General features: G+C 67.9%; 54 protein-coding genes, 1 pseudogene and 1 riboswitch (2 of these 56 only partly in view). Of the genes and pseudogenes, 26 read left to right on the forward strand and 29 right to left on the reverse strand.

Going from position 1 to position 56807, the window contains the following annotated elements:
• Together ftsH and hpt are read right to left on the reverse strand one after the other, a co-directional pair.
• A protein-coding gene (gene ftsH, locus IDF66_RS06450; RefSeq protein WP_190266091.1) for an ATP-dependent zinc metalloprotease FtsH crosses the window boundary here: on the reverse strand, positions 1 to 480 show its beginning. The gene continues 1890 nt to the left of window position 1, outside the view; 480 of the gene's 2370 nt are visible here — the first part of the coding sequence; the start codon lies at positions 478 to 480; its stop codon lies off the left edge, out of view.
• Between the two features lie 187 nt (positions 481 to 667).
• Positions 668 to 1246: a hypoxanthine phosphoribosyltransferase gene (gene hpt / locus IDF66_RS06455; protein ID WP_190266092.1), complete on the reverse strand. Its 579-nt coding sequence runs from the start codon at positions 1244 to 1246 to the stop codon at positions 668 to 670.
• A gap of 339 nt (positions 1247 to 1585) precedes the next feature.
• On the opposite strand from hpt, the gene IDF66_RS06460 reads away from it, so the two are divergent.
• On the forward strand, positions 1586 to 2311 hold the full coding sequence (locus IDF66_RS06460; protein ID WP_190266093.1) for a glycine zipper family protein: 726 nt from the start codon (positions 1586 to 1588) through the stop codon (positions 2309 to 2311).
• An 82-nt stretch (positions 2312 to 2393) separates the two neighbouring features.
• Here IDF66_RS06460 and tilS read toward each other — a convergent pair whose 3' ends face one another.
• The 3 genes from tilS to dacB are packed head-to-tail and all read right to left on the reverse strand — an operon-like array spanning position 2394 to position 5949.
• Positions 2394 to 3359 carry a tRNA lysidine(34) synthetase TilS gene (gene tilS / locus IDF66_RS06465; protein ID WP_190266094.1) on the reverse strand — a complete coding sequence of 322 codons (966 nt, stop codon included), beginning with the start codon at positions 3357 to 3359 and terminating at the stop codon, positions 2394 to 2396.
• Positions 3338 to 4609 carry a zinc-dependent metalloprotease gene (locus IDF66_RS06470; protein ID WP_190266095.1) on the reverse strand — a complete coding sequence of 424 codons (1272 nt, stop codon included), beginning with the start codon at positions 4607 to 4609 and terminating at the stop codon, positions 3338 to 3340. Before IDF66_RS06470 ends, tilS begins: the two co-directional genes overlap by 22 nt.
• Positions 4606 to 5949, reverse strand: coding sequence for a D-alanyl-D-alanine carboxypeptidase/D-alanyl-D-alanine endopeptidase (gene dacB, locus IDF66_RS06475; RefSeq protein WP_190266096.1), 1344 nt, complete (start codon positions 5947 to 5949; stop codon positions 4606 to 4608). Before dacB ends, IDF66_RS06470 begins: the two co-directional genes overlap by 4 nt.
• Positions 5950 to 6128: 179 nt before the next feature.
• Between dacB and IDF66_RS06480 the strand changes: the two genes are divergently transcribed.
• Positions 6129 to 6641, forward strand: coding sequence for an inorganic diphosphatase (locus tag IDF66_RS06480; protein WP_164310774.1), 513 nt, complete (start codon positions 6129 to 6131; stop codon positions 6639 to 6641).
• Between the two features lie 100 nt (positions 6642 to 6741).
• Here the strand turns inward: IDF66_RS06480 and IDF66_RS06485 are convergent, their stop codons facing one another.
• Both IDF66_RS06485 and IDF66_RS06490 read right to left on the reverse strand, forming a co-directional pair.
• The gene (locus IDF66_RS06485) at positions 6742 to 8445 is read right to left on the reverse strand and encodes an MDR family MFS transporter (protein WP_164310773.1); all 1704 of its coding nucleotides are present in this window, start codon (positions 8443 to 8445) and stop codon (positions 6742 to 6744) included.
• Positions 8442 to 8948, reverse strand: coding sequence for a MarR family winged helix-turn-helix transcriptional regulator (locus tag IDF66_RS06490; RefSeq protein WP_164310772.1), 507 nt, complete (start codon positions 8946 to 8948; stop codon positions 8442 to 8444). The genes IDF66_RS06485 and IDF66_RS06490 overlap by 4 nt, the downstream gene beginning before the upstream one ends.
• A 180-nt stretch (positions 8949 to 9128) precedes the next feature.
• On the opposite strand from IDF66_RS06490, the gene alc reads away from it, so the two are divergent.
• Positions 9129 to 10112 (forward strand): allantoicase, encoded by a 984-nt coding sequence (alc, locus tag IDF66_RS06495; protein ID WP_203588525.1) that lies wholly within the window; start codon positions 9129 to 9131, stop codon positions 10110 to 10112.
• Here the strand turns inward: alc and IDF66_RS06500 are convergent.
• From IDF66_RS06500 to IDF66_RS06510, 3 genes are all read right to left on the reverse strand, one after another.
• Positions 10046 to 11443, reverse strand: a complete 1398-nt coding sequence (locus IDF66_RS06500) for a hypothetical protein (protein WP_388000429.1) — start codon at positions 11441 to 11443, stop codon at positions 10046 to 10048. The genes alc and IDF66_RS06500 overlap by 67 nt on opposite strands.
• A gap of 136 nt (positions 11444 to 11579) precedes the next feature.
• Positions 11580 to 12074: a hypothetical protein gene (locus tag IDF66_RS06505; protein WP_223309123.1), complete on the reverse strand. Its 495-nt coding sequence runs from the start codon at positions 12072 to 12074 to the stop codon at positions 11580 to 11582.
• Entirely contained in the window at positions 12071 to 13423 is a 1353-nt protein-coding gene (locus IDF66_RS06510) for an aminotransferase class V-fold PLP-dependent enzyme (RefSeq protein WP_190266097.1), read from the reverse strand. Before IDF66_RS06510 ends, IDF66_RS06505 begins: the two co-directional genes overlap by 4 nt.
• Before the next feature lie 18 nt (positions 13424 to 13441).
• A riboswitch (SAM riboswitch) is annotated at positions 13442 to 13555 on the reverse strand.
• 80 nt (positions 13556 to 13635) lie between these two features.
• Here IDF66_RS06510 and IDF66_RS06515 point away from each other — a divergent pair.
• Positions 13636 to 14754, forward strand: coding sequence for an isochorismate synthase (locus IDF66_RS06515; RefSeq protein WP_190266098.1), 1119 nt, complete (start codon positions 13636 to 13638; stop codon positions 14752 to 14754).
• 120 nt (positions 14755 to 14874) lie between these two features.
• Here IDF66_RS06515 and IDF66_RS06520 read toward each other — a convergent pair whose 3' ends face one another.
• Genes IDF66_RS06520 through IDF66_RS06530 form a run of 3 tightly spaced genes read right to left on the reverse strand, consistent with a single transcriptional unit; the run spans position 14875 to position 16942 of the window.
• The gene (locus IDF66_RS06520) at positions 14875 to 16074 is read right to left on the reverse strand and encodes an O-succinylhomoserine sulfhydrylase (protein WP_190266099.1); all 1200 of its coding nucleotides are present in this window, start codon (positions 16072 to 16074) and stop codon (positions 14875 to 14877) included.
• Complete coding sequence (locus IDF66_RS06525; protein WP_190266100.1) at positions 16071 to 16484, reverse strand: rhodanese-like domain-containing protein; 414 nt, start codon at positions 16482 to 16484, stop codon at positions 16071 to 16073. The genes IDF66_RS06520 and IDF66_RS06525 overlap by 4 nt, the downstream gene beginning before the upstream one ends.
• Positions 16481 to 16942, reverse strand: coding sequence for an Rv0361 family membrane protein (locus IDF66_RS06530; RefSeq protein ID WP_190266101.1), 462 nt, complete (start codon positions 16940 to 16942; stop codon positions 16481 to 16483). Before IDF66_RS06530 ends, IDF66_RS06525 begins: the two co-directional genes overlap by 4 nt.
• 185 nt (positions 16943 to 17127) lie before the next feature.
• Between IDF66_RS06530 and IDF66_RS06535 the strand changes: the two are divergent.
• Both IDF66_RS06535 and IDF66_RS06540 read left to right on the forward strand, forming a co-directional pair.
• Positions 17128 to 18090: pseudogene (locus tag IDF66_RS06535) on the forward strand (ABC transporter substrate-binding protein).
• Between the two features lie 156 nt (positions 18091 to 18246).
• Complete coding sequence (locus IDF66_RS06540; RefSeq protein WP_164310766.1) at positions 18247 to 19644, forward strand: FAD-dependent oxidoreductase; 1398 nt, start codon at positions 18247 to 18249, stop codon at positions 19642 to 19644.
• Positions 19645 to 19757: 113 nt separating this feature from the next.
• Here IDF66_RS06540 and IDF66_RS06545 read toward each other — a convergent pair whose 3' ends face one another.
• A complete protein-coding gene (locus IDF66_RS06545) occupies positions 19758 to 20252 on the reverse strand; it encodes a hypothetical protein (RefSeq protein ID WP_164310765.1) in 495 nt (164 codons plus the stop codon).
• 189 nt (positions 20253 to 20441) lie between these two features.
• Here IDF66_RS06545 and IDF66_RS06550 point away from each other — a divergent pair, with 189 nt between their 5' ends.
• The 3 genes from IDF66_RS06550 to IDF66_RS06560 are packed head-to-tail and all read left to right on the forward strand — an operon-like array spanning position 20442 to position 23454.
• Positions 20442 to 21500, forward strand: coding sequence for a FecCD family ABC transporter permease (locus IDF66_RS06550; RefSeq protein WP_164310764.1), 1059 nt, complete (start codon positions 20442 to 20444; stop codon positions 21498 to 21500).
• Positions 21497 to 22615, forward strand: coding sequence for a FecCD family ABC transporter permease (locus IDF66_RS06555; RefSeq protein WP_190266102.1), 1119 nt, complete (start codon positions 21497 to 21499; stop codon positions 22613 to 22615). Before IDF66_RS06550 ends, IDF66_RS06555 begins: the two co-directional genes overlap by 4 nt.
• Entirely contained in the window at positions 22612 to 23454 is an 843-nt protein-coding gene (locus tag IDF66_RS06560; protein WP_190266103.1) for an ABC transporter ATP-binding protein, read from the forward strand. Before IDF66_RS06555 ends, IDF66_RS06560 begins: the two co-directional genes overlap by 4 nt.
• Here IDF66_RS06560 and IDF66_RS06565 read toward each other — a convergent pair whose 3' ends face one another.
• From IDF66_RS06565 to IDF66_RS06575, 3 genes are read right to left on the reverse strand one after another with little or no spacing between them, the layout of a single operon-like run.
• Positions 23455 to 23934: a DUF456 domain-containing protein gene (locus IDF66_RS06565; RefSeq protein WP_190266104.1), complete on the reverse strand. Its 480-nt coding sequence runs from the start codon at positions 23932 to 23934 to the stop codon at positions 23455 to 23457.
• Between the two features lie 26 nt (positions 23935 to 23960).
• Positions 23961 to 25598 (reverse strand): formate-dependent phosphoribosylglycinamide formyltransferase, encoded by a 1638-nt coding sequence (purT, locus tag IDF66_RS06570; protein WP_190266105.1) that lies wholly within the window; start codon positions 25596 to 25598, stop codon positions 23961 to 23963.
• Positions 25599 to 25653: 55 nt separating this feature from the next.
• On the reverse strand, positions 25654 to 26004 hold the full coding sequence (locus tag IDF66_RS06575) for a UBP-type zinc finger domain-containing protein (protein WP_164310759.1): 351 nt from the start codon (positions 26002 to 26004) through the stop codon (positions 25654 to 25656).
• 62 nt (positions 26005 to 26066) lie between these two features.
• Between IDF66_RS06575 and IDF66_RS06580 the strand changes: the two genes are divergently transcribed.
• Both IDF66_RS06580 and IDF66_RS06585 read left to right on the forward strand, forming a co-directional pair.
• The gene (locus IDF66_RS06580; RefSeq protein WP_190266107.1) at positions 26067 to 27662 is read left to right on the forward strand and encodes a Na+/H+ antiporter; all 1596 of its coding nucleotides are present in this window, start codon (positions 26067 to 26069) and stop codon (positions 27660 to 27662) included.
• Positions 27663 to 27676: 14 nt separating this feature from the next.
• Positions 27677 to 28096: a MarR family winged helix-turn-helix transcriptional regulator gene (locus tag IDF66_RS06585; RefSeq protein WP_190266108.1), complete on the forward strand. Its 420-nt coding sequence runs from the start codon at positions 27677 to 27679 to the stop codon at positions 28094 to 28096.
• A gap of 68 nt (positions 28097 to 28164) precedes the next feature.
• Here the strand turns inward: IDF66_RS06585 and IDF66_RS06590 are convergent, their stop codons facing one another.
• On the reverse strand, positions 28165 to 29748 hold the full coding sequence (locus tag IDF66_RS06590; RefSeq protein ID WP_190266109.1) for an adenylate/guanylate cyclase domain-containing protein: 1584 nt from the start codon (positions 29746 to 29748) through the stop codon (positions 28165 to 28167).
• A gap of 25 nt (positions 29749 to 29773) precedes the next feature.
• Positions 29774 to 31060 carry an adenylosuccinate synthase gene (locus tag IDF66_RS06595; protein WP_190266110.1) on the reverse strand — a complete coding sequence of 429 codons (1287 nt, stop codon included), beginning with the start codon at positions 31058 to 31060 and terminating at the stop codon, positions 29774 to 29776.
• A 90-nt stretch (positions 31061 to 31150) separates the two neighbouring features.
• On the opposite strand from IDF66_RS06595, the gene IDF66_RS06600 reads away from it, so the two are divergent.
• Both IDF66_RS06600 and IDF66_RS06605 read left to right on the forward strand, forming a co-directional pair.
• Positions 31151 to 31786, forward strand: a complete 636-nt coding sequence (locus IDF66_RS06600; protein ID WP_190266111.1) for a hypothetical protein — start codon at positions 31151 to 31153, stop codon at positions 31784 to 31786.
• Positions 31783 to 32610: a site-2 protease family protein gene (locus IDF66_RS06605; protein WP_190266112.1), complete on the forward strand. Its 828-nt coding sequence runs from the start codon at positions 31783 to 31785 to the stop codon at positions 32608 to 32610. Before IDF66_RS06600 ends, IDF66_RS06605 begins: the two co-directional genes overlap by 4 nt.
• On the opposite strand, the gene IDF66_RS06610 is transcribed toward IDF66_RS06605, so the two are convergent.
• The 4 genes from IDF66_RS06610 to IDF66_RS06625 form a co-directional block, all read right to left on the reverse strand.
• Positions 32577 to 33239 (reverse strand): pyridoxamine 5'-phosphate oxidase family protein, encoded by a 663-nt coding sequence (locus tag IDF66_RS06610; RefSeq protein WP_223309124.1) that lies wholly within the window; start codon positions 33237 to 33239, stop codon positions 32577 to 32579. The two genes, IDF66_RS06605 and IDF66_RS06610, sit on opposite strands and share 34 nt — an antisense overlap.
• A gap of 45 nt (positions 33240 to 33284) precedes the next feature.
• Positions 33285 to 34199, reverse strand: a complete 915-nt coding sequence (locus IDF66_RS06615) for a cation diffusion facilitator family transporter (RefSeq protein WP_164310751.1) — start codon at positions 34197 to 34199, stop codon at positions 33285 to 33287.
• 82 nt (positions 34200 to 34281) lie between these two features.
• Complete coding sequence (locus IDF66_RS06620; RefSeq protein WP_164310750.1) at positions 34282 to 35385, reverse strand: FUSC family protein; 1104 nt, start codon at positions 35383 to 35385, stop codon at positions 34282 to 34284.
• Positions 35382 to 35819 (reverse strand): DUF3151 domain-containing protein, encoded by a 438-nt coding sequence (locus tag IDF66_RS06625; protein ID WP_164310749.1) that lies wholly within the window; start codon positions 35817 to 35819, stop codon positions 35382 to 35384. The genes IDF66_RS06620 and IDF66_RS06625 overlap by 4 nt, the downstream gene beginning before the upstream one ends.
• 231 nt (positions 35820 to 36050) lie before the next feature.
• Between IDF66_RS06625 and IDF66_RS06630 the strand changes: the two genes are divergently transcribed.
• Entirely contained in the window at positions 36051 to 37724 is a 1674-nt protein-coding gene (locus tag IDF66_RS06630; protein ID WP_190266113.1) for an Rv0361 family membrane protein, read from the forward strand.
• Positions 37721 to 38020, forward strand: a complete 300-nt coding sequence (locus IDF66_RS06635) for a hypothetical protein (protein WP_190266357.1) — start codon at positions 37721 to 37723, stop codon at positions 38018 to 38020. The genes IDF66_RS06630 and IDF66_RS06635 overlap by 4 nt, the downstream gene beginning before the upstream one ends.
• A 174-nt stretch (positions 38021 to 38194) precedes the next feature.
• Here the strand turns inward: IDF66_RS06635 and fbaA are convergent, their stop codons facing one another.
• A complete protein-coding gene (gene fbaA, locus IDF66_RS06640; RefSeq protein ID WP_164310747.1) occupies positions 38195 to 39232 on the reverse strand; it encodes a class II fructose-bisphosphate aldolase in 1038 nt (345 codons plus the stop codon).
• Positions 39233 to 39400: 168 nt separating this feature from the next.
• Here fbaA and IDF66_RS06645 point away from each other — a divergent pair, with 168 nt between their 5' ends.
• Together IDF66_RS06645 and IDF66_RS06650 are read left to right on the forward strand one after the other, a co-directional pair.
• Complete coding sequence (locus tag IDF66_RS06645) at positions 39401 to 40417, forward strand: DUF368 domain-containing protein (protein WP_190266114.1); 1017 nt, start codon at positions 39401 to 39403, stop codon at positions 40415 to 40417.
• Positions 40414 to 41106, forward strand: a complete 693-nt coding sequence (locus IDF66_RS06650; RefSeq protein WP_190266115.1) for a DedA family protein — start codon at positions 40414 to 40416, stop codon at positions 41104 to 41106. Before IDF66_RS06645 ends, IDF66_RS06650 begins: the two co-directional genes overlap by 4 nt.
• Positions 41107 to 41160: 54 nt before the next feature.
• Here the strand turns inward: IDF66_RS06650 and IDF66_RS06655 are convergent, their stop codons facing one another.
• A complete protein-coding gene (locus IDF66_RS06655; RefSeq protein WP_317628605.1) occupies positions 41161 to 42306 on the reverse strand; it encodes an acid phosphatase in 1146 nt (381 codons plus the stop codon).
• A 100-nt stretch (positions 42307 to 42406) separates the two neighbouring features.
• On the opposite strand from IDF66_RS06655, the gene IDF66_RS06660 reads away from it, so the two are divergent.
• Positions 42407 to 43390, forward strand: coding sequence for an MOSC domain-containing protein (locus IDF66_RS06660; protein WP_190266117.1), 984 nt, complete (start codon positions 42407 to 42409; stop codon positions 43388 to 43390).
• A gap of 38 nt (positions 43391 to 43428) precedes the next feature.
• Here the strand turns inward: IDF66_RS06660 and IDF66_RS06665 are convergent, their stop codons facing one another.
• Genes IDF66_RS06665 through IDF66_RS06680 form a run of 4 tightly spaced genes read right to left on the reverse strand, consistent with a single transcriptional unit; the run spans position 43429 to position 46783 of the window.
• Positions 43429 to 44094, reverse strand: coding sequence for a TrmH family RNA methyltransferase (locus IDF66_RS06665; protein ID WP_190266118.1), 666 nt, complete (start codon positions 44092 to 44094; stop codon positions 43429 to 43431).
• 3 nt (positions 44095 to 44097) lie between these two features.
• Complete coding sequence (locus IDF66_RS06670; protein ID WP_203589419.1) at positions 44098 to 44661, reverse strand: orotate phosphoribosyltransferase; 564 nt, start codon at positions 44659 to 44661, stop codon at positions 44098 to 44100.
• A 54-nt stretch (positions 44662 to 44715) separates the two neighbouring features.
• Positions 44716 to 45753 (reverse strand): type III secretion system chaperone family protein, encoded by a 1038-nt coding sequence (locus IDF66_RS06675; RefSeq protein ID WP_190266119.1) that lies wholly within the window; start codon positions 45751 to 45753, stop codon positions 44716 to 44718.
• A 4-nt stretch (positions 45754 to 45757) separates the two neighbouring features.
• Positions 45758 to 46783, reverse strand: coding sequence for a D-2-hydroxyacid dehydrogenase (locus IDF66_RS06680; RefSeq protein ID WP_190266120.1), 1026 nt, complete (start codon positions 46781 to 46783; stop codon positions 45758 to 45760).
• 139 nt (positions 46784 to 46922) lie between these two features.
• On the opposite strand from IDF66_RS06680, the gene IDF66_RS06685 reads away from it, so the two are divergent.
• The 8 genes from IDF66_RS06685 to IDF66_RS06720 all read left to right on the forward strand — a co-directional run.
• Positions 46923 to 47528: a DJ-1/PfpI family protein gene (locus tag IDF66_RS06685; RefSeq protein WP_190266121.1), complete on the forward strand. Its 606-nt coding sequence runs from the start codon at positions 46923 to 46925 to the stop codon at positions 47526 to 47528.
• Entirely contained in the window at positions 47525 to 47965 is a 441-nt protein-coding gene (locus IDF66_RS06690) for a MarR family winged helix-turn-helix transcriptional regulator (protein WP_190266122.1), read from the forward strand. The genes IDF66_RS06685 and IDF66_RS06690 overlap by 4 nt, the downstream gene beginning before the upstream one ends.
• Positions 47966 to 48061: 96 nt before the next feature.
• Entirely contained in the window at positions 48062 to 49381 is a 1320-nt protein-coding gene (locus IDF66_RS06695) for an aspartate aminotransferase family protein (RefSeq protein WP_190266123.1), read from the forward strand.
• Between the two features lies 1 nt (position 49382).
• Positions 49383 to 52424 carry an FAD-binding and (Fe-S)-binding domain-containing protein gene (locus IDF66_RS06700; protein ID WP_190266124.1) on the forward strand — a complete coding sequence of 1014 codons (3042 nt, stop codon included), beginning with the start codon at positions 49383 to 49385 and terminating at the stop codon, positions 52422 to 52424.
• A 2-nt stretch (positions 52425 to 52426) separates the two neighbouring features.
• On the forward strand, positions 52427 to 53944 hold the full coding sequence (locus tag IDF66_RS06705) for an NAD-dependent succinate-semialdehyde dehydrogenase (protein ID WP_190266125.1): 1518 nt from the start codon (positions 52427 to 52429) through the stop codon (positions 53942 to 53944).
• 39 nt (positions 53945 to 53983) lie between these two features.
• Positions 53984 to 55174: a M24 family metallopeptidase gene (locus tag IDF66_RS06710; RefSeq protein ID WP_164310733.1), complete on the forward strand. Its 1191-nt coding sequence runs from the start codon at positions 53984 to 53986 to the stop codon at positions 55172 to 55174.
• A 41-nt stretch (positions 55175 to 55215) separates the two neighbouring features.
• Positions 55216 to 56466 carry an aminotransferase-like domain-containing protein gene (locus IDF66_RS06715; RefSeq protein ID WP_190266126.1) on the forward strand — a complete coding sequence of 417 codons (1251 nt, stop codon included), beginning with the start codon at positions 55216 to 55218 and terminating at the stop codon, positions 56464 to 56466.
• A gap of 22 nt (positions 56467 to 56488) precedes the next feature.
• A protein-coding gene (locus IDF66_RS06720) for a M20 family metallopeptidase (protein ID WP_190266127.1) crosses the window boundary here: on the forward strand, positions 56489 to 56807 show its 5' portion. 890 nt of this gene lie beyond the right edge of the window; the window shows 319 of its 1209 coding nt (coding positions 1–319); it begins with the start codon at positions 56489 to 56491; the stop codon falls past the right edge of the window.

Genomic DNA, 56807 nt, shown 5'->3' on the forward strand with positions numbered 1-56807 from the left:
CATGTCCTTGGTGAGCTGCTTGGCCTTGGACTTGCCGAAGCCCATCACGCCGCCCTTGCCGCCGCCTTGCATGCGGTTCATCACGAAGAAGAACAGGCCGAACAGCAGGATCATCGGAAGGATGAAGATGAGGATCTGCCACAGTGCCGACTGCTGACTGACGTTGGTCTGGTACGGCGCACCCGTGGTGGTGACCGAGTCGAAGACCTGCTCACCGGCCGACGCCGGGTACTTGGCACTGATCTTGGTGACGTCGTCGCCGTCGACCTTGATCGGATTCTTCAGTTCGATCCGCAGGGTCTGCTCGCGGTCGTCGATGTCGATCCGGTCGGTGTTCTTGACGTTGAGCTGGGTCAACGCGACCGAGGTGTCCACAGACTTGTACTCGCGACCCGAGTCACGCATCACGCTCCAGCCCCACAGGGCGAGCACGATGAGCGCCACGATGGCGAGGTTGCGGAAGACTGACTTTCGGTTCATGCCTGTTGGTGGTGGTGCGGCTCGGCTGGTGTCCTGCCCGCGCCTTCCCACTGTCCTTCCCGGTCGACGTCGTGGACAGCCTCAGGTGTCTTCTGTCCGGCTGTCCGTATTAGAGGCTACCGGTCAACGAACAGCCAGGGAAAACCGTTCCGTGCCGTGCCGGCGGCACCTCGCCCCTGGTAGGACGTCAATTCTGGTACACCGACGGGCGCAGCCTGCCGATGTAGGAGAGATCGCGGTAGCGCTCGGCGTAATCCAGCCCGTATCCCACGACGAATTCGTTGGCGATGTCGAACCCGACGTCGGCCACGTCGACCGGGGAACGCACCGCTTCCGGTTTGCGCAGCAGGGTGCACACCTCGAGCGACTTCGGGTTCCGGGTGGCCAGGTTCTTCATCAGCCACGAGAGGGTGAGACCGGAGTCGATGATGTCCTCGACGATCAGGACGTCGCGGCCGGCGATGTCGCGGTCGAGATCCTTGAGAATCCGCACCACACCGGACGACGAGGTGGCCGAGCCATAACTCGACACCGCCATGAACTCCATCTGCGACGGGATCGGCAACGCCCGCGCGAAGTCGGTCATGAACATGATCGCGCCCTTGAGCACGCCGATCAGGACCAGGTCCTCGTCGATGTCGGCGTACCGCTCAGCCACCGACTCGGCGAGCTCCTTGGTGCGTTGCCGGATCTGTTCCTCGGTGATGAGGACTGCTTCGATGTCGTCGCCGTACGGGTCTGTGCCGCTGAGACTTGGGGACTGCACGCCTCTAGCTTGTCATGCCGGGAACGGGCTGCGTCGGCGACCGCGCGGACCCACCTCTCCCCGGACCTCCGTGACCACCGCGTAACGATGTAGGGCGTTTGTACGACATCCCGCACGAGAACGGTGTGTCGCTGATCACACTCAGATCACGAATGGCAACATATCTTCACACGCGACACATTTCTCTCCTGAGATGGCCGCGAATTTGTGAAGGTGAACTGTCCGCAGAGAAAGCGATTAAAGGGGGCCTGATCCTTTGTTCTGCGAACGAAAATTCACCAGTGCCGACAATTTCCCCAGGCTCGTGTCGACGGAGCCGATCACGCGAAAGACTTTCCTATGTTCACAGCCCGGCGCACCGACGCTCCCCGGCGACACACCCGCCCTCACCTCACTCTCCTGGCAACGATTTCCCTTGCAACCGCATTGATTACGGCCTTCGCCGGGTCGGTACAGGCGGCACCGGCGAACGCTGCGCCCACCACCTACGACGTCTCCGTCGGAGCGGGTTCGTTCAGTCTCACCGTGCACAACGGTTCGATCAGCACCAATTCCGGCGCACTCGTCATTCGTAATTCCGCCGGCGCGGAAAAGTTCCGGATGCCGCTCGCTTATCGCAAGGAATATCAGCAATTCCCCATCGATGCCAGGAACGTCGGAAATACCGCGACGCTGATACCTTCTCGAAATGTTGCGAGGTCGACGCCGGTTAATCCGATCGAGGTGGAGGGCCTGCGCACGCTCGCTGCCGCCCAGAAAGCAGACGCACCACAGACCAAGCAAGAGCGGGACGATCAGGCCCTGGCGCGCTTCAATCAGATGGCTTCGGCCGGATTGACGATCTCGTCGCTTGTCGGCTTGGTTCTTGGCGCTGTTGTTGGGGGCGTTATCGGATGCTTAACCGGATTGATCGCCGCGATTGTCGGTTGCCTTCCAGCAATACCGCTCGGTGCAAGTCTCGGATCAATTGCAGGCCTCTCGATTGGAGGCGGAGGATCCGTCATCGGAGCAGCGATCCAGTACTTCAACACCATCAACTCGCCATTCGTCCCACCCCGGCGTTAGAGAACCACCCACCCCGACGGTCCGCCTCAGCGTTCGACGAGGCGGGCCGTCAATCTCTGACCGATTCGGTAGCCTATCCGGGTCACCGTGGCACCCGGCGGACCGTCAACCGCGGTCCGGACCTCGCCACCACGTGCCGGGCCGTCGGATCGCCACCGATCGCGACCTGGGCGCGGGACCGCGCGTCGGTCACGAGGTCGTCGACCGCGGAGATCACCCGATGGGTCGGTTCGGTCGCCCCGATGTCGAGCAGCCATCGGCGGAGGACGCGAGTGCGTACCGCGGCAGGCACACCATGCAGCCCGCCGAGGTCGAGGTCGCCCGCAGGCACCTCGTCGCCGTGGGTGAGGCGTCCGTAGAGGTCGTTCGCGAGGTCATCGAGTGCATCGTTGTCGGCGCGCACCGACGACGCGGTCCGTCCCAACGCCTCCACCACCCCGCCGTGGAGGACGTCGTCGAGCAGCGGCAGCACCTCGGCCCGCAGCCGGACCCGGGTGAATCGCGGATCGCGGTTGTGGGGATCGTGATGTGGCCGAAGTCCGAGTTCGATACATGCGGCGAGCGTCTGAGCCCGACGGATTCCCAGCAGGGGCCGTCCCCACGGCGCATTCCACGGACGCATGCCCGCGATGGACCGCGCCCCCGAACCACGGGCCAGGCCGAGCAGCACGGTCTCGGCCTGATCGTCGGCGGTGTGGGCGAGCAGTACCGGGCATCCGTCGCGTGCATCGTCGAGGGCGCCGTACCGCGCCTCGCGCGCCGCGGCCTCCAGACCTCCGGTCCGGCCGACCTCCACGTCGAGCACCTGAGACCGGGCACCGAGCCGTCGGGCCGCAGCAGCGGCCTCCGCGGCGACGTCGTCGGAGCCGTCCTGCAGCGCGTGGTCGACCACCAGCGCGCGCACCGACAATCCGGCACGGATCGCACATGCGGTGAGCGCCAACGAGTCCGGGCCTCCGGACAGTCCGACGCACACCGTTGCGCCGGACTCGAGGTGGGTCGCCGCGAACTGGGCGACCGCGCGGGTCACAGCACCCGTTGCATCCATACCCGCGGCTCGTCGATCTCGTTCGGCCGGGGCATCGTCTCCGGCGACGTCCAGATGGTGTTGAACGTCTCCATCCCCACCGCCCCGACGACCTCGTCGACAAAGGCCTTGCCGCGCACGTACTGCGCGATCTTGGCGTCCATGCCGATCAGCGCACGGATGATGCGCTGCACCGGATTACGCGGGGCGCCACGGCGTTTGTCGAAGGCCGCCCGGATGCTCGCCACCGTCGGCACGTGCACCGGCCCGACCGCATCCATGACGTGGTCGGCGTGGCCCTCGAGCAGGGTGCCCAGCATCATCATCCGGTTGAACGCCTCGAACTGCTCCGGGGTCTGCAGTAGTTGCATGGCACCGAGTACGCCCTTCTCCCTGGGCTTTTCGTCGGAGCCGCGCAGCGTCGAGGTGATCCGGGCGACGATCTCGCTCGTCGATTCACCGGAATCGGAGGTCAGGATCTCCAGATTGTCGACCATGTACTGGCGCAACCACGGATTCGCCGAGAACTGGACGCGATGGGTGACCTCGTGCAGACACACCCAGAGCCGAAAGTCGCTGGGCACCACACGAAGTGAACGCTCGACCGAGATGATGTTGGGCGCGACGACCATCAGTACGCCAGGATCACCGGTTTCGGGATCCGGGGTGAACGGGTCGTACTGGCCGAGGATCGCTCCGGAGAGGAAGGCCAGCAGTCCGCCGGCCTGCAGCCCGCCCGCCTTCGCGGAGAATCCGGCGAGGGCGGCCTCGATCGCGTTGGGCGAACCTCCGTCATCATCGTGATCGGTGGCATCCGGCCCGCTCCCGGCGCCGAGCCCAACCGGCCCGCTCGCTCCGCTCCCGGCGCCGTGTCCATCCGGCCCGCTCGCTCCGCTCCCGGCGCCGAGCCCAACCGGCCCGCTCGCTCCGCTCCCGGCGCCGAGCATCGACTGCATCGACTGCGCGGCCGCATCCACCCATTCCTTGCGGTCGAGGATGCGGGTGGTGGGCACGCGAAGACCGTCGGCGAGGCCGGTCACCTCACGCACCGGCGCCTCGGCCCGGGTGGCCGCCTCGGCGAGTTCGGCGTACGCGGCGTCGAGGGTGTACGCCGTGGTCTTCGGGCCCGGGCGCGCCAGGCGCTTTCCGGTCGCGGCCGCCAACCCCCAGTCGATCCGCGCGCCGATCGACTCGGCGTCGGCAGGCCCGCGATCCGCACCGGGCGCATCACTGCTGGTCAGATCACTGCTGGTCAGCTCGCTGCTGGTCATCGGCACCCACATTCCCTCAGCTCGCCGGCCACGTTGTCGAGCGCGGGCCGAGCGTCGGCAGGAGAGGTTCCGCCCGACATCAGCGCGAACGACAGCACCCGGCCGTCGATGGTCTGGACTATCCCCGTCAACGAACTCACCCCGGTGAGGGTTCCCGTCTTGGCCCGCACCCAGCCGGCCCCCGGATTGGAGGTCGGGTCGAAGCGATCAGCCAGGGTGCCGGTGCCTGCGGCCACCGGCAGTCCGTCGAGCATTGGCCGCATCAGCGGCTGCGACGGCCCGCTCGCCCCGGCCATCAGCTTGTCCAGCAGCGTGGCAGGCACCTTGTTGGCGTAGGAGAGCCCCGAGGCGTCGTGCAGGGTGACCATCGACATGTCGAAACCACGTTCGGTCAGTGTGCTCTTGACAGCGGCCACTCCCCCGGCGAGGGACGCCGGACCACCCTTGGCCACCGAGAGCTCCACCGACAATGCCTCGGCGAGCACGTTGTCGCTGTAGCGCAGCATGTCGTTGACGCGTGTCACCAACGGTGCCGACGTCACCGAGGCGACGGTCTGCGCGCCGGTGGGTGCGGTCTGTTCGGTGACCGGAGCGTTCACGCCGAGTGCCTTGGCGAGCGCCTCGCCGGACGTGATGGCGGGGTTCGCCACCCGCGGCGAGTACTCGTCGAGCGGCTCGATCCGGCCGCCGTCGGCGATCAGGGATTCGATCGGTGTGATGTCGCCGCCTGCGATGTCGCCCTTGTCCCAGGTGCTGTCCATCGTCGGACCGCTGAACGCACTCGTGTCCACGGCCACCGACGTCACCGGGACACCGGCCTTGCGGATCTGCGCGGCGAGGTCGGCGATACGCGGCGCGTTGGTATAGAAGGTGTCGGCACCACGCGGCTGGGCCGAGAGGGTCGGGTCGCCCGCGCCCTTGAGGATCACCTGACCGTCGGCGCCGACGACGACCGTCGTGGTCAGCCGCTTCTCGTGTGGCAACGCGAGCAGCGCCGCGCTCGCCGTCAGGATCTTGGCGTTCGACGCCGGGACCCGTGGCTGGGTCGGTCCGTCCGACCACAGCGTCGCGCCGGTGAGGGCATCACTGATCTGTCCGGTGAACTGACCGAGCGCGGGGTCGCGGACCGCCTGGGCGATCTCGTTGCGCACCCCTGCGGCGGTCGGCTCGGGAGCATTCGCCGAGACCGACTTGATCTGCGGGTTCACCGCGATCGCGGCCGGTTGCGGCGGAATCCCGGGCGGGAGTTCGTCGGAGTCGTCGAGCCGCAACGCCACCGCGACCGAGCCGACGGCGATCAGCGCCAGGACCACCACCGAGACGACCGTCCACAACATCATGCGTCTGGTCGACCTGCGCCGTGCGCCCACAGAACCTCCGGATCAGTGCCTCGGGGTCCGGCCCGGCCCCGACCCCTCTCGACTTCCCACAGTATCGTTGAGGCGATCTGCGCAGGCGACCCAGCGGTGACGTCGGGCCGCGTGCGATCACCACCAGCGAACACTTGCCAGGAGGAACCGTGGAATTCGATGTGACCATCGAGATCCCCAAGGGCGGACGTAACAAGTACGAGGTCGATCACGAGACCGGAAAGGTCTATCTCGACCGTTACCTGTACACCTCGATGGGCTACCCGGCCGACTACGGGTACATCGACAACACACTGGGCGAGGACGGCGATCCGCTGGACGCGATGGTGTTGCTCCCCGAGTCGGTGTTCCCCGGCATCATCGTGAAGGCGCGCATCGTCGGCATGTACACGATGACCGACGAGGCCGGCGGCGACGACAAGCTGCTGTGCGTCCCGGCAGGCGACGTCCGCTGGGATCACATCCAGGACATCGGCGACGTCAGCGAGTTCGAGCTGGGGCCGATCTCCCACTTCTTCGAGCACTACAAGGATCTCGAGCCGGGCAAAGAGGTCCAGCCGGGCGGTTGGGTCGGCAAGGACCAGGCCGAGAAGGTCGCCCAGGAGGCCATCGATCGTCTGAAGGCACATCCGGAAGAGGTCAACGAGCCGTCGCGCGGCTGACTGCTTTCGCGCCGGCGGCAACAGCGAAAACGCCGACAGCAACCTCAGGAGGTTGCTGTCGGCGTTTTTCGTGTTGCTGTCGGCGGGGTTGTGCGCTGACTCAGGCCGCGTCGACGGCCTCCGGAGCCCCGATCGGTTTGCCCTGTCGCAGCGGCAGCTCCTTCCAGGTGATGGTGCCGACGATCGCGAGCAGCGACATGATCGACACCGCGAGGAAGACCCGGTCCATCGAATCGGCGAATCCCTCCTTGATCGGCGCAGCGAGCTCGGTCGGCAGCTTCTCGATCACCGACGTGTCACTCATCACGCCGTCCGACGACGACGATGCCGCACCCGGGTTCTGCGAAGCCGCGACCAGCGACTTCCCGAATCCACTGACCTGCGGATCGCTGCTCTGCGCAGCCTGCACCACGGCCGTGCGGTACTCCGGCTGCGAGGCCGCCGACGTCATCTCGTCCTTGATGTTCGGGCCCATGAAGGAGAACAGCAGGGAGAAGAACACTGCGACGCCGAGCGTGCCACCCATCTGCCGGAAGAACGTCGCGGTTCCGGTGGACAGACCCATGTCCTTGGGCGGCAGGATGTTCTGCATCGCCAGGGTGATCGGCTGCATCAGGTTGCCGAGGCCGAAGCCGAGCAGCGCCGCCATCAGCATCACCAGATAGACCGGTGTCCCGGTGCCGACCAGATGCAGCAGGAATGTCGCCGACGTGATCAGCACGGCACCGATGATGGTGAAGACCTTGTAGCGCCCGGTCCGCGAGATCAGCTGGCCGGACACGATCGAACCGGTCATGAGCCCGAGCACCATCGGCAGCATCTGGAGGCCTGCGACCATCGGGCTCGAACCCCGCAGCACCTGGAAGTACTGCGGCAGCATCGAGATACCGCCGAACATCACCGCACCGACGATGACGGACACCACGATGCCCTGGCTGAACACGCGGTTCTTGAACACCCGCAACGGGATGAGTGCCTGGTCGCCCATCGTGTGCTCGACCCAGATGAAGGCCCCGATACCGATCACGCCGATCGCGTAGCAGAGCAACGCCAACCCGGAGGTCCAGCCCCACTCACGACCCTGCTCGGCGACGATCAGCAGTGGCGCCACGGCCACGGCTAGGGCCGTCGCACCCCAGTAGTCGGTGCGTCCGCCGACGCCCTTCTGCTGGTCGTAGTTGAGCACCTTGTAGACCACGAACAGCGCGACGAGCCCGATCGGGACGTTCACCAGGAACACCCAGCGCCAGCCGGCGACCCAGAGGATCGACGCCTGCCCGGCGAACAGTCCGCCGAGGACCGGGCCCAGCACGCTGGACGTGCCGAACACGGCCAGGAAGTAACCCTGGTACTTCGCACGTTCACGCGGCGGCACGATGTCGCCGATGGTGGTCAGCGCCAGCGTCATCAGACCGCCTGCGCCCAGGCCCTGGAACGCGCGGAACGCGGCGAGCTCGTACATCGACGTCGCGATACTGCACAGCAGCGATCCCACGATGAAGATCGAGATGGCCAGCAGGAAGAACGGCTTACGACCGTAGAGGTCGGAGAGCTTGCCGTAGAGCGGTGTCACGATGGTCGCCGTGACCAGGTACGCGGTGGTCACCCACGCCTGCATGTCGTAACCCTGCAGGTCGTCGGCGATGGTGCGGATCGCGGTCGACACGATGGTCTGATCGAGTGCCGCGAGGAACATCCCCATCATGAGGCCCGCGAGGATCGTCAGGATCTGACGATGTGTCAGTCCCGCCCCCGCGACCTCGTCGGGAGCCGCCGTGTCCACGGCGGCCGTTGATTCTGTCATGCCTTTCCTTTCACAAAGTCTGTGATCGCCCGGGGCGCCTCATCGGTCTTGGCGCACGACGGCACGATGACGGATTCGGCGGCATCGACGAAGCGACTGAGCAGACGCACCAGCGTCCAGAGCTCGTCGTCGGTCCAGTCCGACATCGCATCGTCCATCGCGGTCCGGCGCACCATCCGCATGGCCTCGACCCGTTCGCGCCCGGCATCGGTGATCACGAGCAGGGTCGCGCGGCCGTCCGCGGGATCCGCCTCACGCCGCACCAGCCCGAGTTCGACGAGCTGCGCCACGTGGCGGCTGACCGTCGAGGGATCGGCGTTGAGGCTCTCCGCCAGCTCACGTGAGCGCATGGACTCGCGAGCGAGGTGGAAGAGGCCTTTGAACGCGGCCGTCTCGAACTCCCCGTCCGCGGTCTTGAACGTCGTGTGGACCGCACGGTCGCGCAGGCGCATGTACCGGGAGAGCACATCGAACAGATCGTCGACGGCTTTTTGATCGAGCATGCCCGTCACCTCCCCGAGATCAGCGATTTTACTTTCTCTTTGCAATTAGTTGCTTATTGCAATTAGTTGCTGGCCGCAAGTATGCGCTCGCCCTTCGGCTCAATGCAAACTGGCCTACGATGAGAACCCGTGACTCCCCAGCCGCCGGCCGCCGCGGGCAACCGCCCACATTTCACTTCCATGCCTGACCTGGCACTTCGCGACCTCGGAGGCGCGGTGGTGTGGACCAACGACGACCTGTTCGCCGAGGCGCAGAACCTGATCAAAACCGCACCCGCCCAGTATCAGCCGGCGACCTTCGGCCACAAGGGACAGGTGTACGACGGGTGGGAAACCCGTCGCCGCCGGGTGGGTGGCGTCGACCAGGCCATCGTGCGACTCGGCGCACCCGGCGTGATCTACGGCGTGGTGGTCGATACGTCGTGGTTCAAAGGCAACTACCCACCATTCATCTCCGTGGAGGCAGCCGCCGTCGAGGGCGTCGTCTCCGTGGATCAGCTTCTCGACGACGTCGAGTGGGTGACGATCGTCGAGAAGACCGCCGCTGAGGGCGACACCCGCAATCCGTTCAAGGTCGATGCCAAGGATCGCTTCACCCACGTCCGGCTGACCATGCACCCCGACGGCGGAGTCGCGCGCTTCCGGGTCCACGGGCGCGGCGTACCCAATCCGCAGTTCTTCCGATACGGCCATTTCGACCTCGCGGCCCTGGAGAACGGCGGCCTGATCACCGCGTGTTCCAACATGTTCTACAGCTCCCCCAACAATCTGCTGATGCCCGGGCGGGCACGCAACATGGGCGAAGGCTGGGAGACCTCACGCCGTCGCGACGAGGGCAACGACTGGGTACAGGTCCGCCTCGCCGGGCGCGGGCAGGTCAGTCTCATCGAACTCGACACGAGCTATTTCCTCGGCAATGCACCCGGAGCCGCCATGATCCGCGGTCGCGACGGCGAGGACGGCGAATGGTTCGAGATGTTGCCGCGCACCGACTTACAGCCCGATACCCGGCACCGGTTCGTCATCGACCTCGATCGCCCGATGACCGAGGCCCGGATGGACATCTACCCCGACGGCGGGATGGCCCGCTTCAAGCTCTACGGGACGCTGACCCCAGACGCCGAGGCCGATCTCGTCGAGCAGTGGGAGCGCGGGGAGGCCTGAGGGCGCGGGAACGGTTGCCGTCGGCAGGATTCCGGTTGCCGTCGGCGGGACGCGGGCCAGGACACGGTGACCTTCGTGTGCTCGACGGCGTCACCGAGGATCTTGTGCAGGTTGTAGATCGGACGATGTGATTCGAACTGGGTCTCGTAGGGGACCTTCATCTGCGCGACGAGTTGCCCGTAGTGATTGTTCACCATGTCCTGATAACGCGGCAGCAGTTCGGTGGTCACGTACTTCCAGCGCAGATCGAACACCGACCAGTCCCAATCCGGGATCGGGGTCGCGATCGTGACGGTCCGGCCGTCGGCCATCCGGCCGTCATAGGTGTAGGAGATGAAGTCGCGCAACGCCGGAACTCCCGCGACCGACGGTGATCCGGCGAGCGTCATCGCATAGGTGAGCGCCGAGCCGACACCGGCCGACTTGCGGTAGTTGCGCACATTGTCGAACTGCCAGCCGACCACGTCGTACTGTTCGCGGCGCAGCAGCGTCCCGTTGCCCTCGGAGACCCGGGCCGGGTTGTTCGACGCGATGTCTCGCCAGGCGGCGGCGACGGTGTCATCGATGATGCCGGCGCGGTGGAACTCGTCGATACCGTCGAGGCCGTCCCTGACGAAGGCGACGTGCATCGGCATGAGGTCGGAGAAGATCGCCTTCTGCATCACCAGGATCTGCTTCGAGAACCAGGCCAGGTCGGCCGGGGTGATCTCGTCGGCGTGGTAGGCAAGGTTCTGCAGGCCTCTCGGGAACTGTCGGATGACTCCCGGTCCGGCGACCTGGGTGGCCTTCTCGATGATCTGGGCGGCCAGCGGTTGCAGACCGCGGATGCCGTAGATGTCGCCTGCGAGGACCACATCTGCAGTGCCACCGCCGAAGTCGGCACCGACCATGCCGGCCATCCCCGCCCACTGCAGGTTCCGGTGGGCGATCTGGAAGTTCTCGTAGTAGCGGTAGCTCTTGATCATGGTCGCCCGTGTCGCATGGAATCCCTTGGCCGGATCCCACGTGGCGAGGTCGATACCGGCGTCGGTCGTCGCCTGCACGAGGCGGTACTGGAACAGCAGTGCCGCATAGCGTTTCGGCGCGATGCCGCTCGCGCGGGCCTCGCGCACCAGCTGTTCGAGTTGGTGGAGATCGGTCGGCAACGCCCGATTGACGCCGCCGCCGTACTGGTCGGCGAACCGGTTCGTCAGCGGCAGGTCGAGGTAGCGCGTCACGGAATCGGCCTGCGCGGGCGCCGCCAGCGAGACACCGCCGATCAGCGCGGCCATCACGGCAACGACGGCCACGGCCAGTCGGCCTGCCCGTGACACAGAACTTCCCCGATGCATACGTTCCCCCTCGCCGGTCATCCCCTATGACCGAGACGGCAGAACCGTACTGACCAGTGCGAAGCAGTGTCAACACAGCCCGCGGTGAGACGAAACACATCGCCGGTCTCACTCCCGGGCCATCGATCTCGAGACGTCAGGCGACGCGTCCCCGAGCGGGATCCAGGACGGGAAGCACCTGCTCGCGTACCCGGGCCGTGGTGGCCGAACCGTCGAGCGGCACGATGATGACCGCGTCGGCGATCTCGGCCACATAGATGTCCCGGATCAGCGAGACCAGCCCGTGTGGCGTCCCGACGTACCGGATCGTCTCGGGTTCGTCCGCGACCGCCGGGTGGTCGTCGAGATCGGCAGACGCGCGCGCAGATGCCGGATGCGGGGCGATGGCCGCCTCCACCTCCAGCGCGACGACGAAGTTCGCCTGATCATTCACGCCGGCCCGCAGCAGCGACCGCGCCCGCTGCGCATCGCGTAGGGTCGGCCGCCGCACGACGATCGGGAACGCCCTCGCCGAGGCGTCCCCCGCCAGCGCGACCTGCAGTCCCGGGCGCCCGATGCTGATCGTCGACGACGGGCGTGCGTACTCGATCGTCCCGGTTCGCTCGATTGTCCCGGTTCCCTCGACTGTCATCGTGCCCTCGCTCTCGTGGTCAGTGTCGCCAGCGCGCCGACGAGGCGGTCGATGTCGCCGGAGCCGGTCCCGAGTCCGAAGCTTGCCCGCACCGCGCCGTCCGGGTACCCGAGACGGTTCAACAACGGGTGCGCGCAGAACTTCCCGTCGCGGACACCGATTCCCGCTCTCTCACTGAGGAACACGGCCACCTCACGCGGCGTGTGGCCGTCGACGTCGAAGCCCGCGATACCGACGCGGTCCGTCGAGTCCTCGAAGATCCGCAGTTCCGTGACACCGTCGATCGTGGCCAGCCCGTCGTCGAGGCGTGCGCGCAGTAGTTCTTCGTGCAATCCGATGTGCTCGAACCCGACGGCGTCGAGCGCCTCACAGGCGGCCGCGATGGCCACGGCCCCCAGCACATTCGGCGAACCCGCCTCGTGACGGGCCGGGCCGGCATGCCACGCGATCGCGGTGTCGGTACCGGTGTCGCCGAAGGAGACGCTCGCCGATGCGCCGCCGCCGGCCAGGTAGGGCTCGGCGGCATCGAGCCAGTCCTGACGTCCGATCAGCACGCCCGCCCCGAACGGCGCATAGAGCTTGTGTCCGGAGAAGACCAGGTAGTCGATGCCGTGTCCGACCATCGACACTCGACGGTGGGCGACGAGCTGGGCCGCATCGATGAGGATGCGCGCGCCGTTGCGGTGGGCGATCGATGCCAGTCGACCGATCGGCAGCACCTCACCGGTGACATTCGACGCCGCGGTGACGGCCAGCAACGCGGCAGGCGCCGCGGCGAGTTCGGCCTCCAGCGCCGCGAGGGTGTCGTCGATGGTCGCGCACGCACCGACCACCCGCACCCGCGACGACCCGTCTCGTGCGGGCGCGCACCATGGCAGCAGGTTGGCGTGATGTTCGATGTCGAGCACCACCACGTCACCGCGGGTCGCGTGGGCTGCGAGGTTGATGGCGTCGGTGGTGCCGCGCGTGAAGACCACGGCGTCGTCGGCGCGTGCCCGGACGAAGTCACGGATCACCTCACGCGCCTGCTCGTACCGGGCCGTGGTGACCTGGGACAGGTGACCGGCACCCCGGTGGACGCTGGCGTACTGCGACAACGAGTTCGTGACGGTCTGCGCCACCGCGGCCAACGCCGGCGCGCTCGCCGCGTAGTCGAGGTTGGCGTATCGCACTGTCTCGCCGGTCGAGCACGGCACGCACTCGTCGGCACCGACGACCTGCGCCAACGGCGGGATCGTCTCGGTGTCGACGACCGGGGTGTGGCGAGGCGACGGCACCGGTGTGGTGAGAGGCGCCGGAGTGGTGAAGGGCGCCGGAGTGGTGAAGGGCGCCGAGAGGACAGCAGTCATGACAAATAGCTCCTGAGGAATCCGCACTTGCCGTGATCACTTCGAACACGGCCGGGTCGTCACCCGGAGCACCCCACCGCGGAGGAGGGTTGCCGACCAGCGAGCCGGGGCTTGTCACTGGCACTCATGACCCACGTCAAGATTCACTGATGGCGCCTCGACGTGTCAATTTTCACTCACCGTGCGCAAAAGCCCGGCGGTAGCGTGAAGCCATGGCCAACCCCGACGCCGACGGCGCGGATCCCGATGTGTTCATCCTGTCGCGGCCGACCGGCTCGGTGGTGGCGAACGGTGTTCGTCGTGGTTTCGTCGACGCCCGCGCGGCCGCCGAGGCACTACGCACGGGGGCCGTCGACGCAGTCGTCGGCGCGATCCCGTTCGACGTCGACGATCCCGCCGCCCTGATCACCCCCGGCACCCTCGTCCACTCCGCACGGCCCGTGGCCGGATCGCCGGGTGCGCCGCATCAGGTGCTGTCGATGTCGCTCCACCCCGATCAGCCGACCCATCGTGACCGGGTCGAACGCGCGATCAAACAGATCGCCGACGGCGAGCTGGACAAGGTGGTGCTGGCACGATCGGTCGATGTGACCCTTGATCCGGCGGTCGACGTCGACGACCTGATCCGGGCTCTGGCGCAAGGCAATTCAGAGGGCAACGCGTTCGGCGTCGACGTCGGGGCAGCCCGAGGAAGCGGCGGGTGGCTCGTCGGCGCGAGTCCGGAGTTGTTGGTGCGCAAGCAAGGCCGGACGGTGACCTGCCATCCGTACGCCGGGTCGGCGCCGCGTTCGGCGGATCCCGCAACCGACCGTGCCGCCGCAGACGCGCTCGCCGCGTCCGCCAAGGACCGGACCGAGCATGCGTTCGTCGTCGACTACCTCCGCGATCGCCTGACCCCGCACTGCGTGGAGATCACCGTGCCGCCGTCGCCGGAGTTGCGCTCGACCGGCGAGATCTGGCATCTGGCGACGCCCATCCACGGCACCCTCCGCGACGAGGACATGACCGCCCTGGACCTCGCCCTGTTGCTGAGCCCCACACCGGCGGTCTGCGGAACACCCAGTGACCTTGCCGCCCGGTTCATCCGGGACGTCGAGGGCGAGCGCGGCCTCTACGGCGGCGCGATCGGTTGGTGTGACGGCGCAGGCGACGGCGAATGGATGGTGACGATCCGCTGTCTGGAGTTGACCGCGGATCGACGCAGCCTGCGCACCTGGGCGGGAGGCGGCATCGTCGCGCAGTCCGACCCGGGCGCCGAGGTCGACGAGACAACGGCCAAACTGCGAACGGTGTTCAACGCCCTCGGGATCGAGACCCGCCCCAACCCCTGATCGGGTAGGCACCACAACCCCACGGCCCGCCGATCGAGTAGGCACCACGACCACCAACCGCCGATCGAGTAGGCACCGAGCGCCAGCGAGGCGCCGTATCGAGATCCCCTCGACCGGCCGCTACCCCAGCGCCTGATCGAGATCCGCGAGCAGATCCTCGACACCCTCGAGGCCGACCGACAGGCGCACCACCGAGTCGGTGACCCCGATCGACGCCCGGCCTTCGGGCCCCATCGCACGATGCGTGGTGGTCGCGGGATGGGTGATGAGCGACTTCGAATCGCCGAGGTTGTTCGAGATGTCCACCACGCGAAGCGCATTGAGAACTTCGAAGGCCCGCTTCTTGCCCTCGACGCCGCCGCGGTCGGCGATCTCGAAGGTGACCACCGTGCCGCCACCCGACATCTGCTTGTGCGCGAGCACATGCTGCGGATGTGATTGCAGGAACGGGTATTTCACCCAGCGAACCCGCGGGTCGTCTTCCAGGAACTGCGCGATGCGCAGAGCCGAGGCCACCGAGGCGTCGAGCCGCAGGCGCATGGTCTCGAGCCCCTTGAGCAACGTCCAGGCATTGAACGGACTGAGCGCCGGACCGGTGTGGCGCATCAGCGTCTGAACAGGTCCGTCGATGAATTCCTTCTCGCCGAGCACGGCTCCGCCCATCACCCGGCCCTGACCGTCGATGTGCTTGGTACCCGAATACACGATCACGTCGGCACCCATGTCGAGGCCGCTCTGCAGCAGCGGCGTGGCGAAGACGTTGTCCAGCACCACCTTTGCACCGGCGGCGTGGGCGAGTTCCGAGACCCGCACGACGTCGACCAGTGTCTGCATCGGATTCGACGGCGTCTCGAAGAACACCGCCGTCGTCGGCTTCGACAATGCCGCTTCCCACTGGTCGAGGTCTTCGCCGTCGACGAAGACGGTCTCGACACCCCAGCGGGGCAGGATCTCGTTGCACACGACGAAGCACGAACCGAACAGGCTGCGGGCGGCGACCAGCCGATCGCCCGCCTTCAGCAGTGCACCGAGCGCGACGAAGACCGCCGCCATGCCGCTCGCGGTGGCGAAACACGCCTCGGCACCCTCGAGTTGACGCAGTCGTTCCTGGAACATCTCGACGGTCGGATTCCCGTACCGGGAGTAGACGAACCGGTCGTCCTCACCGGTGAAAGCGCGCTCGGCGGCCTCGGCCGACTCGTAGACATAGCCGCTGGTCAGGTAGAGCGCCTCGGAGGTCTCGAAGAACCCTGACCGGTCGAGCCCGGCGCGAACGGCGAGCGTGTCCGGCGAAACCCCTTCGGGCAGTTCCCTGCTCACGACTGCCGCCACGGGAGGTCGAGCGCACGCCAGCCCCGGCCGCCGCGATGGTCGTTCTCGTCGAGCCCGCCCTCGAAGCCGTCGAGGATGTTGTAGGCCGCACCGATCCCGTCCGCGGTGGCTGCCTCGGCGGCGCCGATGGAACGATGTCCCGACCGGCAGATGAAGATGACCTCGTTGTCGTCGGTGACGCCTGCGTCGCGCAGCTCCTCGACGAAGGCCTCGTTCGGCGTACCGTCGGGGAACGTGGTCCACTCCACGAAGAGGGCCTTCTTGCCGATCACCTCGAGGTCCGGAACTCCGACAAAGGCCCACTCTGCCCTGGTCCGGCAGTCGACCAGCACGGTCTTCGGATCGTTCTCCAGTTTCTCCCACGCCTGCAACGGCGTCAGATCACCCGAATAACTCACGACGTACACACCTTCCAGTCCCCGTCCTCACGCACCACGACCGTGTCGGTCACCTGTTTCTGGTCGGGCTTGTCATCGAAGTGCCAATGTACCTGCGCCCTCGCCCGGTCTCCCGACACCGTGATACCGGTGATCTCGGGGATGACGATATGTCCGTTCTCATCGAACGACTTGCGGTTCTGGTCCACGAAGGTCGACTCGTTCGGGAACGCCGCCGACGCCACGTCCGCTGCGCAGGTCGACGCGCGATACTTCTGGTAGTCGACGTCGTTACGGGCGGTGTAGGCGTCGTTGATGGCGTGCTGGACCTGCGCGTCGGTGCTCATCCGCTCATCGGCCGGCCTGATCAGATACGAGATCCCGATCCCCGCCGCCGCGACCACCACGACCCCGAGGGCGACCAGGACGGGCCACGCGTCCTTCCACGACCGCTCGCGGTCCTGCGCGCCCTCTGTCATGGCGGGCAGTCTATCGACCACCGTCGATGCCGCGTCCACGGGCGCTGCCCGTGCTCGACCGTGCCCGTAGTTAGGGTGGGGTAAGTCCGACATCCATCGACCTGAGGCTCCCGTTGCGCACATCCCGAGTACAACTGACCCGTCCGATCCGACTGGCGGCCGTCGGGCTCACCGCTGCCGCGGCCCTGGTGGTCGGCGCCTGCAGTGCCCCCGACGAGGATTCGGCGACGTCGTCGTCGATGCCCACCGCCGAGGCGGGCTCGATCCCCACGACGATCCAGCACGCATACGGTTCGACGACGATCTCGAAGCAGCCGTCCCGGGTGGCCGCGATGGGCGTCGGTGACGCCGACACCCTGCTGGCGCTCGGCGTCACGCCGACCACCGTCGCTCCGTTCGGCGATCCCCCGGCTCGCAGCACGCCGTGGAACGCCGACCTCCTCGGCGACGCCCAACCGGTGGTCCTGCCCAATGCCGCGGCCGATTTCGGCAACCAGATCCCCAACGCGCTGGCCACCAACCCGGACCTGATCACCGCGATCGGCGCGGCACCCACACAGGAGCAGTACGACGTCCTGACCAAGGCGGCACCGACGATCGTGCGTCCCAAGGAGTATCCGGACTGGCAGATCCCGTGGGATGTGCAGACCACCGAGATCGGCCGGGCCGTCGGGCTGCCGGCCACCGCGCAGCGCAAGATCGACGAGACCAAGGCGTACCTCGCCGACGTGCGGGCGAAGCATCCCGAGTTCGCCGGAAAGACGGCCGCCGTCGTCTCCGGTCTGCCCACCGGCGCGGTATCGATCTACAGCGCCCAGGACGGGCGCGGCCAGACACTGACCGACTACGGCTTCAGCTTCCCGGAATCGCTGAAACCGGCCATCACCAATGGTTTCTACGGCGAGATCTCGGCCGAGAACCTCTCGATGCTCAACGATGTGGACGTGGTGGTCGCGGTGGACTGACAGGGCTCCAACGCCCGGCTGAAGAACGATCCGACGTGGAGCAAGCTGCCCGTCGTGACGCAGGGGCGGGCCGTCTATCTGGACCAGCAGGTGGGCGGCGCGATGTCGGTGCCGACGGTCCTGACCCTGCCCTGGGTCGCCGACCAGTCGGTGGGTCCGATCTCCGAAGCCGCCAAACGCTGACACCCGGCAGGTGGCACAAGTGAGGTAATCCTCACAAACAGATTTTGGCCACGCGCGTCGAACGCCTACCGTAGAAGGGATAGGCGCCGCGTGAGCGGCCACCACCAGCGACTCTTTCGCCAGAGTCACACGAGAGCCACGGAAAGCACCTACTCCATGAGTGACACCAGCCGCCCGTTGCGGGTTGCCATCGTCGGTGCAGGTCCCGCCGGGATCTACGCAGCAGACGCGTTGATGAAGTCCGACACCGCCAAAGACCGCGGAGTCAGCATCGACCTGTATGAGCGCATGCCCGCACCGTTCGGTCTGATCCGTTATGGCGTCGCGCCCGACCACCCGCGCATCAAAGGCATCATCACGGCGCTGCACAAGGTTCTCGACAAGCCCCAGGTCCGGCTGCTCGGCAACATCGACTACGGCACCGACATCACCCTCGAAGAGCTGCAGGATCTCTACGACGCAGTGATCTTCTCGACCGGCGCCACCGACGACCGCGTCCTCGACATCCCCGGCATCGATCTCGACGGCAGCTACGGCGCCGCCCAGTTCGTCGCCTGGTACGACGGCCACCCGGACTTCCCGCGCACCTGGCCACTCGACGCGGAGAAGGTCGCCGTCATCGGCGTCGGCAACGTGGCGCTCGACGTCGCGCGGGTGCTCGCCAAGACCGGCGACGAGCTGCTCCCGACCGAGATCCCGGCCAACGTCTACGAGGGACTCAAGGCCAACAAGGCGATCGAGGTCCACGTGTTCGGTCGCCGCGGACCGGCCCAGGCCAAGTTCACCCCGCTCGAGCTCAAGGAGCTCGACCACTCGCCGAACATCGAGGTCGTCGTCGCTCCCGAGGACATCGAATACGACGAGGGATCGGCCGTCGCGCGTCGCGGGTCGAAGATCACCGACCAGGTCGCCACGATCATCGAGAACTACGCGATCCGCGATCCCAAACAAGGCGCCATCCACAAGCTGTTCCTGCACTTCTTCGAGAATCCGGTCGAGATCCTCGGTGAGGACGGCAAGGTCGTCGGGCTGCGCACCGAACGCACCCAGCTCGACGGAACCGGCAACGTCAAGCCGACCGGCAAGCACACCGACTGGGATCTCGGCGCGGTCTACCGCGCGGTCGGTTACCTCTCCGACAATCTGCCGAAGATCCCCTTCGATCAGCAGGCCGGCGTGATCCCGAACGAGGCTGGCCGCGTCTTCGACGAGGGGCAGCACCTCACCGGCATCTACACCACCGGCTGGGTCAAGCGCGGTCCCGTCGGACTGATCGGCCACACCAAGGGCGATGCCAACGAGACCGTCGACTGCATCCTCGAGGACATGACCAACGGGGCGCTGCTCTCGCCGGGCAAGCCGTCGGAGGACGCCGTCATCGAACTGCTCGAGGGCAAGGGCATCCCCTTCACCACCTGGGACGGCTGGTACCGCCTCGACGAGCACGAGCGCAGCCTCGGCGCTGCCGAGGGCCGCGAGCGCGTCAAGGTCGTCGAGCGCGAGGACATGCTCGCGGCGTCCGAGCCGCACAAGGTGTCACGCCCCGGCAACTGACACCCGGCGAGAACTCGACAGGACAGCAAAACGGCGACCGGTGATCCGGTCGCCGTTTTGTCGGGTGAGAGGGGCGTGAGACGAGCGGCCTCGCCTCACGCGGCCCCTCGGGGTCAGTTCCCGGCGGTGGTGCCCCCGGTGTTGTTCGCCGGGGGGTTGTCCTGGCGTCGGAAGTTCTGCCAGTAGCCGAAGTTGTTCGTCAGGTTCTCCGCCTCGTTGGCGAAGGTGAAGCCCGAGATCGACGACGGGAAGCAGCCGAACCAGCGGGTCTCGACGGGACGGACCCAACGGTTGGCCTTGCTGTCCCACTTGGACAGTGATGCGCCGGGCTTGAGTTCCTTGACCCGGACCGACTTCCCGTTGATCTCGTTGAGGATCACATCATGCATGGTGGTGCCGCCGATGTTCCGGACGGTCATCCAGCGGTACATGTACCAGGCCTGGTTCCACGGCTGGCCCCACTGCCCGAAGTGGCATTCGATGCCCCCGATGATCTCCAGGTCGCCCGGCGTCGCCGCCTGCGCGGGCGTGGTGCCGGCCAGGGTGCCGGCCGCGATTCCGACGGTTGCCAGGACTGCGGCACCCGCGCGCTTGAGCGATGCTCTCATCAATCTCTCCTACTCCGGTGTCCTCGTGACGTTCTGGTTGGACTATCGACCCATGCCAAGCGAATCGTTACGCACCACTCAGCCTCTTCACAGCTCCGTAGATCTTTCGTTATGCAAACGACATCGACGGCCGGGAGCGCTGTGAGGGCCCATCGGAGCGAGGACAGCGAGCAGGTAAGGTAACCCTTCATGCGCCGAACGACCGGGATCCTGCTGCTCATCGCGGTGGTCGTGGTGGCGCTCTTCGCGTCGATCGCGGTCGGCACACGACCGCTCGGAATCGGCGAGGTGATCGATGCGCTGCAGGCCGGCGGCTGGCCATCACTGAAAGTCACCGACTTCCACGGCATCCCCTGGATCGTGCTCGAGGCGCCGCCTGCACCGCCGGGGGCCTCGGACGTCTACGGCATCGTCTGGGATCTCCGCTTCCCACGGACCGTCCTCGGACTGGTGATCGGCCTCGCGATCGGCGCCGCAGGCGCGCTCGCGCAGGGGCACACGCGCAATCCGCTGGCCGATCCGGGGATGCTGGGGGTCAACGCCGGCGCGGCCTGCGCCGTGGTCGCCGGCGTCTATCTGCTGGGGATTCAGAGCCCGATCGCTTTCATGGCCTTCGGCCTGATCGGCGCACTCGTCGCGGCGAGCGCCGTGTTCGGTCTCGCCGCGCTCTCCGGCGCGAGTCCGCTGACCCTGATTCTCGCGGGCACCGGCCTCTCCGCGCTGTTGTTGGCGATCACGTCGGGAATCGTGTTGTCGGACAGCGTCACCCTCGACGCCTGGCGTTTCTGGAACGTCGGCGCCACCACCGGCCGAGGGCTCGACGTGTTCTCCGCCGCCCTTCCCTTCGTCGTCGTCGGCCTCGTGCTGGCGCTGGGCAGCGGCTACTTCCTGAACGTGCTCAGTCTGGGCGACGACATGTCCAAGGCACTCGGCTCACGTGTCGTGCTGATCCGCGTCATGGGCATCCTCACCATCACGTTGCTCGTCGGCGCGGCCACGGCCGCCTGCGGTCCGATCGTCTTCCTCGGGCTCGTCGTCCCACACATCGCACGCGCGTTCACCGGATCCGACTACCGGTGGATCGTGCCGTATTCGGCGCTGCTGGGCGCAATCCTGGTGCTGGTCTGCGACGTCATCGGTCGGGTCATCGCCCGGCCCGGTGAAGTGCAGGTAGGTGTGGTCCTGGCACTCGTCGGCGCGCCGTTCCTGATCGCCCTCGTCCGCAGACGGAAGTTGGCCAGCGTATGACCACCGACGTCCGACCTGGCCCGCTGGGCCCCGAACCGCAAGCACCGCAACGGACGCGACATCGCCGCATCCTGCGCGTGGGGTCGTCGTCGTGGGTCGTCCGCCCCCGGATGCTGGTGACGATGGCCGCCGCCGTCGCGATCACCCTGCTGCTGTTCTTGCTGAGCGTCGGGATCAGCGACTACCCGATGAGCCCTGTCGACGTGGCGCGCGTGCTACTCGGCGGTGGCACCCGGATCGAGAACGTCGTGGTCTTCGACGTCTCGCTGCCCCGCGCACTCGTCTCGCTGCTGGTCGGTTTCGGTTTCGGCATGGCAGGCGCACTGACCCAGCTGATCGCACGCAATCCACTGGCCACGCCGGACATCCTGGGCATCACCGCGGGAGCGAGTGCCGCCGCCGTCGCGGCCATCGCGTTCTCCACCTCGTGGGGAGCCTGGCTCGCCGGTCTCGGGGTGCCTGCGGCCGCTCTCATCGGCGGCTTCGCCACCGCGATCGTGATGTACGTGCTCGCCTGGCCGGGCCGGTCGGCGAACATCGGCATCGACCCGTTCCGGCTCGTCATCATCGGCGTCGGGGTCACCTGGATGTTGCAGGCGCTGACGTCCTACATGCTGACGCGTGCTCAGATCGCCGACGCGGCGCGCGCGCAGACCTGGCTGGTGGGTTCGGTCTCCCAGGCGACCTGGTCCGATGTATGGCCGGCCACCATCGCGGTCGGGGTCGGTGTGGTGGCGGTGATCTGGCTGTCGCGGGCCATCGGCATCCTCGGACTCGGTTCCGAGGTCGCCCGGGGCCTGGGCATCAATGCGGGCCGGGTGACCACGATCCTGCTGATCGTCGCCGTCCTGGTGGCCGCACTCTGCGTCTCGGCGGCAGGCCCGATCGCGTTCGTCGCGCTACTCGCCCCGCAGATCGCGTTGCGTCTGACCGGCTCGTCGCTCCCCACGCCGCTCGCCTCCGGCGTCATCGGCGCAATCCTCGTGCTGGGCGGCGACCTGCTGTGCCGCACGGTCCTGCCGGGCGGTCTGCCGGTCGGCATCGTCACTGCGGCGATCGGCGGCCCGTGCCTCATCTACCTCATGATCGCGATGTCCCGAAAGGCCACGGTATGACCCACTCCGACGCGGCGATCACCGAAGCCCCCACCTCGCCGTCACGACTGCGCGCGGCGGGCCTGCAGGTCGGCTACGACGACCGCACGATCATCTCCGACCTCGACATCGCGATCCCCGACGGGGAGATCACCACCATCATCGGCCCCAACGGGTGCGGTAAGTCGACGTTGCTGCGCGCGCTGTCCCGGCTGTTGCCGCCCCGGGCGGGGACGGTCTACCTCGACGACGCCGACATCAACCGGATGCGGCCGAAGGACGTCGCGCGGCGGCTCGGACTGCTGCCGCAGAATCCTGTTGCACCGGAAGGGCTCATCGTCGAGGATCTGGTCGCCCGGGGACGACATCCCCATCAGCGGTGGTATCAGCAGGCGTCGGCCGCCGACGAGGCCGCGGTCGCGCTGGCCATGGAGCAGACCGCGACCACCGACCTCGCCGATCGCCCGATCGAGGCACTGTCCGGCGGGCAGCGGCAACGGGTGTGGATCGCGCTCACCCTTGCCCAGGAGACCGACCTCCTGCTCCTCGACGAACCGACCACCTACCTCGACCTCGCCCATGCCGTCGAGATCCTCGACCTGGTCCACACCTTGCGCACCGAGCACGGCAAGACGGTGGTGATGGTTCTCCACGACCTCAATCTCGCTGCGAGATACAGTGATTCGCTGTTCGTGATGAGGTCGGGCGAGATCGTCGCGCACGGTCGGCCCGATGAGGTGATCACCACCGACCTCCTCGAAGCGGCCTTCGGCCTGCAGTCGCATGTGATGACCGATCCGGTGTTCGGCGCTCCGATGATCGTGCCGCTGGGTTCGCGTGCAGGTGTGCGTCTGCCCTGATCACCAGATACCCGCGCCCACCAACCAGACCGCCGTGGCCAGCAGGGCCGCGAACAGCTCGATCCCCATCGTGATCAACGCCGCCTTCGACGCCGACACCGTGCCTCGCCAGGCGGCACCCATGCTGCGTGTGCGGATGAGTTCGGCGAGCATGGCGCCCAGCACGAACCCGATGAACAAGCCGATCACCGGAATCACGAAGAACCCGACGATGCCCAGCACCCCGCCGACCGCAATGGTGACGTTCGGGATGCCCGCCGACTTCAACGACCGACCGGCGACCACGTACTTGACCACCTCGCCGAGCAGGATCAGCGCTGCGGCGACACCGAAGATCGCCCATGCCCAGCCACCGACGATCGCCGCCCAGACACCGATCGCACCGAGGACCAGCAGGCCGCCGGGCAGGACCGGGAAGACGATCCCGAGCAGTCCGACGAGGATGACCGCTCCGACGAGCAGCTCCCCACCCAGCGACATCGGTGGCCCGCCGGTCTAGCGCAGGCTCAGTCGACCGATGCGCGCGTCGGGTTGCCCGACGGCCGGGGCGGCGGCGGTCCGGCCGGTCGGCCGGACGCCGGTGGAACCGGTCGCGGCGGCGGGCCGGCCGGTCGTGCGGGTGCACCTCGTGGCGGCATCGGCCCGCGCGGCGGAACCGGTCCCTGTCGCGGACCGGGCGGCTGCGGGGGTCCGGGCGTGCCGCGTGGCGGCGCGCTGGGCCGCGAGGGTGCAGGTGGCAGAGGCGGCGCCGGCCGCGACGTCGTGGGCGGGACCACCGGCTCGGCCATCGGGACCGGGGTCGACCGCTCGAACGGCCGTCCCGACACCGGGGTCACCAGGGACGCCGCGTGGACGGCACGCTGCCGGGCGACGGCGACATCGTCGGCGGTCGCGGTGATCACGCCCATCCGCCGGCGATGGAAGCTCTCCGGCTTCCCGAACAGGCGGATGTCGGTCTCCGGCACCGTGAGTGCCCGGGCGACGTTCTCGAATCCGATCGCGGGCTCGTCGAGCTGGCCGTAGATCACCGCCGACGCACCCGGCGACGCCAGCGTGACGTCGACGGGCAGGCCAAGGATCGCCCGGGCGTGCATCTCGAACTCCGACAGACGCTGGGTGGCCAGGGTGACCAGGCCGGTGTCGTGCGGGCGCGGGCTCACCTCGGAGAAGTAGACGTCGTCGCCCTTGACGAACAGCTCGACACCGAAGACACCCCGGCCCGCGAGCTTTCCGTCGCCGAGACCGGTGGCGATCCGTGCCGCGATGGACGTGGCCGCACCGAGCGCGTCGGTGGACATCTCGTGTGGCTGCCAGCTCTCGACGTAGTCGCCGCCGACCTGCTGATGGCCGATGGGCGCGCAGAAGTGGGAGGCCAGCCGCCCGGTGGCGGGATCGATCGCCCGCACCGTGAGCAGGGTGATCTCGTAGTCGAACTCGATGAATCCCTCGACGATGACCCGCTCGCCCTGGACGCGGGCGCCGGTGGTCGCGGTGTTCCAGGCCGGCCCGATGTCGGCCGGCGCGCGAACCACGGTCTGGCCCTTACCCGACGACGACATCACCGGTTTCACCACGCACGGGAAGCCGATCTCCCCGACCGCCTCCTCGAGCTCCTCGTGGGAGGACGCGAAGAGATAGGGCGACGTCGGGAGTCCGAGTTCCTCGTCGGCGAGACGTCGGATGCCCTCGCGGTCCATGGTCGCGACCACGGCTCGCGCCGTCGGAATCACCTCGGCCAGTCCGCGCTTCTCCACCTCGACCAGTGCGGGAGTGGCGATCGCCTCGATCTCGGGCACCACGTAGTGCGGCTGGTGGCGCTCGATCACGGCCATCAGTGCATCGGCATCGGTCATGTCGACCACCTCGGCGCGGTGGGCGACCTGCTGGCCGGGCGCGTCGGCGTACCGGTCAACGGCGATCACCTCGACGCCGAGTCGCTGGAAGGCGATGATCACCTCTTTGCCCAGTTCACCGGCGCCGAGCACCATCACCCTGGTCGCGGTCGGGCTCAGCGGAGTCCCGAGCACCGCGGGTGGTCCGACCGCGACATGTCCCACCTGCTTCACCGGCCCGCCCTGCACCGGTGCGGCCTCTCCCTCGGCCGGCACCGACGCCTCGGAAGCACCTTGGCTGTCTGACGTCATGCCCAAATCCTACGTGCAGTTCAGTACAGGCCCGCGGCACCCACGGAACCCTCGCTCAACCCGTGACCTCGTGCACGTAGCACCACCGCCACACCTCGCCGGGCTCGGCCGAACGCATCACCGGGTGGCCGCTCTCGTCGAAATGTGCGGTGGCGTGACGACGCGGGCTGGAATCGCAGCATCCGACATGACCACATGTCAGGCAGATCCGCAGGTGCGCCCAATGATGTTCGCCGAGCGCGGTGCACTCCTCGCACGCCGCGTAATCACCGGCGCGCGGCGCGGGGTCGGCGTTCGAGTCGACACCGTAGGTCGCGAGCTCGTCACATCGTGATCCGACGCCCGACGACCCACCCCCACCCGTGGTCTCGGATCGATCGTCTGCACCTCGCCGGAAGATACGCATGTACGCCATTATCCGGATCGTCGCGACCCCCGCGACGGGCGATGCCGAGATAGGTTCTTCGCGTGAGCGCATCGCTGTTGTTGGTGGCGGTGGTCGCCGTGGTCCTCGCCGCACTGTGCCGGCGTTACGGATTGTCGGCACCACTGATCCTCGTCGTCATCGGGCTGGGCATCGGCTGGATCCCCGGCACCCCCGAGGTGACGCTGGAGCCGGAGCTGGTGCTGTTCCTGATCCTGCCGCCGCTGCTCTATTCGGCCGCGCAGGAGAGCTCCTACCAGGCGATCCGCGCCAACCGCCGGGCGATCGGACTCCTCGCCATCGGCCTGCCGCTGTTCTCCACGGTGATCGTCGGACTGGTCGCCTACGCGACGGTGCCCCACCTCCCGCTCGCCGCGGCGCTGGTGCTCGGTGCCGTGGTGGCACCACCGGACGCGGTGTCGGCGCAGGCGATCGGGCGGCGCGTCGGTCTCCCCCGCCGGATCATGACCCTGCTCGGCGGTGAGAGCCTGCTCAACGACGCGACCGCCCTCACCGCCTTCCGGGTCGCCCTCGCCGCCGCGGTCGGCGCGACCGCGTCGGTATGGGAGGGACTGTCCACCTTCGCCATTGCCGCCGTCGGCGGGCTCGTCATCGGGCTGGCGGTCGGATTCGCCGTCTCCTGGCTGCGGCTCTGGCTCACCGACCCGCCGATGGAGACGGCCATCGGCCTGGTGGTGCCGTTCGGGACGTACTACGTCGCCGAGGAGATCCACGCGTCGGGCGTGATCGCGGTGGTGGTCGCGGGGTTGTTCCTCGGTCAGCGGTCGGTGCGGCTCGGCTACGCCACGCGCCTGCAGGACGACGCGGTCCGCAAATCGATCGACGCTCTCCTGGAATCCTTCGTGTTCCTGCTCATCGGGCTGCAGCTGCCGTTCCTCATCCGCGGTCTCGCCGGTGAGTCGTGGGTCCAGATCGCCATCGATGCCGCAGTGGTGCTGGCCGCGACGATCCTGGCGCGGTTCCTGTGGGTCTATCCCGCCACCTACCTGCCGAGGGCCCTCTCGTCCAAGATCCGTCGGCGGGAGGAGCGCCCGACGCCACGTGCGGTGTTCATCGTCGGGTGGGCAGGCATGCGAGGTGTGGTCTCGCTCGCCGCCGCCTTCGCCATCCCGCTGACCACCGACGACGGCGGGCCCTTCCCGGCGCGCGCCGAGATCCTTTTCCTCACCTTCGTCGTCGTGGTCGGCACGCTGCTCCTGCAGGGCACCACCCTGGGCTGGATGATCCGCCGACTCGGCATCGGCGCCGACGACGCCGCGAAGGACCGACTGGCTTATGCATCCGCGCAGGATCGTGCATCCCGCGAGTCCGAACGACGACTCGACGAGCTGGCCGCCGAACTCCCGGAGAACGACCCGCGCCGACATCAGGTGGCGATGTTGCGGAAGTGGGTGACCACCCAGCGCAACGTCGGCTGGGAGGAACTGGGTCGTGGGCCCGAGGACATCGGCGAGAGTCCGACGGCGGCCGGTAACCGGATGCGCATGGACCTGTTGCAGATCCAGCGGAAGGTGTTCATCGAGGAGCGCGACGACGGCCACATCGACGACGAGGTCTTGCGAACCGCGTTGCGCCGGTTGGATTTCGCGGAGGGACAGATGGATCGGGAGGTCGACTAGCGTACCCTGCACCCATGTCCGAGCCACCTCCTTTCAGCCCCACCGTGATGCTGCTGACGGTGAGCCGTGTCTGGGAGGCCGCACTCGCCGAGGCGTTGAGGCCGCTGGGTCTCACCACCCGCAAGTACGGTCTGCTCGGCCACATCCGCGGGACGCCCGGCATCTCGTTCAGCGAACTCGCGCGGCGGTCCCGCATCACCGTGCAGAGCGCACACACCGCGGTGACGTCGCTGGCCGAGGCCGGGCTCGTCGACGACGGCACCGCACATGCCGGCTCGGCATCGAGTCTCCAGATCACCGCCGCCGGCGAGGCGCTGCTGGGCCGGGTGGCGACGGAGGTCGACCGCCTCGACCACGATTTCGCCGCACGACATCCCGACCTGACGGAAGCGCTGCGAGCCCACATGCGCAGCGTCCTCGCCGAGGGCACCTGACGGTAGCCCCGAGCGCAGAGATGACACCTGAGCGCTCCACGAGGGCGGCATTCGACACGGCGGCCCGCTCAGGTGTCATCTGTGTCTGTGTCATCTGTGTCGGAGTCGTCTGTGTCGGCGATCCGGGCGGCATGGACCACCGTCTCCGCGGTCCGGCCGCGCAGCGTGACGGCCTCCTGCCGCTCCCATCGCGCGGCCTCCGGCCCGGCCGCCGCCACTGCATGACCGGACGCGAGCGGACGCGCCGGATCCCGCTTGGCCAGCTCCGAGAGCCGCGCACTCTCGTTCACCGCGTCGCCGATCACCGTGTACTCGAATCGTTCGATGGCGCCGACGTTTCCGGCGACGACCCGCCCGTAGCTGACACCGATGCCCGCGGCCAGATCGGGCACGTCCCGGGCGAGGCCGTCGGCGATCTGCCGGGCGGCCGACAGCGCGGCGCCTGCCGGGTCGTCGAGGTCGATCGGCGCCCCGAAGATCGCCAGCACCGCATCGCCTTCGAATTTGTTCACCAGACCGTGCCGGACCTCGACCGAAGCGACGATCACCCCGAAGAACGTGTTGAGGATCTCGACCACCTCGGTCGGGGTGTGCCGCGACGCCAGGGTGGTGGACCCGATGACGTCGACGAACACCACCGCGACGACGCGTTCGGAACCGCCGAGCTCCGGATCTCGTTGCAGCGCAGCAGCAGCCACATCCCGTCCGACATGCCTGCCGAAGAGGTCGCGCATCCGTTCGCGCTCACGCAGACCACCGACCATGCTGTTGAACCCCACCTGTAGGTCGCCGAGTTCGGTGCCGTCGTACACCACGAGATCGACGTCGGAGACCTCACCGCGTTGCACCCGGTTCATCCCGCTGCGCACGCTGCGGATGGGCGCGGTGACGCTCACGCTGATCAGCACGGTGAGCAACAGCCCGGTGGAGAGCGCGATGACCGCCAGGACGGTGACCCCGACGAAGAGATCGACCTTCGAGGTGTCGTCGCGGAAGGCGCCGAAGAACACCACGAGCAGGATGCCGACGATCGGGATGGCCGAACCGACCATCCAGGACACGATCGACCGGGAACGGACGCCGCTGCGCTTGCGCCTGTGGTAGCCGGCCGTGATGACCTCGGCGGCCACCGGCCGGAGCGCGAACTCGATGAGCAGGTACGAGACCGCCACCACGACAAAGCCACTGAGCCCGACGACGAAGAAGGTCTTCGGGATCAGGTCCGGGTCGAGCACGCCGTACATGATCGTGAACATGACGGTGGCGACACCCCAGAGCACCCCCTGGATCAGCACCAGCCGCCACGGGGCCCGCTGCGCCCGCCGCGCGTCCTTGGCCGTCGGCTTCTGATCGCGGATCGCCCAGCGCAGATCGCGGACCACCACCACCGTGCCGAGGGCAGTACCGACCACGAAGGCCACGACGACGTACACCGGGACGGCGATGAAGTTGACCCACCACAGTTTCGACTGGAACACCGTCGGCTGCGGAATGCCGACCGCCGACAACGCGATCGCGAGCACCGCCCCGATCAGGTTGGCGACCACGATGAAGACGGTCAACAGCGTCTGGATGCGAATCCGCTGTTTGACACCGCCTTCCGACGCCGAGCCGAGCAGGATCGATCCGTAGTCCCGGCTGCCCCGCGCCATCGCGCCCCCCTGGTTGTCGGTGTCGCTACACGATGTCGCGACGCACGATCGTCTGCTCGCGGCCGGGTCCCACACCGATGCACGAGATATGTGCTCCGGCAAGCTCTTCCAGTCGCAGGATGTAGTTCTGGGCGTTCTGCGGCAGGTCCTCGAAGCGCGTGCACTCCGAGATGTCCTCCCACCACCCGGGCATCTCCTCGTAGATCGGCTTCGCGTGGTGGAAACCGGTCTGCGTCATGGGCATCTCGTCGATGCGTTCGCCGTCGACCTCATAGGCCACACAGATCGGCACCGTGTCCAGGCTCGACAGCACGTCCAGCTTGGTGAGGAAGTAGTCGGTGATGCCGTTGACCCGAGTGGCATACCGCGCGATGACGGCGTCGAACCAGCCGCAGCGACGGGCGCGCCCGGTGGTCACGCCGACCTCGCCGCCCGTCTTGGCCAGATACTCGCCCCACTCGTCGAAGAGTTCGGTGGGGAACGGTCCCGACCCCACACGCGTGGTGTAGGCCTTGAGGATGCCCAGCACGGTGGTGATCTTGTTGGGACCGATCCCGGAGCCGACGGCTGCGCCGCCGGATGTCGGATTCGACGACGTGACATACGGATACGTGCCGTGGTCGACGTCGAGCAACGTGCCCTGCGACCCCTCCAGCAGCACCGTCTCGCCGTTTTCGAGTGCCTGGTTCAGCAGCAGCCGGGTGTCGGCGATGCGATGCTTGAAACCCTCGGCCTGCTCGAGCACCTCCTCGACCACCTGCGCGGGATCGAGGGCACGACGGTTGTAGATCTTCACCAGGATCTGGTTCTTCAGCTCCAGCGCGGCCTCGACCTTCTGCGCCAGGATCTTCTCGTCGAGCACGTCGGCGGCCCGGACACCGACACGGGCGATCTTGTCCTGATAGCAGGGCCCGATGCCGCGGCCGGTGGTGCCGATCTTCTTGTTACCCAGGAAGCGCTCGGTGACCTTGTCGATCGCCACGTGGTACGGCATCAGCAGATGCGCGTCGGCCGAGATGAGCAGACCCGAGGTGTCGACGTCACGGTCCTCGAGGCCGCTGAGTTCGGTCAGCAGTACGCCCGGATCCACCACCACGCCGTTGCCGATGACGTTCTTCACCCCGGGGGTGAGGATTCCGGACGGGATCAGATGAAGTGCGAAGGTCTCCCCGTTCGGGAGGACGACGGTATGTCCGGCGTTGTTGCCGCCCTGATACCGAACCACCCACTGCAGCTTTCCGCCGAGCAGGTCGGTTGCCTTACCTTTGCCCTCGTCCCCCCATTGGGCGCCGATAAGCACGATCGCGGCCATGGTCGGATGCTCCTTTGAGTTGGCGCGCTGAACAACAGGCCAACCTTACTTGGTCGGAGGCGCATCCTGAGCGGTGGATACGCTATCCGCGTGCCGATTGTCCCGATCACCGAAGCGGAGACGACCGCGGAGAAGCGGGCGATCCGCGCCGCCGTCGCCGGAACCCTGATCGATCCCGACGTCTCACGGGTCGTCGTGACCCCGCTCGACGGGGCCGGTGCCGACGCCTACCTCGCCCAGGTCGTGGCCGCCCTGATGATCAGTGATCGCCTCGATGTGGAGGTCGCCTATGTGGCGCCGTCGCCGACCCGTGCCACCGCCGTCTATGGCCTGCCCCACGGCGTCGGCGCGACGGCACTCGCCGAGCGGGGCCGGGCGCAGGCGGTACCGCTGATCCGCGACGACGCGGCGACCGTACTGGTGGGCCGGGCCCGGCACCTCGGTGCCGACGACGCGAAACTGCACGGCGAGACCTACGTGGACAACGAGCGGCTCTTCACCGGCGAGGTCCTTGGGGTGGAGATCGAACCCCTGCGCGACGCACCCGGGCTCCGGGCGCGGCGGGTTCGCCCGCTGGTCAAGGGCCGTTGGCACCTCGGACGGGCCGCGCAGACCGGCGGCACCAACATCGTCGTCGAGCGTGAGGGGACGATCACGCCGCGGGTTCTGAAACGGTCGACGTTTTACCGGCATCATGTGGACATGAACCTGGTGCTGCTGCCATGACCACGACGACCCGCGAGATCGCCCGCGCCGTCCGTCCCGGCCCGGTCTTCCTCGGACTCGTCGTGGTGGCGCTGATCGGCGGGTGGATCGTGGCCGGTTCCGCGCCCGGACGCAATCTCGAGTCGGTCGGCGGGACACTACTCGTCGTCCTCGCGGGCTGGGTGATCTCACTGTGTCTGCACGAGTTCGCACACGCGGTCACCGCGTTCCGGTTCGGCGATCGCAATGCCGAACTGCGCGGCTACCTCACCTTGAACCCGTTGCGCTACACCCATCCGGGGCTGTCGCTCGGACTGCCGCTGCTGATCATCCTGTTGGGCGGCATCGGCTTTCCCGGCGGCGCGGTGTACGTGAACCAGCACGGGTTCACCCGTGCGCAGCGCACGATCGTGTCGCTGGCCGGCCCGGCGACCAACGCATTGCTCGGCGTCGCTCTCCTCCTGACAGTCCGGTTCGCCACGCCGGACTCCTACGGCGCGCAGGGGTACGGTTCGCCGTCGAACATCCTCTACATCGTCGACGGGCTGAACCTGTGGGCCGCGCTGTCGATGCTGGCGTTCTTGCAGATCACCGCCGCGGTGCTGAACCTGCTGCCGGTGCCCGGTTTCGACGGCTACGGCGCGATCGACCCCTACCTGTCGGATCAGACCCGCGCCTCGGTCGCCAAGATCGCCCCGTACGGATTCCTGATCGTCTTCGCGCTGCTGTTCATCCCGTTCCTCAACCGCGCATTCTTCGACCTCGTGTACTGGCTGTTCGGCCTGTCCGGGGTGCCGAGCGTACTCGCGTCCTACGGCTGGGATCTGTTCGTCTTCTGGCGGTAGAGGCCGGCAACCGACGCAGGCAGTTCGCCATGGGTCTCGGTGACCGGCTCGTCGTAGACGATCCGCATCGGGATGTGCCCGGTCCAGCCGACCGCGTCGGCATCCGGTCCCGGCCCACCCGACCGCGCCTTGGCCAACCACTGCCCGTCGACGATGGGCAGAGCCAGGATCACGGTGGCCGACAACTCTTTTCGCGTGTGGTCTCGGACCTCTGCACTGCGGCCGGGCAGCACCGTGTCGGAGAAGACGTCGAGGGCGCGCGCGGCATCGGCCGGGTCGACGCGCTCGAGCGTGCCACGCACGACCACCGACCGGTAGTTCATCGAGTGGTCGAACAGAGTGCCGGCGACGACGAGGCCGTCGACGACGAAGGCGGTGAACGTCGCAGCCGCACCCGCGGCGACCTGCCGCAGCGCGCCCGCACCCGAGGACCCGTGGATCAGGAGCCGGTCGCCGTCGCGGGCCACCAGCATCGGCACCGACCACGGGAACCCGTCGTCGGAGACGGTGGACAGCACTCCGACGTGGGCTTCGTGGAGAACCTCGTCGAGCAGCGCACGATCACCGGCGCGATCGGGTTTACGGGTGAGGGATGCGAGGTCGGGGCCGTCGGACATGGAAGCCAGCATGACCGGACCTCGGCGGATTGTCAGCCGGGTTTCCCGTCGCGGTGCTCACCACCGCAGTTCGTCGTGGCACCGCTCCCGCACGTCGTGCGGATCGACCTGGATGGTGGCGTGCTCGAGACCGTGCCGGGTGAGCACGGCCTGGGCGGCGGTGAGCACCTCGCGATTGGACCCGTTGCTGCCCAGGTGGACCGTGGCCACGTCCATGCCGGTGGTGAGCGTCCAGACGTGCAGGTCGTGAACGTCGTCGACGGACGGGATCGCGGCGAGCTCCTGCCGCAGTTCGTCGACGTCGACGTGCGGGGGCGCCTGCTGGTTGAGGATGCGCAATGCCTCGAGGGCCAGCCGCACGGCGCGCGGGACCACCCACAGTGCGATGAGGACGGCCACCACGACGTCGGCGTAACCCCACCCCGTGGTCAGCGCGACCACGCCGGCGATCAGCACCCCCACGCTGCCGACCGCGTCGGCGAGGACCTCCAGGTAGGCGCCGCGGACCGCGATCGATTCCTGTGCGTCCGCGCGCAGCAGAAGCATCACGGCGAGATTGACGAGCAAACCGATCAGGGCGACGACGATGAGCGTGAGGCCGGGCACCTGCGGGTCGGTGCCGATCCGTTCCACCGCCTCGTAGAGCACGAAGGCCGCGACCCCGATCAGCAACACGGCATTCGCGACGGCGGTGAAGACCTCGGCACGGTGCCAGCCGAAGCTGCGGTCATCGGTCGTGGAACCGTGTTTGGCCAGCAGCAGCGCGACCAGACCCATCACGAGGGCGACGACGTCGGTCAGCATGTGTCCGGCGTCGGCGATCAGGGCCAACGAATCGACCAGCAACCCCACCACGAGCTCGATGACGAAATAGCCACCGATGATCACGACGGCAACCGCCATCGGCCAGATCCGGCGATTCGCCACGGATCCGGTCGTATCGGCGTGCGTGTGTGAGTGTGAGTGGCCCATTTGTCGTCAATATATGCGCGTTTTCGCATATATGACAAGAGGTGACCCTAAGTTGTCGCCGGTTCTCCGCGGTCGGGGCGATTCAGCGCAACGTGGCCATCGCCGACGACCTGCGCAGTCCGGCGATCATCAGCATGTCGATCAGCAGGGACCGCAGCTCGGCCATCACCGCCGTCTCCGACAGCGTGCTGCCTGCGACGAGTTCGGCCTTCGCCTTGCGCGCGACCGTGCGGATCACCCGCGCGGCGTCGGCCTGATCGGGTTCCTCGCCCGGTTTGGCGATCATCATCTCGCGCAGCACCTCGAACGCCTCCGCGACGTCGGCGATGATGTCGACGATCTCGGGTCGCAGAGGTTCGTCGCGCTGGGTCATCCCGAGTGCCCGCCGCGCGATGATCCGGAAATTCCGGACGGCGTTGTCGATGGGATCGGCCGTCGCCGATATACGTGCGAGGCGCTCCCGCGCGTTCCAGTACAGCGGCGACAGCGTGCTCACCTCGCGACCGCCGCGCATGTCGGCACGCATCTCGTTGATCGCGTCCTGCGTGCCGCGCGCCGACACGAGCGCAGCGGTGACCGTGTCGGCGTCCATGTCGCGCAGCCCGGCGACCAGGGTGCGGGCCGAGTCGCGCATCGTCGCGAGCAATCCCGCCGCGTCGCGGCGGGCCCGGTGGGCCGGATTGACCGGGAACAGCGCCACGATGATCATCCCCACCACCCCACCGATCAGCGCATCGATCGCGCGGTGGAACCCGCCGATGCCCCCGGGTGGAAGCAATGTCGCCACCAGGACGCCCGACGACGCGGCCTGCATCGGGATCAGCGGGCCGTTGTCGAGGAACACGGCCACCGACATCGCCAGCGCGACGACCACCATGATCTGCCACGTACCCGACCCGATCTGCGAGACCAGGACGTCGCCGATGAGAATCCCGAGCGTGACGCCCGCGACGAGTTCGACCGACCGGCGCCACCGTTTACCCAGCGACAGGCCGAGTGAGACGACGGCGGCGATCGGCGCGAAGAACGGCTGCGGATGGCCGAAGATGTTCACGGCGATCCACCAGGCCGCGCCCGCGGCGAGCGCGCACTGTGCGATGGGGACCAGCGACAACCAGAGTCGCCGAACCCGCTGCCGCACCGGCGGCGGTAATCCGTTCAGCCGTCGGCGCAGCCAGTCGGTCAAGCGAGTCCGAGGTGCTGTGCCGCCGTCGGGTCACTGTCGTTGAGGAGATCAAGACAGCGCAGATATTCGTCTTCTTCACCGACCGATCGCGCGGCGCGCGCAAGCGCACCGACACAGCGCAGGAAGCCCTGGTTGGGCTCGTGGCTCCACGGCACCGGGCCGAAACCCTTCCAGCCGTGCCGGCGCAGCTGGTCGAGGCCACGGTGATAGCCGGTGCGCGCATACGCATAGGCCTCGATCACCTTGGGCGTACCGGCTCCGGCGTCCGCCGCGGCCAGGGCCGCATCGGCCAGGTACGCCCACGCGATCGAGGCAGTGGGGTGGGCGGCCGCGGTCTCGGCCGGATCTGCTCCGTTGAGCAGGTCCGATTCGGCCTCGTCATCGCCTGTGAGCAGGACCGGCTGCGGTCCGAGCAGATCTCCGAAGGAAGTCACGTCTACATTGAATCACTCCAGAACCGCAGGAGCGCCCTGGCCGCGTACGGCGTCGACGGATCGTCGACCATGCGACCGGAGTACGTCACAGCCCGCCGAGTACTGCACACAAAGGGGATTCGCTAGGGTGAGTGGCGCGATCGACCACAGCGCAACCGACTCGGCGGTGTGACGGCGGGCATTCGGGGCGGCGACCACATCGATTCGGGAGAAGGCGGGGTGTAGAACACGATGCCTCCATCACGGGACGACAAGGACTCACTGCTGGGCCGCGCACGCTCCGCGTGGCGCAATCGCGGTAACGACCACGCGGCTCAGACCGGCCGCCGCGGCCCGGATGACTCCTGGGTCGCCAGTACGAAGGGCGACGACGCAGCGGTGACCGACGCGACGAACAACGAGGATGTGACCGACACGTCGGCAGACGACTCTGCGCCTCAGGACGAGACCGGGCAGGACGAGGCAGCCCAGGACGAGACCGGGCACGTCGAGACGGTCGACGAGACGCCGTCCGCCGAGACCGCGGACGAGCCCTCGACCGACGACGCGGAACCCGAGACGGACGCGCCGGAAGAAGCCGACGAATCCGAATCAGCGGACACCGGGTCGGGTGAGGCGACGGACTCCCCCGCGACCGACACCACCGACACCGACACCGACGCCACCGACACCGAGGCCGAGTCGGCATCCGAGGCCACTCCCGACGAATCGCAACCGGCCGCCACTGAGCAGACCCCGGAGCAGACCGCAGACGCCCCCAAGGCGGCCCGCCCGAAGCCCAAGGGCGGACGCGGGATCGATTCGGCCACCAAGGTGATCCGCCGCGAGGACCTGCCCGACATCAGCGAACTCGACGACCTCGAGAACATCGAGGCGGAGGGCGGTTCCGACGCCGAGGCGGAGGCCGAGAAGCCCGCCACCGACAGCGGCGAGAAGGCCCCGTCGGACACACCGAAGACCAAGCGGTCGGGTATCGGTCCGAGCGATTCGGCGACGACGGTGATCCAGCGCGGCGACCTCCCCGATTCCGCAGACCTCGACGACCTCTCCGAGATCGACGCGCTCGGCGGCGCCGCCGCGGCCGACGCCGACAGCAACAGCGAAGGCGCCGACAGCAACGACGATCCGGCTGCGGACGGGTCCACCACGGCCTTTCCCACCGGCACCGCGGCCACCGGCACCGAATCCACTGACACCAAGTCCACCGGCACCAAGACCACCGGCACCAAGTCCACTGACACCACCGCCGAGCCGGCGGAATCCGACGATTCCGAGACCCGGCCGGTGACCAAGGCCGCCGCGGCAACGGCAGCAGCAGGTGCGGCAGCAGCGGGCGGAGCAGCAGCGGGCGGAGCAGCAGCGGGCGCGGCCGGGGGCACCACATCGGCCGCCCAGGGCTGGTCGACCACCGCCCACAAGCCAACCGTCTACCCCGGCAAGGACGACACGTCGAAGCCGAAGCCCGAGTCCTCCGGTCGCCGCCGATGGCCACTGCTCGTCGGTGCCGCCATCGTCGTCGTGATCGCCGTGATCGGCGGCATCTTCGCGTACCTGAACCTGCGGTCCCCGGCCCCGGCCGACGAGGCAGCCGACGTCGCGAAGGAGTTCTCCACGGCGCTGTACGAAGGTGATCTGAGCACCCTGCGCTCGACCACCTGCGGTGAACGCCACGAGTTCTACACAACGATCAGCGATGCCGATTTCCAGAAGATCTACGACGGCCAGAAGACCCGGAACGAACTCATCCAGGTCAATGACGTCAAGGCCGTCAAGGTCACCGGCGACGGTGATCAGGCCGTGGTCGAGGTGTCGGCGCTGCACAGCAGCAAACCGGACGCACCCCAGACCGTCACCATCAACCTGCAGAAGTCCGGCGATGATTGGAAGGTGTGCACGCCTCAGTGACCGGCAACGGACCGACCACCCGACTGCCAAATCGCAACACCTCGGCACAGCGCGACACCTGGGTTCAGCACAACGCCCCACCGCCCCGGAATCCGCACGCCCCACATCCGCTCGATGAGCCGCCGCAGGCCTACTTCGAGCCCGCGACGCGTCCGCTGCGGATCGAGCGACGGACCGCCAGGACCACACCGCCGCCACGTCTGCACCGACGTCGGATCGATCCCACCGTGGTGGTTGCCGCGATCGTGATGATCGCCCTCGCCGTCGGGGTCGTCGTCGGTCTCGTGACGCTCTGATCCGCCCGCACCCCGTCGACAGCAACCGAAAGTCCGTCGACAGCAACACCTCTCCCACAGCACCCGGTCTCCGGCCGGAGAAACACCCCGAGACGCCGACAGCGCCCGGCCGTGGCCGGACGCTGTCGGTGATGCGCGGCGTCGGCCGGGAGACCGACGAGCGGGCGGTTCGGATCAGGCGCTGATCGACTTGCCCGTCGACTTCAGATCGGTACACGCCTCGACGACACGCTCGGACATCGACGTCTCGGCCTTCTTCGACCACACGCGCGGATCGTAGGTCTTCTTGTTTCCGACCTCACCGTCGATCTTGAGCACGCCGTCGTAGTTGGAGAGCATGTGGCCCGCGACCGGACGGGTGTAGGCGTACTGGGTGTCGGTGTCGACGTTCATCTTGACGACGCCGTAGCTGAGCGCCTCCTCGATCTCGCTCTTCAGCGAACCGGAACCACCGTGGAAGACGAAGTCGAACGGCTTGCTGCCGTCGGCCAGCCCGAGCTTCTTGGTCGCGACCTCCTGGCCGGTGCTCAACACGTCGGGGCGGAGCTTCACGTTGCCGGGCTTGTACACGCCGTGCACGTTGCCGAAGGTGGCGGCGAGCAGGTAGCGGTTCCCCGAGTCGCTCGCGCCGAGCGCGTCGAGGGTCTTCTCGAAGTCTTCCGGGGTGGTGAACAGCTTGTCGTTGATCTCGGCCTCGACGCCGTCCTCTTCACCGCCGACAACACCGATCTCGATCTCCAGGATGATCTTCGCCGCGCCCGCCTTGGCGAGCAGATCCTTGGCGATCTCCAGGTTCTCGCCGAGCGGGACCGCGCTGCCGTCCCACATGTGCGACTGGAACAGCGGGTTCTGGCCCGCGTCGACGCGCTCCTGCGAGATCGCGAGCAGCGGACGGACGTAGGTGTCCAGCTTGTCCTTCGGGCAGTGATCGGTGTGCAGGCCGATCGTCACGTCGTACTTCGCGGCGACCACGTGCGCGAACTCGGCCAGCGCGACGGCGCCGGTCACCATGTCCTTGACGCCGAGTCCGGAGCCGAACTCCGCACCACCGGTCGAGAACTGGATGATGCCGTCGCTACCCGCGTCGGCGAATCCCTTGATGGCGGCATTGATCGTCGACGACGACGTGCAGTTGATGGCCGGGAAGGCGTATCCGCCCTTCTTGGCCTTGTCGAACATCTCGGCGTACTGCTCGGGGGTTGCAATCGGCATTTCTCGTCCTCCAACCGGATCGGTTTCGCAGTCGTGGTTCACGCTGTCGGAGCGGTCACTCCCGTTCAGTATGGCAAGTGCCGTCCTCACGCGTGCGACGCCTGGTGCCCAGGCGATGTGAGGCAGCGCAATGACCGATATGCCGGATTGTCGGTACGATGGCCGGCGATGTCCACGAACCCGACGACCGTCGAGACCCACCTCTCCCCCTCACCCGGGCCCGACAACCCCACCGACCGGCCAGGCCGACCACGAGCCATCGCCGCCAACGTGATCCGCGGTGCCCTCATCGGTGTGGCCGAGACCGTGCCCGGCGTATCGGGCGGCACGGTCGCTCTCGTGTCCGGCATCTACGGCCGGCTCATCGCATCGGTCAAACACGTCCTCGACATCCCGCGGCTGCTCGTCACCAGAGGCGACTGGCGCGCGAGCACGCGGCAGGTCGACTGGTGGCTGCTGCTCCCGGTCTGTCTGGGTATGGCCGTCACGGTCTTCTTCATCGCGGGCGTCATGGAGAGTTTCGTGACCGATCAGCCGGTCGCCTCCAAGGCACTGTTCATGGGCATGATCGCGATGTCGGTGATCATCCCGTTCCTGGAGATCGACAACGGGGCGCTGACGACCCGCCCGGCCAGATTCCGGGCGGTCGGGGTGTTCGCCATCGCCGCCACCGCCGCGTTCGCGCTCACCTCGCTGCCCCGGTCCGAGCTCGTCGACCCACCTCTCATCCTCACCTTCGGTGCGGCGGCGATCGCTGTCTGCGCCCTGGTCCTCCCCGGCGTCTCGGGCTCGTTCTTCCTCCTCGTCGTCGGGATGTACGCGCCGACGCTGGCCGCCGTCGACACGATGGACATCCAGTACCTGGCCGTGTTCGCCCTCGGCGCGCTGGTCGGGCTGATGTCGTTCGTCCGCGCGCTCGAATGGCTCCTGGAGAACCACCACACGCTCGCCATGGTCGCCGCGGCCGGCTTGTTGTCGGGCTCGCTGCGCGCGCTCTGGCCGTGGCAGACCGACGACGGCGGCCTGCTGGGTGTCGGCGACGACTGGCCGATGGCCCTGCTCCTGTTCGCAGTGGGCGCCGCGGTCGTCGGCGTGGTCGCGCTCGTCCAGCGCCGCCTCTCCATCGCCGACGCCTCGGCGGTTGACGTCGAGCATCGCGACGCCAGGTACTCTGGGGCCCCGTGATCGACTCCGCGCTCGCCCAGACCACGACGAACGTCGCCCTCATGCCGGGTTTCCTCGACCCGGTGACCCTCCTCGGCTATTTCGGCGCGTGGGCCTTCTGGGGTCTGCTGCTGGTGATCCTGATCGAGTCCGGAGTCCTCTTCCCGGTCCTCCCGGGTGACTCGCTGCTGTTCGTGGCCGGCATGGTGGTCGCCGCGGGTGGCAAGGAGGGCATCGACAAGTTCGCCTCCCTGTGGCAGTTGCTGATCTTCGTCCCGATCGCCGCCATCATCGGCGGCCAGATCGGCTACTGGATCGGCCGCTACGTCGGCACCAACATGTTCAAGCCGGATGCCCGCTTCCTGAAGGAGCGGTATCTGACCGAGGCCCACGAGTTCTTCGACCAGCGCGGCCCGATCACCATCTTCCTGGCCCGCTTCGTGCCCATCGTCCGCACCATCGCCCCGATCGTGGCCGGCGCGGCGCGGATGAAGTACTCGGTCTTCATCATCTACAACGTCGCGGGCGCCATCGTCTGGGGCGCGGGCATCGTGCTGCTCGGATATTGGCTCGGCCGTTTCGAATTCGTCCAGAACCTCATCGAGCCCATCTTCATCGTGATCGTGCTGCTCTCGGTGTTGCCGATGTTCATCGAGTGGTACCGCAGGCGTCGTTCGGCAAAAACCGACGCCAAACAGCAAGCGAGCTGATCATCGGTAGATTCGTGCGCCGATTCCGGCGCCCGGATCACCACCGCAGGCGACTCAGGGCGACACCGCGTACGCCGCGGCGAGATCGATACGCAGCCAGCCGCCGTTGCGCCCGGACTGATCGAGCGGGTAACCACTTCGGATCGCCGTGCGACGCAGGATGTCCAGACGCTGCGCGTCGGTCAGTCGCGGGAACCGGCTACGCAGGAGGGCGGCGGCCGAGGCGGGGATCGCGTTGCGCTGGCCGGGCGACACGACCGGAAATCCGTACGTCATCATCCCGCGGTGCTCGGTGACCGCCTGCTGCGTGGTCAGGTACGGGGTGTCACGGGCGATGAAGTCATCGAGCGGCATGCCGACCGAGCGGCCGAGCTGGGTACGCAGCTGCGCACCGGCCTGCTCGACGAGGCGGGCGAACCGCGGGTCGGCCAGCCGAGCGGCGGCGATGTCGGTGCCCATGATCCGGCCGCCCATCACGTCCAGTGGATAGTGCACGCCGAGGACCATGCGGCTCCGGCCGATCTCACCGGCTCGCGCGATGATCTGCGGACCGAGCTCGGGCAGCCAGTACGCCAGCAGCGCGCCTTTCCAATAGGCCATGTTGGCGTGGCCCGAGGGGTAGGAGCCGTTGTTCGCGAGGTCTGAATAGAGGTCGCCACCCGGCTTGTTGTACTTCTTGATCGAGTTGGGCGCCACCACGAACGGTCGCGGATTGTCGTAGTACTGCTTCTCCAGGAGTGTCGTGCCGAGCGGGAGCCCCGCCCGAGCCGTGTCGCCACCGGCCAGCGCATCGACCTTGGGCAGCTTGCCCGCCGCGAGCAGCTGACGGAAGACGGTCCCCAATCGATCGCCGAGGGCGTCGGACAGCGACACCAGCCGGTCGTCGTAGTTGATCGAGATGGCGTCGGCCTGTTGCGCACGGGTCGCGGAATTGTTGATTCCCTTCACCTTCTGCAGGTTCGACGCGATGATGTCCGGACGATCCCGCCGAAGCCCCGCGAACCCGTCGAGGACGGGGATGTAGGTGCCCGACGACGGTACGTCGGAGGCGTAGGGTCCGACGAGCTCGGCGGGAGTGAACGGGGCCGGGGTGGCCACGGTCGGGGCCGCGGTGGCCACGCCACTCGCGACGAATCCCGTGACGAGGAGAATCGGGGTCAGGACAGAGATGACCGCAGAGCGCAACCGCAGAGTCGACACGGCTGGTAACTCTTCCCCGGTCGTGTTGATTGCGCAAGTGAACGATCGGTTACGGTGTGCGGCACAGCAGCGCGCGTGCGCGGCAGACCCGAGGTGATCGATGAGCAGCACCACCGCACATGTCACACAACTGTGGCGGCACCCGGTGAAGTCCATGGCCGGAGAACAACTCGAGACCGCCACTGTCGGCCGTCGAGGCGTGCTCGGCGACCGACTGTGGGCACTGCACGACGTGGAACGCGACACCACCATCTCGGCGCGGCGATTGCCCGCGGTCCTGCGTTTTGCCGCCCGCTATGTGAGCGCTCCCGGCCGCGACGCCGGACCGGGACAGGCACCGGCCGTGATCGTGACGGCACCGGACGGCACCGAACACCACAGCGACGATCCCGGCATCCACGCCGCTCTGTCGTCGCGACTCGATCGCGACGTACGCCTGGTCCCGCTGCCCGACGATCCGCGCGCGCATCGGCTTCCGTGGCGAGAGCGTCTCGGCACCCTGACACCCGGCGCCCTCGCCCGTGATCTCGGGATCGCCCCCGACGAGAAGATGCCGAAGATCTCGGACATGAATGCGAGAGCCCTCGCCACCCTGGCCCGGAATGCCACTCCGCCAGGGAGTTTCGTCGATCTCTGCCCGGTGCATCTGATCAGCGAGGCGAGCACCGCGACCATCGCCGACGCCATCGGCGACGACCATGTGGACCCGCGGCGCTTCCGCCCGAACATCGTCATCGCCGGGACCGCGAGCGGACTCCCGGAGGCCGAGTGGCCCGAGGCCACGATCGATCTCGGCAACGTGCGATTGCACGTCGTCATGAAGACCGTGCGCTGCGTGGTCCCGAGTCGCGAACACATCGACCTGCCACTCGACAAGCGGCTGACCCGGGCAGTCGCCTCGAGGGCCGACCGCTATCTCGGCGTCTACGCCGACGTCGTGCTGGCCGGTGAGATCCGCGTCGGGAACGTGCTCACCGTGACGCCACCGCGGCCGCCCAACCGCTTACAGCGCCTCGCGGGCACCGGACGCACTCTGGCCCTCGACGGCGCCAACCGGGCCGTCGAGCTCCTGCGGCGCCCCTGATCCGCACCCTCGCACCGACTTCCGGCTGCCGGCCCGGGTCACCAGGCCCGATCGGGATCCGCGTGCTGCCGTATCCAGGCATGCATCGCAATGCCCGCTGCCACACCGGCATTGATGCTCCGCGTCGACCCGAACTGCGCGATGGACACCGTGAGGTCGGCGTGACGTTGGGCGTCGTCGCTCACCCCGGGTCCCTCCTGACCGAAGAGCAGAACGCATTCGCGGGGGAGGTCGGCGGTCTCGAGTGGCCGTGCCCCCGGCGTGTTGTCCACCGCGACGACGGCGATCCCTTCCCCACGCGCCCAGTCGATGAGGTCGGCGACCGACTCGTGGTGCATCAGATGCTGATAGCGGTCGGTCACCATGGCCCCGCGACGATTCCAGCGCCGCCGGCCGACGATGTGCACGGCGGCCGCCGCGAACGCGTTCGCCGTCCGGACCACCGTCCCGATGTTGGCGTCGTGCGCGAAGTTCTCTATCGCCACGTGAAACGGATGCCGGCGGGCGTCGATGTCGGCGACGATCGCCTCGCGTGTCCAGTAGCGGTACGCGTCGACGACATTGCGGGTGTCGCCGTCGGCCAATAGGTCGGGATCGTATCGGGGATCTGTCGGCGCAGGCTCATCCCGCTCGTCGGCCCACGGCCCGACGCCCACCGCCGGCCCCGACCGTGGTTGCCACTCGGTCGGCCCGGGCTCGTCCACGCCTCAGGCCAGTCCGAGGTCGCTCAACCCGAGCAGCGAGCGGTACGGCACGCCGAGGGCGCCGATCACCTCGTCGGCCCCGGTGGCGCGGTCCACCACGGTGGCCACGCCGACGACCGTCGCCCCGACCTCTCGAGCTGCTTCCACGGCGGCCGATGGCGACGCGCCGGTGGTGGACGTGTCCTCGACGATGAGGACGTTCCGTCCGGCGATGTCGGGCCCTTCGATCCGACGCTGCATACCGTGGGTCTTGGCCGCCTTGCGCACCACGAACGAATCGATCTCGCGACCGGCCGCGTGCATGATCGAGGTGGCGACCGGGTCCGCGCCGAGGGTGAGACCGCCGACGGACAGGTAGTCCCAGTCGGCGGTGAGCTCCCGCATGAGGCTGCCGATCAGACGGGACGCCTCGTGATGCAACGTCGCGCGACGCAGGTCGACGTAGTAGTCGGCCTCCTTGCCCGACGACAACGTCACACGACCGCGCACCACGGCGAGTTCGGTGACCAGCTCGGCCAGTCGGGAACGTCCATCTTCGTTGACGCTTGGCGGCACAGGCGCGGACATGTCACGGCTCATTTCTCGCTGATGTTCTCCGGTGCGTGACGGACCGTCCGCAGCTCAGTTGCGGCGATGACGATTGGGGCGATCCGTCGGGGCGTTGGTGCCCGGGGGCATATCGTACGGCCGCGCGGGACGTCCACCTGCCGGTGGTGGCGTCGCGGCGCCCTCCCCCGGTTCCGCGGGTGGTCGCGGCCCTCCGGGTGCCTGGGCCGGCGGCTGCGACGGACGACGTACCGGCATCGGTTGCATCCGCCTGCCGCCGGTCGACGGTGTCCCCGACTTCGGCGCCGATGGCGGAGCGGAATCCGGCACCGCGCTCCACGCCCGCGTGGGTGCCTGCGGTGCTGGTTCGTCGGCGGGCGCGTTCTCGGCGGCCGTGATGCGTGCACGACGCTGCTTGTCACGCATGTTCTCGGTCTTCTCGTCCGCGAGCTCGGCACGGGTCGGTCCGTGCGGATCGCGCGGGTCCGGGGCGTCCTGCGGATCGGTGATCGGCGGCAACACCCGCAGCAGATCCGCGAACCGCCGGACCACCTCGAGTCCGGTGTCGAGATGATCGGTGTCGGTGGTCAACGGCATCGAGCCGAGAACCCAGTTCCCTTCGTTCCAGAGCACCTCGATGTAGGACGGCGTGGTGTTCGCCAGCGCAACCATCCGCCGGTCACACACCCTGCGGGCCACATCCAGGTTGTTGGAGAACATCACCCTCGGGCCCATGGCTCCGAGCAACTCGACGTCCTCTTCGGCCGGGGCGAGTACGTCCTCGTGCCGTAGGTCGACCACCACGGCCGACGCGACCGCGCGGCGGACCGCCACCACGGTCGCGGTGTCGACGAGGTCGAACACCGCAGCCTCCGCACCGGAGTAATGGCCGAATGCGACATCCTGGACCTCGACGTGGTCCGGCACGTTCATCGTCGCGCGATGAAAGACCTTGCGCAGTTTGGTATCCGACTCACGGAACTTGAACTCGTGCTGATCTCCCCAGACCGCGCGCTGATGTCGCGCAACACTGGAACGCTGGTGATCCAGCCACAACAGGACGCCGGCACCGGCCAGCGCCAACACGGCGATCACGAAATACACGATGGTCATCGCGCTACAGCCTACTATCGCCGCCGCCGTGACCCGTGCTCACGACATAACCTCGCTCCTTGTCGACGATGTTTTCCAGCACGTCGGACGGGGATCGCCCGTCCGAACCCAGGTAACGGCGCAGATTCGCGAGGAACAGGCGGGCGAGTTCGTCGCGCCAGCCCACCACGTCACCGCTCATATGCGCCGAGATCGCGACATTGTCCATCGCCCAGAGCGGGCTGGACGGATCGAGGGGCTCGTCGGTGAACACGTCGAGCGAGGCCGCACCGATCTCGCCTGCCGACAGCGCCTCGATCATCGCCGGCTCGTCGACGAGTTGACCGCGCCCGACATTGATCAGATGGGCGTCGTCGCGCATCGCCCGCAGAACGGTCGCGTCGATCATCCGATCGGTCTGCGGCGTCAGCGGCGCGATCGCCACCACATTGTCGAAGTCACCCACGAAGGAGGCGAGATCCGACGTCGGCAGCACGGTGCCGAAATCGGCGTCGGATTCGCGAGACGTCCGGCCCGCTCCGGTCACCCGCAGACCCACGGCGCTCAGCAACCGGGCGGTCGCCCGACCGATCCCCCCGGTCCCGATCACCAACGCAGACGAGCCCTCGGTCCGCACGGTCTCGCGATGGCGCCACACCCGCTCCGACTGCAAGGCCTTGGAAAGGTGTAACTGCTTGTCCCGAGCCAAGATCGATGCCAGGACAAACTCCGCGATCGGCCGGTCGAAGACGCCTGCGGCGTTGGTGACCACCACATCCGCCGAGCGCAGATCGTCGAACAGCAACGAGTCCACGCCGGCCGCACACACATGGACCCACCGCAGGTCGGCGGTCGCGGGCCCCCAATTGTCTTTCAGCGCACGGGAAAAGAAGTCCCACACCAGCAAGATTTCGGAGCCGGGAAGGGCATCGGGAAGCGTGTCGGCGGTGCAGTTCCGGATGGTCGCGAGGTCGGCGATCTCGTCCAGGTTGGTCGGTGGCGGGACCCCCGGGGCCCCGAGGAGTGCGATGGTCGGTCGTTTGGTGGCCACGCCCCCACCGTAACCAGATCCCTCGCTCCGCCGCCTCCGAGCGCGCCCGACGCCCCGCGCGGATCGGCGACATGGGGTATTGACAGCATCCTGTCACATTTGACAGAATGCTGACATACCGATCAGAGGAGTGCGAGCCATGCAAACCGTTCATCTGGCCATCTATCCGACCCTCGCCGACTGGGAGTACGGCTATGTGGCGGCCGGCATCAACAACCCCGAATACCAGCGCGAACCGGGCGCCTTCCGGATCGTCACCGTCGGCGCGTCCCCCGACCCGATCCGCACCATCGGCGGCCTCACGATCGTCCCGGACACCACGCTCGACGACGTGTCACCGAGCGACAGCGCCATGCTCGTCCTGCCCGGCGCGCAGATCTGGGACGCCAACGACGAGTTCGTCGCCGCCGCCCGGCGCTGGGTCGAGGCCGGCGTACCCGTCGCGGGAATCTGCGGCGCGACTGTCGGATTGGCCCGAGCAGGCCTCCTCGACGACCGGGCTCACACCAGCAACGCGGCCGCCCAGCTCGAACCCACCGGATATGCGGGCGCCGCGAACTACGTCGACGCTCCCGCCGTGACCGACCGCGGGGTGGTCACGGCGGCGGCCGTGGCGCCCGTCGACTTCGCCCGCGAAGTGTTCGCACTGCTCGGCGTGTACGACCAGAGCGTCCTCGACGCCTGGTACCGGCTCTACGCTCACCAGGACCCGAGTGGCTTCTACGCCCTGACCGGACCGGAATGAGTGACAATCTCCAGCGCCTGCTCTCCGACAGCGCGCTGACCACATTCCGCCTGAACGGCCAGTTCCTCGCCCTCGCCGAGGAACTGGCCCGGCCCGCGGGCATCACCGCAACGCGATGGCAGGTCATCGGCGCGGTCCTCGACGATCCGCTCACCGTCTCCGACATCGCCCGCGCGATGGGCATCACTCGCCAGAGCGTCCAGCGGACGGCAGATCTGCTCGCCGACGACGGCCTCGTCGAGTACCGCGACAACCCCGGCCACCGTCGCGCCAAACTCGTCTACGTGACGCCCGCCGGTGTCGAGGCAAACCATCGCATCAACCCGGACCACCGGGCCGCGGCGGACCGAATCGCCGAGCACATCGCGCCCGCCGAGTGGCAACGGGCAGTGGACGCGCTCCACGCCCTGAGCAGGGCACTCGATCGCTCGCAGTAGTCGCGCACATCGCCGTCGGTGACGTTCCCGGCCGCGCATCAGCGGGACCACTGTCGAATTGTTGACAATCCGACGATCGACCGTCACCGTGGACGCATGACCGTCACCGCCGAATCCATGCAGACCGCCCAGACCGCGACGCTCAGCCCCGCACTCAAACAGGCCACGCCCGTCGTGGTCGACCATGCGCTCGGCTCGTGGATTCACGGAACGGACGGCAACGACTACCTCGACTTCACCACCGGCATCGGTGTCACCAGCACCGGCCACTGCCACCCACGCGTCGTGGCGGCCGCCCAGGAGCAATGCACCAAGATCATCCACGCCCAGTACACGACCGTGATGCACCCGCCGCTGCTCGAGCTGACCGAGAAGCTCGGACACGTCCTGCCACTCGGACTCGACTCCGTCTTCTACGCGAACTCGGGGTCGGAGGCCGTCGAGGCGGCGATCCGCCTCGCCCGCATGGCCACCGCACGCCCGAACATCGTCGTGTTCCAGGGCGGGTTCCACGGGCGCACCGTGGCCGCTGCCAGCCTGACCACCGCGGGAACCAAGTTCTCCGCAGGCTTCTCGCCGCTGATGGCCGGCGTCCACATGTCGCCGTTCCCGTACGCCTATCGCTACGGCTGGGACACCGACACCGCCGTCGACTTCGCGCTGCGCGAGCTCGACTACCTTCTGCAGTCGCGGGTCGCACCCAACGACACCGCCGCCTTCCTCATCGAGCCGGTGCTCGGCGACGGCGGCTACCTGCCGACGCCGCCGCGCTTCCTGGAAGGGCTGCGAGAGCGCGCGGACCGCCATGGCATCGTGCTCATCCTCGACGAGGTGCAGGCGGGCTTCGGCCGCACCGGCAAGTTCTGGGGTCATCAGCATGCCGCCGACCTCACTCCTGACATCCTCATCACCGCGAAAGGCCTGGCCTCCGGGTTCCCGATCTCCGCGATCGCCGCGTCCACCGAACTGATGAGCAAGGCCTGGCCGGGCTCGCAGGGCGGCACCTACGGCGGCAATGCGGTGGCCGCGGCGGCCGCTGTCGCCACCATCGACGTCATCCACGACGAGAACCTCGTGGACAACGCACGTGTCCGTGGCGAGCAGATGCTCGCCGGACTGCAGCAGATCGCCACCGGGTTCGACGCGATCGGCGACGTCCGCGGTCTCGGCCTGATGGCAGGCATCGAGTTCGTCACCGCCGGCGACGGCACCACGCCGGTGCCCGACGCGGCCGCCGCCGCGGCCGTCCAGCAGGCCACCACCCGGCACGGCCTGCTGACCCTCACCTGCGGGCCCGCCGGCAATGTCGTGCGGTTGATCCCTGCGCTCGTGGTCACCGAGGACGAGATCGCGACGGGCCTCGACCGATTCGCCGCCGCCCTGTCAGACGCGCTCCCACGCGATACGCTCGGTTGAGATGACACATGCCCCCACCGCCGGCGGTACGCAGACCGATGTCGCCGGAGACCTCGACGCCCTCGGCGTCGAGGTCGACTCCTCGTCGCGGCGTCTCGCCGAGTACTCCTACGACGCCTCCAACTACCGGATCCGTCCGGTCGCCGTGGTGTTCCCCCGCGACGCCGATGATGTGGCGCGCACGGTGTCGTACTGCCACCGCCATCGCATCCCCCTGATCCCGCGTGGGGGCGGCACCTCGATGGGCGGCAACGCCATCGGACCCGGCATCGTGATGGACCTGTCGCGCCACATGAACCGGGTTCTGTCGGTCGACACCGAAACCGGGACGGCCGTCGCGGAGTCCGGCATCGTCCTGACGACGCTCGCCGCGCAGGCGCGCTCCGCCACCGACGGCAGGCTCACGTTCGCGCCCGACCCGTCGTCGGCGTCACGCGCCACTCTCGGAGGCGCCATCGGCAACGATGCATGTGGGAATCACTCTGTGCGCCATGGCCGTACCACCGACCACGTAGAGGAGCTGTTCCTGGTCACCGCGGACGGTCAGCGCCTGACCGCCACCCGTCACGGCGTCGAGGCGACGGACCCCACCGACGAAGCGGCGGCCGAGCGCGCAGCGGAGCTCACCCGCCGTCTGAGCGACCTCGCAGCCCAGCACATGGCGATCCTGCGCACCGACCTGGAGACCATTCCCCGTCAGGTGTCCGGATACCACTTGGCGAAGCTGTTGCCGGAGAACGGCTTCGATGTGGCCCGTGCACTCGTCGGCAGCGAAGGGACCTGCGCCGTCGTGGTGGGCGCGCGGGTCCGGCTGGTACCGGTCGCCGCCTCGCCACTGCTGATCTGCGTCGGGTATCCGACCGTCAGCGACGCCGCGCGCGACATCCCGGCGATCCTGCCGTATGCGCCATCGGCGGTGGAGGGCATCGACCGCAAGATCGTCGCGACGATGGCCGCACGCCGTGGTCGCGACACCGTGTCCGCGCTACCCGGGGTGACCGACCGCGACTGCACCGCATGGCTGTTCATCGACATCGACGAGCAGAGCGCCGCGCGCAAGTCCGAGACCGATGTCGGTGCCACCGCGAAGCTGCTCCTCGACGAGCTCCGCTCGCAAGGGCGGATGATCGCGGGCACCACGGTTCCCGATCCGGTTGCGCGCAAGACACTCTGGCGTGTTCGTGAGGACGGCGCCGGTCTGTCGTCCCGGCTCGCCGATCCCGACGACGAGAGCGTCGGCGCCGACTACGAATCCTGGCCGGGGTGGGAGGACGCCGCCGTCGCCCCCGAGCGGCTCGCCGACTACCTCGACGACTTCACCGACCTCCTGGACCGTCACCGCCTCACCGGGGTGATGTACGGGCATTTCGGCGCGGGCTGCATGCACGTGCGGATCACCTTCGATCTACGCAGCGACGAAGGGCGCGCCGTGATGGACAGTTTCTGCACGGACGCAGCACGACTCGTGGTCGCACATGGTGGGTCACTGTCCGGCGAGCACGGCGACGGACGCGCACGGTCGGCGCTGCTGCCCATCATGTACACGCCTGCGATGCTGTCCACCTTCGCCGAGTTCAAGCAGATCTGGGATCCGCAGGGGACGCTGAACCCGGGTTCCATCGTCGATCCGCCGCCCATCACCGACGATCTCGCACTCGCAGGCGTCCCACCGCGCACCTGGCCGACCATGTTCCGGCTCGGTGTCCCCGATCCGTCCGCCCCGGGTGCCGCACCGGACGGCGCACACACAGCCCCGCCCGACCCGTTCGTGCACGCGGTGCAGGGCTGCATCGGCGTCGGCCGCTGTCGGTCAACCTCCGGCGGAGTCATGTGCCCGAGCTACCGCGCCACCCGCGACGAGAAGGACTCCACGCGCGGTCGCGCGCGCGTCCTGCAGGACATGGTCCGCACCGCGCCTGACGTCGAGACCGGCTGGCAGTCAACCGATGTCGCCGAGGCGCTGGATCTCTGCCTGTCGTGCAAGGCATGCTCCACCGACTGCCCCACGGGCGTGGACATGGCCACCTACAAGTCCGAGTTCCTGCATCACCACTACCGCGGTCGCCGTCGGCCGATGTCGCATTACTCGTTGGGGTGGATGCCCGCATGGCTCGGTGTGGCGGGCACCCTGGCGCCCGCGATCAACGCGGCGTTGAAAAGTCCGCTGCGCCGCCTGGCCGCACGCACCGGAGGCCTCGACCCGCGACGAAGCATGCCCCGATTCGCCACCAGGCGCGCTCGGCGTGACCATGTGGCCGCACTGCCCCCGGTCACCGCGGCCACCGACACGGTGCTGTTCGTCGACTCGTTCACCAAGGCGTTCCGCCCGCATGTCGCCACTGCCGCCGCCGAGGTGCTCGGGTCGACGGGCGATACGGTCGGGTGCAGCGCCGACAACTGCTGTGCCCTCACCTGGATCTCCACCGGCCAATTGACACATGCCCGCAAGGTGTTGTCGCGGACCGCCCAGAACCTCGACGACGGCACCGACCGCCCGATCGTGGTGCCGGAACCCAGCTGCGCGGCTGCCCTCCGCAAGGATCTGCCGGAATTGGTGCACACCGATGCGGCGCACCGGGTGTCGTCGCGGGTGCACAGTTTCGCCGACCACCTGTCCCGCCTCGTGGAGGCAGGCTGGCGGCCCGAAGGCCTACCCGACGCCGTCACGCTGCAGACCCACTGCCACGAGCACGCGGTGTTCGGCGCGACCACCGGAGCCGCGGTCCTGCAGTCGCTCGGCGTCGAGGTCCACACCGCCGACGGATGCTGCGGCGTCGCCGGCAACTTCGGCTTCGAGCAGGGACACTACGAGGTCAGCGTGGCGGTCGCCGAGCATGCGCTTGCCCCGGCGCTGCGCACTGCACCCGATCGACCGGTGATCACCGACGGTTTCAGCTGCGCCATGTCCGTCGACCACCTGGCCGCCACCGATCCGGCCATCTCGTCGACCGGCCTGCACCTCGCCGAGCTCCTCACCAGGGGAGCCACCCCCCGACCGCCGACGGCAACCCCAACCGAACCCACCCACCCCGAAGGAGCGTGACCATGACCGCCACCATCTCCCCCACCGCTGCCGCCCAGGCGATCTCGCGCATCCACACCGACCTCTTCATCGACGGCCGATGGTCGCCTGCCGCGTCCGGCGCCACCTTCACCGTCGAGAACCCGGCCACCGGTGAGGCGCTCGCCGAGGTCGCCGACGGCAGCGCCGACGACGCGCGCCGCGCATTGCAGACCGCTGCCGACCACCAGGCCGCCTGGGCCGCGACATCGCCCCGCTCGCGCAGCGAGATCCTCTACCGCGCCTACCAACTCATCATCGACCGCGCCGACGAGATCGCGTCCGTGATGACCGCGGAGATGGGTAAGCCCTTCGCCGAGGCGCGCGGCGAGGTCGCCTACGGCGCCGAGTTCTTCCGCTGGTTCGCCGAGGAGGCGGTCCGCATCGGGGGCGACCACACCATCACCGGCGACGGCGCCAACCGCGTCGTCGTCAGCAAGCAGCCCGTCGGCCCCTGTGTCCTCGTCACGCCCTGGAACTTCCCGCTCGCCATGGGGACACGCAAGATCGGGCCCGCGGTCGCCGCCGGTTGCACGATGGTCTTCAAGCCGGCCGAACTCACCCCGCTCACCGCGCTGCTGCTCACCGAGATCCTCGCCGAGGCAGGGCTTCCCGACGGCGTGCTCAACGTCGTCACGACCTCCGATCCGAGTGCCGTCGTCGGCGAGTGGATGACATCGGGCAAGGCCCGCAAGGTCAGCTTCACGGGGTCCACCGAGGTCGGCAAGATCCTGCTCGGCCAGGCCGCCGGTACGGTGATGCGCACCTCGATGGAACTGGGCGGCAACGCGCCGTTCATCGTGTGCGCCGACGCCGACGTCGACCGTGCCATCGAGGGTGTGATGGTGGCGAAGATGCGCAACATGGGGCAGGCGTGCACCGCCGCCAATCGGATCTTCGTGCACCGGGCCGTACTCGACGAGTTCACCGAGAAGCTGAGCGCCCGGATGGGCGGCCTCGTCGTCGGCGACGGTAGCCACGACGGCACGCAGGTCGGTCCGCTCGTCGAGGAGAAGGCCGTCGACAAGGTGACCGCCCTCGTCTCCGACGCCGTCGAGCGTGGCGCACAGATCGTCTGTGGCGGCGAACGTCCCGACGGCGCCGGGCATTTCTACCCGCCGACCGTGCTGACCGACGTCGACCCGGCCGCCGACCTCATGCACACCGAGATCTTCGGGCCCGTCGCCGCGATCATCCCGTTCGGGTCCGACGGCGCCGGCGCTGCCGCGGGTTCCTCCGACGACGACGAGGTCGTCCGGCTCGCCAACGACACGCCCTGGGGCCTGGTCGGCTACCTCTTCACCCGCGACATCGACCGTGCCGATCGGCTGTCGACCCAGCTGGAGGTCGGTATGGTCGGCGTGAACACCGGACTCGTCTCGAACCCGGCGGCGCCCTTCGGCGGCGTGAAGCAGTCGGGCCTCGGACGCGAGGGCGGCCGCCTGGGGATCGAGGAGTTCCTGGACGTCAAATACATCGCCCGACCCATCCCGACGCCGTAGTCACCGTCCCCACCCAGATCAACCTGACAGGAGACCCGGATGTACCTGGGCGCTCAGCTGTTCACCGACAGCGAGTACGAGCAGCGGCTGACCCGTGTCCGCGAAATGATGGATCGGCAGGGGCTCTCGGCGATCATCGTCACCGATCCGGCGAACATCTTCTATCTGATCGGCTACAACGCGTGGTCGTTCTACACCCCGCAAATGCTGTTCGTGCCGGTCGACGGCGAGATGGTGTTCTTCGCCCGTGAGATGGATGCGCATGGCGCACACCGCACCACATGGCTTGCCGAGGATCAGATCGTCGGCTATCCGGAGAGTTACGTGCATCGCCCGCACGTCCATCCGTTCGATTGGGTGGCATGGGCACTGCGCCAGCGATTCCTCATCGCACCGGCCTCCAAGGGCTCGGTCGGGTTGGAGATGGACTCACACTTCTTCTCCCCCAAGGCCTATCGCGCGCTGTACAACGCGATCCCGGAGTGGAAACTCGTGGACAACTTCGAGTTGGTCAACTGGGTGCGGTCGGTGAAGTCCGATGCCGAGGTGCAACTCATGCGACAGGCCGGGATGGTCTGTTCGGAGGCCATGCGGGCGGCGATCGACACCATCGATGTCGGTGTGCGCCAGTGCGATGCCGCTGCGGCCATCTCGCAGGCGCAGATCACCGGAACAGACGACTTCGGCGGCGACTACCCGGCGATCGTGCCGATGATGCCGACCGGCGCGGCGGCCGACACCCCACATCTCACCTGGCATCAGGGCACCTTCGTCGAGGACGAGGCCGTCGTCATCGAGCTCACCGGCGCACACAAGCGCTACCACTGTCCGCTGGCCAGGACCGTGTCGCTGGGAAAGCCGTCCAAGGATCTCGACTACGTCGCCAACGCGACCGCAGAGGGTCTCAACAACGTGCTCGACACCATCCGCCCAGGAGTGGCGACGCGAGAGCTCGCCTCCACGTGGAACTGGACGCTCGCCAAGTACGGGCTGGAAAAGCCCTCGCGCCTGGGATATTCGATCGGCATCGGTTATCCCCCCGACTGGGGTGAGCGCACCATCAGCATCCGGACCGAGGACGAGACGATCCTCGAGACCAACATGACCTTCCACATCGTCTGCGGAATGTGGATGGACGACTACGGTTTCGAGCTGTCCGAGTCCGTCCGGGTGAGCCCGACCGGCGTGGAGACGTTCACCAGCTTCCCACGCGAACTGATCCGCAAGTAGAGATCCACGAGCTCCAGCACCGACGAATTGAGGTGACCACGATGACCGCCACCACCGAACCCACCACCCACGATCTGCGACGATCGGCGCCAACCCTGCCACTGGCCGGACGGGCCAAAGACCTGGTCGGGTCGATGATCGATTCGTCGACGTCACTGCTGGCATCGCAATCCCACGACATCGTGCGGTTCGCGATGGGCTCGCCTGCCGACGAGGCGGTGCCTGCGGACGAGTTCCGTCAGATCGCAGGCGAGATCCTCGACAACTCGTCGTTCACCTACGGCGCCACCGAGGGTGAGCCACGCCTGTTACAACTGCTCGTCGACTATCTCGCGACCACTCCGGACCCGTCGAGTCATGAACGACTGGTCATCACCACCGGCGGCATGCAGGGACTCGACCTCGCGTGCAAGCTCTTCGTCGATCCCGGCGACCTGGTGATCGTGGAGTCACCGACCTACACCAACGGCAGCGCGACGGCCCTCTCCTACGGCGCACAACTGCTCGAGGTCCCGGTCGACGAGGACGGCATGCAGGTCGACGCGCTGGAAGATCTGGTCGCACACACCCGCCTGACCCCCAAGGCGATCTACACGATCCCCACCTTCCAGAACCCGTCCGGCGTCACGCTGTCGGAGGAACGACGACGCGAACTGCTGCGGCTGGCCCATCAGTGGGGCTCGATGATCATCGACGACGACCCGTACGGGCTGCTGCGGTTCGCCGGCACCGACATCCCCACGTTCCAGACACTGAGCCCGCAGGACCCGCTGGTGTTCTCCGTGCGCACGTTCTCGAAGATCCTCGCGCCGGGCTGGCGGGTCGGCTGGGTCGACGCCGACCCGTCGTTGCGACAGTTGCTGATCAATGGCAAACAGGCCATGGACACCTGCACCAACGTGCCCAATCAACACATCGTCGCGGAGTACATCGCGCGTGGCGGCCTCGAGGATCATCTGGCCGGGATCCGAAACCTCTATCGGGAGCGCAAGGAGGCGATGATCGACTCCATCCACCGGCACCTCGGTGACCGCGTCGACACCACCGACCCCGAGGGCGGGTTCTTCCTGTGGGTGACGCTGCGCGAGGAGTTCGCCGAGATCGACACCCGCGAGCTGTTCGAGGTGGCCCTGGCCGATGGAGTGGCCTTCATCCCGGGTCCGGCGCTGTCGCCCGGCGGTCGGTTCCGCAATGCGCTGCGCCTGTGCTTCGCCTCGAGCACCCCGGAGCGGATCGACGAAGGTATCCGCCGGTTGACCACGAGCCTCGAGAAGATGGCTCATACTCCATGAGTGATCGAAGCACGACGAACGGATGAAAGGTGATGCGGTGTCGCTGACCGAGGCAGAGGCCGGCGTACTCTCCCACATCAACGCCGACACCATCGCGATGCTCACGGCCTCGCTCGTGGAGGCCTCCAGCGAGAACCCGGGCGGTACCGAGGGTGCTGCGGTGGACGTGCTCCAGAAGGCCTGTCGCTCGGCAGGCTTCACGGTGAGCACCCACGATGTGGCCTCCGAACGGCCGAACCTCGTGGCGACGCTACCGGCAGGCGACGGCCCCGGTCTGATGGTCCTCGGCCACTCCGACGTGGTGCCCGCGGGACCGGGCTGGACGTCGGATCCGTATCGAC

The sequence above is a fragment of the Gordonia hankookensis genome (assembly GCF_014673215.1).
In the GTDB taxonomy this organism is placed as follows: Bacteria; Actinomycetota; Actinomycetes; order Mycobacteriales; family Mycobacteriaceae; genus Gordonia; species Gordonia hankookensis.

What these genes read in the sequence shown, in the direction of transcription:
- IDF66_RS06710 (WP_164310733.1), top strand. Translation starts at nt 53,984, where the DNA reads ATGTACCTGGGCGCTCAGCTGTTCACCGACAGCGAGTACGAGCAGCGG.
- IDF66_RS06470 (WP_190266095.1), bottom strand. Translation starts at nt 4,609, where the DNA reads ATGACCAGCAGCGAGCTGACCAGCAGTGATCTGACCAGCAGTGATGCG.
- IDF66_RS06500 (WP_388000429.1), bottom strand. Translation starts at nt 11,443, where the DNA reads ATGCATCGGGGAAGTTCTGTGTCACGGGCAGGCCGACTGGCCGTGGCC.
- dacB (WP_190266096.1), bottom strand. Translation starts at nt 5,949, where the DNA reads ATGATGTTGTGGACGGTCGTCTCGGTGGTGGTCCTGGCGCTGATCGCC.
- purT (WP_190266105.1), bottom strand. Translation starts at nt 25,598, where the DNA reads ATGACGTCAGACAGCCAAGGTGCTTCCGAGGCGTCGGTGCCGGCCGAG.
- IDF66_RS06515 (WP_190266098.1), top strand. Translation starts at nt 13,636, where the DNA reads ATGGCCAACCCCGACGCCGACGGCGCGGATCCCGATGTGTTCATCCTG.
- IDF66_RS06485 (WP_164310773.1), bottom strand. Translation starts at nt 8,445, where the DNA reads ATGACAGAATCAACGGCCGCCGTGGACACGGCGGCTCCCGACGAGGTC.
- IDF66_RS06685 (WP_190266121.1), top strand. Translation starts at nt 46,923, where the DNA reads ATGCAAACCGTTCATCTGGCCATCTATCCGACCCTCGCCGACTGGGAG.
- IDF66_RS06460 (WP_190266093.1), top strand. Translation starts at nt 1,586, where the DNA reads ATGTTCACAGCCCGGCGCACCGACGCTCCCCGGCGACACACCCGCCCT.
- IDF66_RS06585 (WP_190266108.1), top strand. Translation starts at nt 27,677, where the DNA reads ATGTCCGAGCCACCTCCTTTCAGCCCCACCGTGATGCTGCTGACGGTG.
- IDF66_RS06610 (WP_223309124.1), bottom strand. Translation starts at nt 33,239, where the DNA reads ATGCTGGCTTCCATGTCCGACGGCCCCGACCTCGCATCCCTCACCCGT.
- fbaA (WP_164310747.1), bottom strand. Translation starts at nt 39,232, where the DNA reads ATGCCGATTGCAACCCCCGAGCAGTACGCCGAGATGTTCGACAAGGCC.
- IDF66_RS06670 (WP_203589419.1), bottom strand. Translation starts at nt 44,661, where the DNA reads ATGTCCGCGCCTGTGCCGCCAAGCGTCAACGAAGATGGACGTTCCCGA.
- IDF66_RS06605 (WP_190266112.1), top strand. Translation starts at nt 31,783, where the DNA reads ATGACCACGACGACCCGCGAGATCGCCCGCGCCGTCCGTCCCGGCCCG.
- IDF66_RS06630 (WP_190266113.1), top strand. Translation starts at nt 36,051, where the DNA reads ATGCCTCCATCACGGGACGACAAGGACTCACTGCTGGGCCGCGCACGC.
- IDF66_RS06675 (WP_190266119.1), bottom strand. Translation starts at nt 45,753, where the DNA reads ATGACCATCGTGTATTTCGTGATCGCCGTGTTGGCGCTGGCCGGTGCC.
- IDF66_RS06510 (WP_190266097.1), bottom strand. Translation starts at nt 13,423, where the DNA reads ATGACTGCTGTCCTCTCGGCGCCCTTCACCACTCCGGCGCCCTTCACC.
- IDF66_RS06555 (WP_190266102.1), top strand. Translation starts at nt 21,497, where the DNA reads ATGACCACCGACGTCCGACCTGGCCCGCTGGGCCCCGAACCGCAAGCA.
- IDF66_RS06705 (WP_190266125.1), top strand. Translation starts at nt 52,427, where the DNA reads ATGACCGCCACCATCTCCCCCACCGCTGCCGCCCAGGCGATCTCGCGC.
- tilS (WP_190266094.1), bottom strand. Translation starts at nt 3,359, where the DNA reads ATGGATGCAACGGGTGCTGTGACCCGCGCGGTCGCCCAGTTCGCGGCG.
- IDF66_RS06505 (WP_223309123.1), bottom strand. Translation starts at nt 12,074, where the DNA reads ATGACAGTCGAGGGAACCGGGACAATCGAGCGAACCGGGACGATCGAG.
- IDF66_RS06615 (WP_164310751.1), bottom strand. Translation starts at nt 34,199, where the DNA reads ATGGGCCACTCACACTCACACACGCACGCCGATACGACCGGATCCGTG.
- IDF66_RS06550 (WP_164310764.1), top strand. Translation starts at nt 20,442, where the DNA reads ATGCGCCGAACGACCGGGATCCTGCTGCTCATCGCGGTGGTCGTGGTG.
- IDF66_RS06700 (WP_190266124.1), top strand. Translation starts at nt 49,383, where the DNA reads ATGACACATGCCCCCACCGCCGGCGGTACGCAGACCGATGTCGCCGGA.
- IDF66_RS06530 (WP_190266101.1), bottom strand. Translation starts at nt 16,942, where the DNA reads ATGACAGAGGGCGCGCAGGACCGCGAGCGGTCGTGGAAGGACGCGTGG.
- IDF66_RS06590 (WP_190266109.1), bottom strand. Translation starts at nt 29,748, where the DNA reads ATGGCGCGGGGCAGCCGGGACTACGGATCGATCCTGCTCGGCTCGGCG.
- IDF66_RS06540 (WP_164310766.1), top strand. Translation starts at nt 18,247, where the DNA reads ATGAGTGACACCAGCCGCCCGTTGCGGGTTGCCATCGTCGGTGCAGGT.
- IDF66_RS06715 (WP_190266126.1), top strand. Translation starts at nt 55,216, where the DNA reads ATGACCGCCACCACCGAACCCACCACCCACGATCTGCGACGATCGGCG.
- IDF66_RS06490 (WP_164310772.1), bottom strand. Translation starts at nt 8,948, where the DNA reads ATGCTCGATCAAAAAGCCGTCGACGATCTGTTCGATGTGCTCTCCCGG.
- IDF66_RS06560 (WP_190266103.1), top strand. Translation starts at nt 22,612, where the DNA reads ATGACCCACTCCGACGCGGCGATCACCGAAGCCCCCACCTCGCCGTCA.
- IDF66_RS06690 (WP_190266122.1), top strand. Translation starts at nt 47,525, where the DNA reads ATGAGTGACAATCTCCAGCGCCTGCTCTCCGACAGCGCGCTGACCACA.
- IDF66_RS06575 (WP_164310759.1), bottom strand. Translation starts at nt 26,004, where the DNA reads ATGCGTATCTTCCGGCGAGGTGCAGACGATCGATCCGAGACCACGGGT.
- IDF66_RS06545 (WP_164310765.1), bottom strand. Translation starts at nt 20,252, where the DNA reads ATGAGAGCATCGCTCAAGCGCGCGGGTGCCGCAGTCCTGGCAACCGTC.
- IDF66_RS06595 (WP_190266110.1), bottom strand. Translation starts at nt 31,060, where the DNA reads ATGGCCGCGATCGTGCTTATCGGCGCCCAATGGGGGGACGAGGGCAAA.
- IDF66_RS06565 (WP_190266104.1), bottom strand. Translation starts at nt 23,934, where the DNA reads ATGTCGCTGGGTGGGGAGCTGCTCGTCGGAGCGGTCATCCTCGTCGGA.
- alc (WP_203588525.1), top strand. Translation starts at nt 9,129, where the DNA reads ATGCCTGACCTGGCACTTCGCGACCTCGGAGGCGCGGTGGTGTGGACC.
- IDF66_RS06695 (WP_190266123.1), top strand. Translation starts at nt 48,062, where the DNA reads ATGACCGTCACCGCCGAATCCATGCAGACCGCCCAGACCGCGACGCTC.
- IDF66_RS06645 (WP_190266114.1), top strand. Translation starts at nt 39,401, where the DNA reads ATGTCCACGAACCCGACGACCGTCGAGACCCACCTCTCCCCCTCACCC.
- IDF66_RS06660 (WP_190266117.1), top strand. Translation starts at nt 42,407, where the DNA reads ATGAGCAGCACCACCGCACATGTCACACAACTGTGGCGGCACCCGGTG.